The sequence below is a fragment of the Virgibacillus sp. CM-4 genome, from assembly GCF_000445495.1.
Taxonomy (GTDB): Bacteria; Bacillota; Bacilli; order Bacillales; family Amphibacillaceae; genus Virgibacillus; species Virgibacillus salexigens.
On sequence record NZ_AUQA01000006.1, the window covers coordinates 1037852 to 1095522 of the forward strand.

56 protein-coding genes, 3 pseudogenes and 1 riboswitch are annotated in these 57671 nt (G+C 36.5%); of the genes and pseudogenes, 13 read left to right on the forward strand and 46 right to left on the reverse strand.

What is annotated here, in order from left to right; genetic code table 11:
* The first annotated feature begins 83 nt into the window (after window positions 1-83).
* The 3 genes from M948_RS38460 to pabB are packed head-to-tail and all read left to right on the forward strand — an operon-like array spanning window position 84 to window position 3660.
* Complete coding sequence (locus M948_RS38460; RefSeq protein ID WP_021291885.1) at window positions 84-1196, forward strand: methionine biosynthesis PLP-dependent protein; 1113 nt, start codon at window positions 84-86, stop codon at window positions 1194-1196.
* Window positions 1197-1252: 56 nt separating this feature from the next.
* Window positions 1253-1873 carry an anthranilate synthase component II gene (locus tag M948_RS38465; RefSeq protein ID WP_021291886.1) on the forward strand — a complete coding sequence of 207 codons (621 nt, stop codon included), beginning with the start codon at window positions 1253-1255 and terminating at the stop codon, window positions 1871-1873.
* Between the two features lie 35 nt (window positions 1874-1908).
* Window positions 1909-3660, forward strand: coding sequence for an aminodeoxychorismate synthase component I (pabB, locus tag M948_RS38470; RefSeq protein ID WP_021291887.1), 1752 nt, complete (start codon window positions 1909-1911; stop codon window positions 3658-3660).
* A 268-nt stretch (window positions 3661-3928) separates the two neighbouring features.
* Here pabB and M948_RS38475 read toward each other — a convergent pair whose 3' ends face one another.
* Entirely contained in the window at window positions 3929-4747 is an 819-nt protein-coding gene (locus tag M948_RS38475; RefSeq protein WP_021291888.1) for a ZIP family metal transporter, read from the reverse strand.
* Window positions 4748-4992: 245 nt separating this feature from the next.
* Between M948_RS38475 and M948_RS38480 the strand changes: the two genes are divergently transcribed.
* A complete protein-coding gene (locus M948_RS38480; RefSeq protein WP_021291889.1) occupies window positions 4993-6573 on the forward strand; it encodes a catalase in 1581 nt (526 codons plus the stop codon).
* A gap of 33 nt (window positions 6574-6606) precedes the next feature.
* Here the strand turns inward: M948_RS38480 and M948_RS38485 are convergent, their stop codons facing one another.
* The 10 genes and pseudogenes from M948_RS38485 to M948_RS38530 form a co-directional block, all read right to left on the reverse strand.
* Window positions 6607-7392: a sulfite exporter TauE/SafE family protein gene (locus M948_RS38485; protein ID WP_021291890.1), complete on the reverse strand. Its 786-nt coding sequence runs from the start codon at window positions 7390-7392 to the stop codon at window positions 6607-6609.
* A 49-nt stretch (window positions 7393-7441) separates the two neighbouring features.
* The gene (locus tag M948_RS38490) at window positions 7442-7669 is read right to left on the reverse strand and encodes a sulfurtransferase TusA family protein (RefSeq protein ID WP_021291891.1); all 228 of its coding nucleotides are present in this window, start codon (window positions 7667-7669) and stop codon (window positions 7442-7444) included.
* A 122-nt stretch (window positions 7670-7791) separates the two neighbouring features.
* Window positions 7792-8922: an MBL fold metallo-hydrolase gene (locus M948_RS38495; RefSeq protein WP_021291892.1), complete on the reverse strand. Its 1131-nt coding sequence runs from the start codon at window positions 8920-8922 to the stop codon at window positions 7792-7794.
* Between the two features lie 154 nt (window positions 8923-9076).
* Complete coding sequence (locus M948_RS38500; RefSeq protein ID WP_021291894.1) at window positions 9077-9649, reverse strand: sulfurtransferase TusA family protein; 573 nt, start codon at window positions 9647-9649, stop codon at window positions 9077-9079.
* 10 nt (window positions 9650-9659) lie between these two features.
* Window positions 9660-9959: a rhodanese-like domain-containing protein gene (locus M948_RS38505; RefSeq protein WP_021291895.1), complete on the reverse strand. Its 300-nt coding sequence runs from the start codon at window positions 9957-9959 to the stop codon at window positions 9660-9662.
* A gap of 60 nt (window positions 9960-10019) precedes the next feature.
* On the reverse strand, window positions 10020-10499 hold the full coding sequence (locus M948_RS38510) for a DsrE/DsrF/DrsH-like family protein (protein ID WP_021291896.1): 480 nt from the start codon (window positions 10497-10499) through the stop codon (window positions 10020-10022).
* A gap of 100 nt (window positions 10500-10599) precedes the next feature.
* Window positions 10600-10859 (reverse strand): annotated as a pseudogene (locus M948_RS38515) (metal-sensitive transcriptional regulator).
* A gap of 16 nt (window positions 10860-10875) precedes the next feature.
* A complete protein-coding gene (locus M948_RS38520; RefSeq protein ID WP_021291897.1) occupies window positions 10876-11208 on the reverse strand; it encodes a hypothetical protein in 333 nt (110 codons plus the stop codon).
* A gap of 83 nt (window positions 11209-11291) precedes the next feature.
* Window positions 11292-11594, reverse strand: a complete 303-nt coding sequence (locus M948_RS38525) for a hypothetical protein (protein WP_021291898.1) — start codon at window positions 11592-11594, stop codon at window positions 11292-11294.
* Window positions 11584-12210 carry a DUF1361 domain-containing protein gene (locus tag M948_RS38530; protein ID WP_021291899.1) on the reverse strand — a complete coding sequence of 209 codons (627 nt, stop codon included), beginning with the start codon at window positions 12208-12210 and terminating at the stop codon, window positions 11584-11586. Before M948_RS38530 ends, M948_RS38525 begins: the two co-directional genes overlap by 11 nt.
* 86 nt (window positions 12211-12296) lie before the next feature.
* On the opposite strand from M948_RS38530, the gene M948_RS38535 reads away from it, so the two are divergent.
* On the forward strand, window positions 12297-12692 hold the full coding sequence (locus M948_RS38535; protein ID WP_021291900.1) for a TIGR02328 family protein: 396 nt from the start codon (window positions 12297-12299) through the stop codon (window positions 12690-12692).
* 37 nt (window positions 12693-12729) lie between these two features.
* Here M948_RS38535 and splB read toward each other — a convergent pair.
* From splB to M948_RS38560, 5 genes and pseudogenes are all read right to left on the reverse strand, one after another.
* Window positions 12730-13750 (reverse strand): annotated as a pseudogene (gene splB / locus M948_RS38540) (spore photoproduct lyase).
* Window positions 13743-14000: a transcriptional regulator SplA domain-containing protein gene (locus M948_RS38545; protein ID WP_021291901.1), complete on the reverse strand. Its 258-nt coding sequence runs from the start codon at window positions 13998-14000 to the stop codon at window positions 13743-13745. The pseudogene splB and the gene M948_RS38545 overlap by 8 nt, the downstream one beginning before the upstream one ends.
* Window positions 14001-14114: 114 nt before the next feature.
* Window positions 14115-15326, reverse strand: coding sequence for a DUF819 family protein (locus M948_RS38550; RefSeq protein ID WP_021291902.1), 1212 nt, complete (start codon window positions 15324-15326; stop codon window positions 14115-14117).
* Between the two features lie 76 nt (window positions 15327-15402).
* The gene (locus tag M948_RS38555) at window positions 15403-16218 is read right to left on the reverse strand and encodes a lipid II flippase Amj family protein (protein WP_021291903.1); all 816 of its coding nucleotides are present in this window, start codon (window positions 16216-16218) and stop codon (window positions 15403-15405) included.
* A gap of 194 nt (window positions 16219-16412) precedes the next feature.
* Window positions 16413-17249: a metallophosphoesterase gene (locus M948_RS38560; protein WP_021291904.1), complete on the reverse strand. Its 837-nt coding sequence runs from the start codon at window positions 17247-17249 to the stop codon at window positions 16413-16415.
* Window positions 17250-17324: 75 nt separating this feature from the next.
* Between M948_RS38560 and M948_RS38565 the strand changes: the two genes are divergently transcribed.
* The 3 genes from M948_RS38565 to M948_RS38575 are packed head-to-tail and all read left to right on the forward strand — an operon-like array spanning window position 17325 to window position 18675.
* On the forward strand, window positions 17325-17966 hold the full coding sequence (locus M948_RS38565; RefSeq protein ID WP_306465033.1) for a TetR/AcrR family transcriptional regulator: 642 nt from the start codon (window positions 17325-17327) through the stop codon (window positions 17964-17966).
* Window positions 17967-17981: 15 nt separating this feature from the next.
* Window positions 17982-18305, forward strand: coding sequence for a DMT family transporter (locus M948_RS38570; protein WP_031335669.1), 324 nt, complete (start codon window positions 17982-17984; stop codon window positions 18303-18305).
* Between the two features lie 22 nt (window positions 18306-18327).
* A complete protein-coding gene (locus M948_RS38575; protein WP_021291907.1) occupies window positions 18328-18675 on the forward strand; it encodes a DMT family transporter in 348 nt (115 codons plus the stop codon).
* Between the two features lie 110 nt (window positions 18676-18785).
* On the opposite strand, the gene M948_RS38580 is transcribed toward M948_RS38575, so the two are convergent.
* The 5 genes from M948_RS38580 to M948_RS38600 all read right to left on the reverse strand — a co-directional run bounded on the left by M948_RS38580 (window position 18786) and on the right by M948_RS38600 (window position 23867).
* Window positions 18786-19172 carry an ectoine synthase gene (locus tag M948_RS38580; RefSeq protein ID WP_021291908.1) on the reverse strand — a complete coding sequence of 129 codons (387 nt, stop codon included), beginning with the start codon at window positions 19170-19172 and terminating at the stop codon, window positions 18786-18788.
* Between the two features lie 36 nt (window positions 19173-19208).
* Complete coding sequence (gene ectB, locus M948_RS38585) at window positions 19209-20453, reverse strand: diaminobutyrate--2-oxoglutarate transaminase (protein WP_101953569.1); 1245 nt, start codon at window positions 20451-20453, stop codon at window positions 19209-19211.
* A 42-nt stretch (window positions 20454-20495) separates the two neighbouring features.
* Window positions 20496-21017 (reverse strand): diaminobutyrate acetyltransferase, encoded by a 522-nt coding sequence (ectA, locus tag M948_RS38590; RefSeq protein ID WP_021291910.1) that lies wholly within the window; start codon window positions 21015-21017, stop codon window positions 20496-20498.
* 408 nt (window positions 21018-21425) lie between these two features.
* Window positions 21426-22694: a metal-dependent hydrolase family protein gene (locus M948_RS38595; protein ID WP_021291911.1), complete on the reverse strand. Its 1269-nt coding sequence runs from the start codon at window positions 22692-22694 to the stop codon at window positions 21426-21428.
* Window positions 22695-22706: 12 nt separating this feature from the next.
* Window positions 22707-23867 carry a hypothetical protein gene (locus M948_RS38600; RefSeq protein ID WP_021291912.1) on the reverse strand — a complete coding sequence of 387 codons (1161 nt, stop codon included), beginning with the start codon at window positions 23865-23867 and terminating at the stop codon, window positions 22707-22709.
* Between the two features lie 322 nt (window positions 23868-24189).
* Between M948_RS38600 and M948_RS38605 the strand changes: the two genes are divergently transcribed.
* Entirely contained in the window at window positions 24190-24609 is a 420-nt protein-coding gene (locus tag M948_RS38605; RefSeq protein ID WP_021291913.1) for an Hsp20/alpha crystallin family protein, read from the forward strand.
* Between the two features lie 207 nt (window positions 24610-24816).
* Here M948_RS38605 and M948_RS38610 read toward each other — a convergent pair whose 3' ends face one another.
* The 19 genes from M948_RS38610 to M948_RS38695 all read right to left on the reverse strand — a co-directional run bounded on the left by M948_RS38610 (window position 24817) and on the right by M948_RS38695 (window position 46620).
* Window positions 24817-26250: an MFS transporter gene (locus M948_RS38610; RefSeq protein ID WP_021291914.1), complete on the reverse strand. Its 1434-nt coding sequence runs from the start codon at window positions 26248-26250 to the stop codon at window positions 24817-24819.
* Window positions 26251-26483: 233 nt separating this feature from the next.
* A complete protein-coding gene (locus M948_RS38615) occupies window positions 26484-27968 on the reverse strand; it encodes an aldehyde dehydrogenase family protein (RefSeq protein WP_031335674.1) in 1485 nt (494 codons plus the stop codon).
* A gap of 228 nt (window positions 27969-28196) precedes the next feature.
* Complete coding sequence (locus M948_RS38620; RefSeq protein ID WP_021291916.1) at window positions 28197-29327, reverse strand: acyl-CoA dehydrogenase family protein; 1131 nt, start codon at window positions 29325-29327, stop codon at window positions 28197-28199.
* 20 nt (window positions 29328-29347) lie between these two features.
* Entirely contained in the window at window positions 29348-30544 is a 1197-nt protein-coding gene (locus M948_RS38625) for an acyl-CoA dehydrogenase family protein (RefSeq protein WP_021291917.1), read from the reverse strand.
* A gap of 49 nt (window positions 30545-30593) precedes the next feature.
* Window positions 30594-31013: a Zn-ribbon domain-containing OB-fold protein gene (locus M948_RS38630; protein ID WP_021291918.1), complete on the reverse strand. Its 420-nt coding sequence runs from the start codon at window positions 31011-31013 to the stop codon at window positions 30594-30596.
* Window positions 31014-31078: 65 nt separating this feature from the next.
* Complete coding sequence (locus M948_RS38635) at window positions 31079-32239, reverse strand: thiolase C-terminal domain-containing protein (protein ID WP_021291919.1); 1161 nt, start codon at window positions 32237-32239, stop codon at window positions 31079-31081.
* A 30-nt stretch (window positions 32240-32269) separates the two neighbouring features.
* The gene (locus tag M948_RS38640) at window positions 32270-32698 is read right to left on the reverse strand and encodes a MaoC/PaaZ C-terminal domain-containing protein (RefSeq protein WP_021291920.1); all 429 of its coding nucleotides are present in this window, start codon (window positions 32696-32698) and stop codon (window positions 32270-32272) included.
* A gap of 20 nt (window positions 32699-32718) precedes the next feature.
* Window positions 32719-33162, reverse strand: coding sequence for a MaoC family dehydratase N-terminal domain-containing protein (locus M948_RS38645; protein ID WP_021291921.1), 444 nt, complete (start codon window positions 33160-33162; stop codon window positions 32719-32721).
* A gap of 7 nt (window positions 33163-33169) precedes the next feature.
* Window positions 33170-35335 carry an acetate--CoA ligase family protein gene (locus M948_RS38650; protein WP_021291922.1) on the reverse strand — a complete coding sequence of 722 codons (2166 nt, stop codon included), beginning with the start codon at window positions 35333-35335 and terminating at the stop codon, window positions 33170-33172.
* A gap of 273 nt (window positions 35336-35608) precedes the next feature.
* Window positions 35609-37648 carry a helix-turn-helix domain-containing protein gene (locus M948_RS38655; RefSeq protein WP_021291924.1) on the reverse strand — a complete coding sequence of 680 codons (2040 nt, stop codon included), beginning with the start codon at window positions 37646-37648 and terminating at the stop codon, window positions 35609-35611.
* 164 nt (window positions 37649-37812) lie between these two features.
* A complete protein-coding gene (locus M948_RS38660; protein ID WP_021291925.1) occupies window positions 37813-38778 on the reverse strand; it encodes a bile acid:sodium symporter family protein in 966 nt (321 codons plus the stop codon).
* A gap of 64 nt (window positions 38779-38842) precedes the next feature.
* A complete protein-coding gene (locus M948_RS38665; RefSeq protein WP_021291926.1) occupies window positions 38843-39574 on the reverse strand; it encodes a ZIP family metal transporter in 732 nt (243 codons plus the stop codon).
* A gap of 584 nt (window positions 39575-40158) precedes the next feature.
* Window positions 40159-40509 carry a nucleotidyltransferase domain-containing protein gene (locus M948_RS44050; RefSeq protein ID WP_021291927.1) on the reverse strand — a complete coding sequence of 117 codons (351 nt, stop codon included), beginning with the start codon at window positions 40507-40509 and terminating at the stop codon, window positions 40159-40161.
* Window positions 40510-40524: 15 nt separating this feature from the next.
* Window positions 40525-41271, reverse strand: coding sequence for a sulfite exporter TauE/SafE family protein (locus M948_RS38675; RefSeq protein WP_021291928.1), 747 nt, complete (start codon window positions 41269-41271; stop codon window positions 40525-40527).
* Between the two features lie 93 nt (window positions 41272-41364).
* On the reverse strand, window positions 41365-42018 hold the full coding sequence (locus M948_RS38680; protein ID WP_021291929.1) for a YjbE family putative metal transport protein: 654 nt from the start codon (window positions 42016-42018) through the stop codon (window positions 41365-41367).
* 516 nt (window positions 42019-42534) lie between these two features.
* On the reverse strand, window positions 42535-42699 hold the full coding sequence (locus M948_RS43275) for a hypothetical protein (RefSeq protein WP_021291930.1): 165 nt from the start codon (window positions 42697-42699) through the stop codon (window positions 42535-42537).
* A gap of 149 nt (window positions 42700-42848) precedes the next feature.
* Window positions 42849-44210 (reverse strand): PTS ascorbate transporter subunit IIC, encoded by a 1362-nt coding sequence (locus M948_RS38685; protein WP_021291931.1) that lies wholly within the window; start codon window positions 44208-44210, stop codon window positions 42849-42851.
* A 32-nt stretch (window positions 44211-44242) separates the two neighbouring features.
* Window positions 44243-44509, reverse strand: coding sequence for a PTS sugar transporter subunit IIB (locus M948_RS38690; RefSeq protein ID WP_021291932.1), 267 nt, complete (start codon window positions 44507-44509; stop codon window positions 44243-44245).
* A gap of 11 nt (window positions 44510-44520) precedes the next feature.
* The gene (locus tag M948_RS38695) at window positions 44521-46620 is read right to left on the reverse strand and encodes a BglG family transcription antiterminator (protein ID WP_081674793.1); all 2100 of its coding nucleotides are present in this window, start codon (window positions 46618-46620) and stop codon (window positions 44521-44523) included.
* A 571-nt stretch (window positions 46621-47191) separates the two neighbouring features.
* Between M948_RS38695 and M948_RS38700 the strand changes: the two genes are divergently transcribed.
* From M948_RS38700 to M948_RS38710, 3 genes are all read left to right on the forward strand, one after another.
* Window positions 47192-48496, forward strand: a complete 1305-nt coding sequence (locus tag M948_RS38700) for an aspartate aminotransferase family protein (RefSeq protein ID WP_021291935.1) — start codon at window positions 47192-47194, stop codon at window positions 48494-48496.
* Window positions 48497-48508: 12 nt separating this feature from the next.
* Complete coding sequence (locus M948_RS38705) at window positions 48509-49891, forward strand: YjiH family protein (protein ID WP_021291936.1); 1383 nt, start codon at window positions 48509-48511, stop codon at window positions 49889-49891.
* Window positions 49892-49980: 89 nt separating this feature from the next.
* A complete protein-coding gene (locus M948_RS38710) occupies window positions 49981-51339 on the forward strand; it encodes an FAD-binding oxidoreductase (RefSeq protein ID WP_021291937.1) in 1359 nt (452 codons plus the stop codon).
* A gap of 157 nt (window positions 51340-51496) precedes the next feature.
* On the opposite strand, the pseudogene M948_RS38715 reads toward M948_RS38710, so the two are convergent.
* Window positions 51497-52446 (reverse strand): annotated as a pseudogene (locus M948_RS38715) (ring-cleaving dioxygenase).
* A 205-nt stretch (window positions 52447-52651) separates the two neighbouring features.
* Here M948_RS38715 and M948_RS38720 point away from each other — a divergent pair.
* Complete coding sequence (locus tag M948_RS38720; RefSeq protein WP_021291941.1) at window positions 52652-53104, forward strand: CoxG family protein; 453 nt, start codon at window positions 52652-52654, stop codon at window positions 53102-53104.
* A gap of 53 nt (window positions 53105-53157) precedes the next feature.
* Here the strand turns inward: M948_RS38720 and M948_RS38725 are convergent, their stop codons facing one another.
* The 5 genes from M948_RS38725 to M948_RS38745 form a co-directional block, all read right to left on the reverse strand.
* The gene (locus tag M948_RS38725; RefSeq protein WP_021291942.1) at window positions 53158-54333 is read right to left on the reverse strand and encodes a hydroxymethylglutaryl-CoA synthase; all 1176 of its coding nucleotides are present in this window, start codon (window positions 54331-54333) and stop codon (window positions 53158-53160) included.
* A 209-nt stretch (window positions 54334-54542) separates the two neighbouring features.
* Window positions 54543-55265, reverse strand: coding sequence for a 7-carboxy-7-deazaguanine synthase QueE (gene queE, locus M948_RS38730; RefSeq protein WP_021291943.1), 723 nt, complete (start codon window positions 55263-55265; stop codon window positions 54543-54545).
* On the reverse strand, window positions 55266-55700 hold the full coding sequence (queD, locus tag M948_RS38735) for a 6-carboxytetrahydropterin synthase QueD (protein ID WP_021291944.1): 435 nt from the start codon (window positions 55698-55700) through the stop codon (window positions 55266-55268).
* Entirely contained in the window at window positions 55700-56362 is a 663-nt protein-coding gene (gene queC, locus M948_RS38740) for a 7-cyano-7-deazaguanine synthase QueC (RefSeq protein ID WP_021291945.1), read from the reverse strand. Before queC ends, queD begins: the two co-directional genes overlap by 1 nt.
* Before the next feature lie 91 nt (window positions 56363-56453).
* Window positions 56454-56500, reverse strand: a riboswitch (PreQ1 riboswitch).
* A gap of 60 nt (window positions 56501-56560) precedes the next feature.
* Window positions 56561-57352, reverse strand: coding sequence for an STAS domain-containing protein (locus M948_RS38745; RefSeq protein ID WP_021291946.1), 792 nt, complete (start codon window positions 57350-57352; stop codon window positions 56561-56563).
* Window positions 57353-57671 lie beyond the last annotated feature (319 nt).

The window sequence follows — 57671 nt, forward strand, 5'->3', positions numbered from 1 at the left end:
TTAAATCTATTGTACTGCAAAAACCCTCTTCTTAATCCGTGAGAAGAGGGTTTTTATTTGTTGAAATGAAGGGATGATTATACATGAAAAAAAGAAGTATAGAAACGGAGTTAGTACAATTGGGGAACAAAAGCGACGAAAAAACAGGAGCAGTAAATCCTCCGCTTTACCTATCTACAGCATACCAGCATCAAGGTCTAGGTCAATCAACAGGTTATGATTATACAAGAACAAAAAACCCTACTCGATCCTTACTGGAAGAAGGCATAGCAAACTTAGAATCAGGTGATCATGGTTACGCCTGTAGTTCTGGTATGGCTGCAATTCAATTAGTATTTTCATTGTTTCGTGCTGGTGATGAATTACTAGTATTGGATGATGTTTACGGCGGAACTTATCGGTTGTTACAGCATTATGCAGAAGCTTACGATATTAAAACAACGTATACAAATTTAAAAGATGATACGGAAACTAAACAACGGATTTCACAAAAGACGAAAGCAATTTTTATCGAAACACCCACTAACCCTCTAATGCAAGAAATGGACATCGCGCATATTGCAAAAGTTGCACAACAATTCAACTTATTATTCATTGTTGATAATACTTTTTATACGCCATTATTACAACGTCCTCTTGAGCTAGGAGCGGATATTGTTATTCATAGTGCAACCAAGTATATTGGAGGGCATAACGATGTGTTAGCTGGTTTAGTGATCGCAAAAGGGAAAGACCTATGTGAAAAACTCGCTAATTTCCATAATGCCTCAGGGGCAGTACTATCCCCTTTCGATTCTTGGTTACTGATAAGGGGGTTAAAAACATTAGCTTTACGTATTGAAAAACAGGAATCAAATGCCAAAGCAATGGTTTCCTTTTTAGAAGAACATCCAATGATTAATGATGTCTTATACCCTGGAAAAGGTGGTATGTTATCCTTCCGGCTTCACAATAGTGCGTGGGTTGATCACTTCTTGCAACAGCTTCAATTAATTATATTCGCGGAAAGTTTAGGAGGAGTAGAAAGCTTTATTACATACCCTGCGACCCAAACCCATGCAGATATTCCAAAAGAAGAACGGATAAAACGAGGTATTGACGATCGCCTATTGCGTTTTTCTGTTGGTATTGAACAAGCAGACGAACTTATTGAAGATTTGCAGCAAGCACTTTATGCTGTACAAGCTTATGCGTAATTAGCTAAATCTGCTATAATACCTTTAAAGTAGTAAATAAGAGAGTAGGAACAACTATGATTCTCGTCATCGATAATTATGACTCATTTACATTTAACCTTGTTCAATATGTAAAACAACTTGATCATCAAGTAAAAGTTATACGAAATGATGCCATTACAATAGAAGAGATTAGACAATTACAGCCTTCAGCAATTCTCCTTTCACCTGGACCAGGAACACCAGATAATGCAGGGATTTGTTTAGACCTTGTACATTTTTTACATCAAGAGATCCCGATTATCGGGATTTGCTTAGGTCATCAAATTATTGCGCAAGCTTTTGGAGCAGCGATTCAAAAAGCGCAGCAACCGATGCACGGAAAGGTATCAGAGCTTTATCATGATAATCAAGGGATATTTACAAATTTAAATAATCCGCTTCGGGTTACTAGATACCATTCATTAATTGTCAATGATATCTCCCTCCCTAATTGTTTTGATATCAGTGCTACAACAATGGATGGTGAAATCATGGCTATTCGGCATAAACAATATTCGATTGAAGGCATACAAGCTCATCCAGAATCTATTCTGTCTGATCAAGGCTTATTATTATTGCAAAATTTTTTCGTAACGCATTCGCAAACATCCACATATCTGTCAGAAAAAATTGTTGCTAATACCTTGCAACCCTGATATAAACATAGATTGTATAAAAAGGAAGATACTACATGCAACCAAATAAAACCCAACCGTTCCTATTATTTGATTTTTTAACCGATTCCAGTAAGAAACATCCTTTACTATTCAAAGACCCAATAGCCATTATTGAAACTTCTACAGATACAGAGGTTATGTCTGCTTTACAATCTGTCCAAGCATATGTAGACGCTGGATATTATGCAGCTGGTTATCTTTCCTATGAAGCAGCACCTGCATTTGAATCAGCATTTCATGTGCATCAAACGTATAACATGCCATTGTTATGGTTTGGAATATTTAATAAACCTGTAGAGCAACCTGTAATAGAGACAGGAAATTACTTTATCGACGAATGGCAACCGACTACATCCGTTGAGGAATACCAAACTAACATAACCAAAATTAAAAACCATATTGAAGATGGGGGAACATATCAAGTAAACTATACCATCCGCTTAAAGAGTAACTTCTATGGTGATTCACTTGGCTACTATCAGCAGTTGAAACAAGCACAATCTGCCAATTACTCCGCATATTTAAACATTGGTTCGCATTCCATTTTATCTTCTTCACCAGAACTATTCTTTCATTTAAAGGATGGAAAAATCACAACAAAACCAATGAAGGGAACGATCAGAAGAGGGAGATCGCAGAAAGAAGATGCTGAACTAGCAAATTGGCTTCATCATTCTGAGAAAAATCGTGCAGAAAATGTAATGATCGTAGACTTACTGCGTAATGATCTAGGTGCCATTGCTAAACCTGGAAGTGTACAGGTACCACAGTTATTTACCATTGAACGGTACCCAACTGTTCTGCAAATGACCTCAACTGTTACTGCTATGGTAGAAGATGATATTGATATTGTTCCTATTTTCCAAGCGTTATTTCCATGTGGATCCATTACCGGAGCTCCAAAGATTAATACAACTAAAATAATTCATGACGTAGAATCCTCTTCACGAGATGTTTATTGTGGCACGATTGGTTATATTACCCCGGAGAAAGAAGCTGTATTTAATGTACCAATTCGTACTGTGCTAATAGATAATTCAACTGGGGATGCTACATATGGTGTCGGTGGTGGAATTACTTGGGATTCTAATTCAGAAGATGAATATGAAGAAACACTTACAAAAGCTCTTTTCTTGCAAAAACAAGAATCTACGTTTGAATTACTTGAGACGATAAAATTATCGAATGGAACGTTCTTTTTATTAGATTATCATTTAGCTCGGATTCAATCCTCCGCTGCCTATTTTAACTTTACACTTGATATCAATGAATTAACCCAACAATTACAAAATATTGCTCAGACACATCTAAATGGAAGCTATAAAATACGCGTGCGCGTATCAAAAAACGGAGCCATCCTAATTGAAAACCAAATATTTTCACAAGACCATTCGAATCTAATAACATATGCAACTTTAGCAGATTCTCCTATTAATAATCAGGATATTTTCTATTATCATAAAACGACGAATCGTTCGATGTACCATGACTTTTTATCCAAACAACCTCAGGTATCTGACGTTTTATTATGGAATGATCAGAGAGAATTAACTGAATTTACAATTGGAAATTTAGTAGTTGAAATGAAAGGTATGTTTTATACCCCTCCTATTGAGTGTGGATTATTAGCGGGGACGTTTCGACAGAAGCTATTGGATGAAGGAGTAATAAAAGAGAAAGTGCTTCACTTGGAGGAACTGTCACAAATAAGCAACATATGGATGATTAATAGTGTCAGGCAATGGGTTCCAGTTCAGATGATATAAAAATGTCTGGAAAGAATAGCTCTAACCTGTTAAATAATACGGCATGCTTTCTATGGGCTAGGTAGTAGTAGTAATTAACGCTTTTTGTTTCCGCAGCAGCAGTTCATGTACTATGCTTCATGGCCAATGCTTCCCTTTCCTTGAGGTAATCACCACCATAAAAAAACAATAATAATCCAAACTACTATCCGAATATAACTATGTATATGCAGATAATCGTTTGGATTATTATTTAGCTAAATTACTGTGTTGTCTCTCTTTTATGTCCCTATCCAAGTGCGACATCTAGTATCATCATGATGGTAAACCCGACCATTAAACTCATAGATGCAAGATCTTTATTACCTTCTTCTTGTGATCCTGGAATAACTTCTTCAGCAACAACAAATATCATCGCACCCGCAGCAAAACTTAATGCATATGGTAATAATGGCTGAATAAATGTAACTGCAACAGCTCCAATAATACCGGCTATTGGTTCTACCATACCGGAAAACTGCCCATACATAAAACTTTTTCGTCGAGACATTCCTTCTCTCCGCAGTGGCATTGATACCGCAAGCCCTTCAGGAAAGTTTTGTATCCCAATACCAATAGCTAATGCGATTGCTCCCGCCATGGTAGAAGTAGACAAATCTTGTGCAATTGCACCAAAGGCAACACCTACCGCTAATCCTTCTGGGATATTATGTAATGTTATTGCTAAAACTAACAAAGTACTACGTTTCTTCCTTGTTGCATGTATTCCTTCCGCTTCTTTCATTGGAGATGTCGGATGCAGATGCGGCAGTATCTTATCAATTCCCCACAGAAATATGCCACCAAGCATAAACCCAACAGCAGCTGGGATCCACGGTACTGTCCCGCTCTCTTCTGCCATATCCAATGCTGGAGAAAGCAGTGACCAAAAACTTGCTGCTATCATGACACCGCCAGCGAATCCAAGCATACTATCTAATAATCGTTGATTAAAATTTTTTGTTGTAAAAACCAAAGCAGCACCAAGTGCAGTCATTCCCCAAGTGAATAGCGTTGCAACAGCTGCCTGTGCCACTGGATGCAAAGATAAGAAATATTCCACTATCATCTACGCTCCTTTTTCAATACCCATTATATGCTATTAATTATTACCATTTAACCTTTTTCGGTTACAAACATAGCTTACTCCTAGTAACAAGTAATTTTCAAGTGGATGAACGCAATTTCTAGAAACTTGATTCATGATATGCTAACTGTTACCTTCCTATTGTTTGTCCATACATAATTAAATTGAGATCTACATAAATAATACCGTATGGCACGAAGTTCAAACAGATACATGGAGGTAACGGTATGCATGAACATCATGAAGAAACACCTCAAACACAAGCTGAGAGAAATAACTCGAATCATACATCGCCTAACGCAAAAATCTGGATCAATGAAACAGCTTCAGCTCACGCTGAAGAAAAATCAAGCGGACAAAAAATACCTGGCAATAAAAAAACAGAAAACCGTAAAACAACTCCTCAACAACCACTACTGAAGCAAACCAAGAAAAATGAATCAGCAGATAATCGGGATCACTTAAAGTGGGCAGAAGATATACCTGCCGAATTACATTCACAAACCGTCGGTAAACAGGGACCTGTCTTAGAACAAGATAATATTTTACATGAAACATTGGAATCATTTGTGCACGAAAAAATTATCGAAAGACCAGTACATGTTAAAGGATTTGGAGCATTTGGTTATTTTGAAACGATGCATCCTATGTCTGCGTATACCAAGCTGCCATTCTTACAAAAATCAGGGATAAAAGTTCCAGTTGCTGTTCGATTTTCGCTTGCTGTAAGCACAAAAGGTACACCAGATACATCCCGTAATGTACGCGGATTTTCCACAAAGTTTTATACAGATGAAGGTATATTTGATTTAATCTGTAATCACATTCCTGTATTCTCTGTACGAGATGCTATCCGTTTCCCAGAATCCATCAAGGCTTTCTTACCCTCCCCTAAAAATAATCTCATCGATCCTGAAAGATTCTGGAGTTTCGTCGCGAGAGCTCCTGAATCCATACATTTTGTTGTACGAATCTATTCTGATGCAGGAACAGTGAAAAGCTTTCGTCATATACCTGGTCATAGCGTAAATACGTACGTATGGAGAAATGCCCAGGGAGTTCGTCGTTTCTTGAAATACCATTGGATTCCTTTTGAGGGAGTAGAGTATATAAATAGCCAGGAAGCAACAAAATTAGCTGGAGAAAAACCAGATATTGCTGGAGAAGATTTGTACAATACGCTCGCTGCCGGGAAGACCGTTCAATATGGATTATACGTTCAACTTATGGATCCTGATGACACTGCTAACCTCAGCTTTGATCCACTAGATGATACCAAGGTTTGGAATGAACAAGAATACCCATTACTACCTATTGGAAAAATGGTCTTAAATCGTAATCCAGATAATTATATGGAACAAGTGGAAAAAATTTCTTTTTCTCCTTCCAATCTCCTAGAAGGAGCAGAATTATCGGATGATAAAATGTTACAAGGACGCGCTAATATCTATTGGGACTCGCAACGTAGACGAATTGGACCTAACTTCCGAGATGTACCGGTCAATCATCAGAAGGATTGGTGGCCAGGCAATCTTATTACAAGTGGCAAGGGAAGATATGTAGAGGGGAAACTCGTAAGGTCGGATATTCTGAAGCAAGATGATTTTTCTCAAGCTGGTGATTATTATCAATCGCTTTCTGCAATACAGCAAGAGCATTTAGTAAACAATTTGGCTGCTGATCTTGCTGGTATATCTTTTTCTACTAGAAGAATTGTTTTGAACTATCTATCTAAAGCTTCTCCTGAATTAGAAAATCGAGTGAATAGACAAATACACATGCAATCAAAAAGGCCCTTTGAAGAATAAAGGGTCTTTCCAATAATAAATAGATTGATAGTTTCACAGTAAAATATCCAACCAAATCTTAATTGCTGTTCCTAAAATCAGCAATGCAAGGAACCATTGCAATAATTTTGTATTTACTTTTTTCCCAAGATTAGCTCCTAATGGGGAAGCAATTAAACTTGCAACAATCATAATAATCGCTGGTATAAATAAAACCTGACCGGTTAATAGTTTTCCTGTTGTTGCTCCTATCGATGAAATGAATGTGACAGCTAGTGAAGTTGCTATTGTCATCCGAGTTGGTATTTTAAGCACAAGGAGCATAATTGGAACCAAAATAAAGGCGCCAGCAGCACCAACAATCCCCGCTCCTATTCCAACAAACAAAGCAAGCAATGCTGCCAGCCATTTGTTAAATATAACTTGGTCCATCGGAATGTCATCGATCCCTTTCTTCGGTACAAACATCATGATAGCTGCAAGTGTCGCAAGCACACCATAAATTAAATTAACCCCACTATCAGGCAAAAATTGTGATCCGTATCCACCTATAAAGCTGCCAATTAAAATGCTTATCCCCATATAAAGAATCAGTGATACATTTAAATACCCACCTTTACGATATGCCCATACACCACCTATCGTAGCAAATAATACTTGTACCGCACTGATTCCGGCTACTTCATGTGCCGTAAATGCCGTTAGTCCTACGAATCCAGGGATATATAAAAGCATCGGATATTTAATGATTGAGCCTCCAATACCAACCATTCCCGAAATAAATGAACCGATAAAGCCAATGAGAAAAATAGTTATCATAAATAATAGACTATATTCCATTCTTTTCTCCCCCCTTAACATATAAGGGGCTCACCTAAGTGAGCCGCCCTTATCCTTTTTTTATCCAAAATTTTAATACCGCATCTTCTTCTGTGTCTTGTAATAATTCATGACCACCTGCTTTTGCCCAAGCAGTTAAATCACTTTTTGCACCTTGATCTGTTGCATGAACCTCTAATACATCACCAACATTCAATTCTTGCATTGCTTTCTTTGTTCGAACAATTGGCATTGGGCATGCCAAATCTTTTGCATCTAATATTTTAGTTGACTCCATCTTTATTTCCTCCTTTAAATTATCTATCATAGCACTCATTGTAAGACCTTCACTTCAATTTGAGTATATGAAGGAGCTTCGCTTAGTTTGTATATACCTCGACAGTGGTAAAAATTTTCATTTTAGCCTTCTACCGCACAACGGTTAGGACCTGTCTCCATTTCTTTCTGTTTTTCATGCTCGGGATTGATTTTCCCCATGTTTGTTTCTCGAATAGCCTGATAATCATTCGGCTGTGGCGGTAGATTTTCTGTAACCATTTTACGGAAGTCATTTTCATTCTCCACTTGTAAACCGGTATTCTTTTCATAAAGATCTCCTAGACGGGCACTTACTTGTCCACCTTTCCCTAATTCTTCTGCAAAAGTATAATGGGCGGGTAATGCAATTAATTCTTTTGATAGGTCTTTATATCTTGAGTAAAGTGTTTCACGTAAATCCCCAACCCAGTCTTCTGCGAATCCTGCGAGATCCGGCCGACCAATTGATTTCACGAATAAAATATCTCCAGTTAATAGGTAAGCATCATCGATAATAAATGAGGTACTTCCTATTGTATGACCCGGTGAATATACAGGCTGAACACTTACTTGGGTATTGCCAACCATAATATCATTGCCTTCTTGAAGAGGTTGATAATTAAATGTAACCTCCGTTGCGTCTTTTGGAGGTAGATAATAAGATCCTGCTGTCTCTTCAGCTAACTTTCTTCCTCCTGATATATGATCCGCATGCAAATGGGTATCAAGTACGTGTTTAATTTGTACCCCTTTTTCTTCAGCAAATCTTATATATACATCGATCATTCTAGCAGGGTCAATTACTGCTGCTTCTCCATTCGATTCTACAAAATAAGAAAGGCAGCCTTTACCGAGACGTACAAATTGATATAATTCTCCGCCATCCTTTAGATCGGCAATTTTAACTGGCTCTAAGTGTTCACTCCAGGCTTTCATACCACCTTCTAAACTATACACATTCGTAAATCCTGCTTCTTCTAAAAGATCAGCAATCATTTCTGATGAACCCCCCTTCGCACAGACAACAATAATTTCCTTGTCTTTATCTAATTTATCACCGATGGATTCAACACCATCTAATAAATTAAAATAAGGTTCGTTAATGATTTCAACATTGCCACCTTCAATTTTCCAATCATCAAACTCCTCTGTATTCCGAACATCTAAAATCGTCGTTTCTTCATAATTAATGATTTTTTCAGCTAACTCTGTTGTTGACATGGTTTGTGCCATGTTTATCTCCCTCCTACTTCAAATGATAATGAGATATTGGCAGCTTTGGCATAATCAATAATTGATGCTGCAGTGCCATTTAAATACTTTATAAGCATCAAACAGGACTTCCATTTGCTGCTATTATTGCTGTGATTGACATCATTTATGCTTCCTATTTTTGTTCTTCAACAGTACCCTCCCAAGCGTTCATCCCAGGTACGACATTCGTTACATGGTCATATCCCTCTTCGCTTAATTTTTTAGCAGCTAAATCACTTCGATTCCCTGTACGACATATGACATATATCTGTTCATTCTTATTTAATTCATCCATCCGATCAGATAGTTCACCCAAAGGAATATTAATAGCATCTGGGATATGACCGAATGCAAATTCAGCGGGTTCTCGAACATCAAGAATAACCACGGATGCATGGCCATCTAATTTTTGCTGTAAATGATCAAGATTGACTACCTTCTGATGGTTATTTTCTCCTCGAGACTCAACGTCGCTCGCTTTACGCAAGTAATGTTTTAAACCATCTTCTTCTTCGACCGTACCTAAATAGTGATGACCTGTACTTTCTGCCCAAGCTTCAATATCAGCTGTCGAGCCTTTGTCTGTTGCTTGAACTTCAATTACATGACCGGGTTCCAAATCCTTAATTGCTTTTTTTGTTTTCACAATTGGCATGGGGCAAGCCAGTCCTTTAGCATCTAGTACTTTATTTGCTTGTATACTCATTTTGGGCCTCCTATTTTTCTACTTCTTCTTTCCAATCCAACATGCCACCAGCAACATTTGTCACCTTATAACCCTTTTCTGCTAAAAATGCAGCAGCTTTCGCACTTCTACCACCGGAGCGACAGACCATATACTGATGCTCTGCTAAATCTAGTTCATTTAGCCGATCAGGTATTTCCCCTAATTTAATGTGTGTTGCACCAGGAATCTTCCCTTCGGCTACCTCTTCATTTTCACGAACATCAATAATGCTTAGCTTTTCTCCACTATTTAGCTTTTTAGCTAATTCATCGGTTGTAATTTCATTCATCATATTTCCTCCTAACTTCCATCAACATATACCTGTATAGGTATAATATAAAACAAAAAATTATATAAAAAGATTTACATTACCATCTTCTGCATCCCCAATATAGGCAGCAACCCCTCCATACGTTATGTCGTCAAGTAATTCTTCCTTTTGGAGTCCAAGTAAATCCATCGTCATTGTACAAGCTATTAATTTTACGTTTTGCTCCTGAGCCATTTCAACAAGCTGAGGGAGTGGCATGGCATGGTGCTTCTTCATGACGCTTTTAATCATTTTTGGTCCCATTCCCAAATAGTTCATTTTTGACAATCCCATTTTATCAGTTCCTTTGGGCATCATTTTTCCAAACATGCTTTCTAAAAAACCTTTTTTAACTGGTGCTTGATTTTCTTTCCGCAGCGCATTAAGCCCCCAAAAAGTATGAAAAATTGTCACCTCGTGATCGTAAGCAGCAGCACCATTTGCAATAATATAAGCTGCCATAGCTTTGTCATAATCGCCGCTAAATAATACAATTGTCGTTTTCTTGGTTTCTGTCATTTTGAATCCTCCTCCATTATACAGTTACCCCTATGGGTATTATAATTTGTTTTAAAAATAGGGTTATACAACCCATTTTCATCCTATTGTAGTTCATTTATTATCTGCTTTTGACAAGAAGTTCAACTGCTTCTTGAATAAGCGCCTCCGAACTTTCTCCACTCTCTTTTCATCTCTTATACATTGTTCGAGATTTTTACTGACAACCAGCGCAGCTGTTCGATCAATCGCACTTCTGACCGCTGACATCTGCGTTACAATCTCCCGACAATCTTTCTCATCTTCCATCATTTTAATCAAACCATTAACTTGCCCTTGCATTCGTTTCAATCTGTTTTTAAGATGATCATCATATTTCATAAGCCACTCTCCTTGTCTATTTTTTTAAATGATAACCAATAATATGCTTGCCTTTCTTCCGTAGAATCCGAGAACTCAAATTTTTATCTACATGATCTTTGGCAACAATAATTAAATTGCAATTGGGCAAATCATTATAATGTCGATGCAAGTATGGAATTGGGAGACAGCAAGCATCATCGATCTTATCTTGTGATGAAATTTGATAATCCCTTGTATCAACAATTGTATATGAAACGCTATTCGATAACGGATGAAGGTTTATTTTCTGAATGCCAAATACAGGTATATATCTTCTATACAAAAAGAAAATGAACAGACTAACAATAATAATTAGAGCTACGTACATATTGCCCTCCTTGAATAGTAACTACAACCATATAATATACCCCTATAGGTATATTGTCAACTGTTAATAACTCACTTTTTCTATTATGGAGTAACATATCCACCAAATAAAGCAAAAAGCACTAAATATTGAGCCAAAACGAAGAGATAGGCTTTTCGTAATTGCTTCCTTTCTTTTCCTGTTAATTGACCAAAATCATTATCTACCTGTTTTTCAATGTAACAAATCTGGTAGATATAAAGATTCATGCCAAGGGGAAGCATCATTCCAATGAAAAACCATAACTTCGAATGTTGTTGTTGGTAAAGTATATAGGTAATATAACATTGTGATACAAATAAAAGAATAAATCCTGTAGTAAGATATAATTGTAGATCATTTATCATGTGCTTCACCTGTTCCATCCAAAAAAAGCCAACAAATTAGGAATTGCAATATACTCATCCAACTAATAAAAAGTACAGCTGAAAAATCAATCGCTTCTATGAAACGTACGATTAGAGTTACTGGTTCGGTAAAGAGATGAATAGAATGGAAGCGTAAGAATCTGCCAATAAAGACACCTATGCTTGATAAAAGTATAAATACGAAGAATAACCATTTTGCACTTGTGATATCATTACTGTAAAAGTAAACTTGTTTTATCATATTTACATAATAATATATCGCTAAAATTACCCCCGAAACCAAAATCGTGAAGTTCCACCACTCATTTAATTGTAGTCCCTCCTTAAAATCGAATGCAAACACATTTAAATGAATCAAATCGGTTACGACATAAATGGCATTTGGTGAGAGCAAAAGAAACACAATAAAAAACAAAACACTCATTGGAATTTCCCGTTTGTTTTGTACGTGAAATAGCCTCAATAAAAAGGATAACTCAAGTGCAGCAAAAGCTAAGAACAAATTCAAGATCATAAACGAGTAAGATGTATCAAACACTATTAATAAACCAATATATATAAAGAAACTTATACGCGCTTTCGTTCGTTCATTCATATAAATACTCCTTACTAATCGTAGCATTTCTATATTCACCTATATTACAATGTAAAGAAATAAATCGCAAAAAAGGAAGGATGACCATGCGACTTTGGCACGAAAAATTAATACCTGTATTACCAAGACAACAATTATTAGGCCAGCATCGTGAGTGTTGTGCACTACGAGGAAATGGCTGGGGAAAGAAACATTCTATTGTAAATTATGTATTCAATTATTCTCCGTATCGACTTTACCTCTATCATCAGCATATTATGGATGAAATGAAAGAACGAGGTTATCATGTAGATTCACTTTGGGAAGATCCCTATTATCGCGGAAAAATTAGTGAACCGCATTCAAGCGAAACACTTTATATGCATGATCATAGGTATTCAATTCATGAATTTCCTTTTTATCCAGAACATAATGAAGCTTATTTACAAACCTGTTTGGAAAACTTGCATGAGAAGGGAATTGTAGTTGATAGTAACGAGTGAAATTGCCCGATACTCTAAGATGTATCGGGCAATTTTATTACGTAAAATATTCAATTTTGGAATTGGGAAAATACCGATTAATATATCCACCAAGTGTATCTTTTATATCTTCCTGTTCATTATCTTTATATACGTATTTCCCAATTCCGTACCTGCCCCATTTCCACTTCCGCTTTGATTCATCTAATTCCAATTTGGTCATTGGGTAATTCTCTTGAATAACTCGCTTAGCTGGCTTCGTAAAGCGATGTTGAATCATTTCAAACGTAAGATCTTTCTTTGCCTTTTCTGACAAAGCAGCTTCTAGCTTTTCAAACATCTCATGATATCCTTGTTTCCAACCTTCATGTAAATTAAATTGGTGCTACAATAAACCCTAGCGGGTAACCTGCCTCAGCCACCTTAACAGCTGCCTCAATTCGCTCATTCAACCTTGATGTTCCAGGCTCAAAATATTTAATAATATAGTCATCATTAATACTAAAACGGAAACGTGTTCGACCATTATGCTCTGCATCTAATAAATGATCAACATGAGCAAACTTCGTTACAAATCGTAAGCGTCCGTGTTCTGATTTTCCAAAGTATTCAATAGCATGTTTTAATGTATGCGTTAAATGATCTACACCAACAATATCTGATGTACACGAAGCCTCAAAACGTGTAATTTCCGGAGCTCGTTCACTCATATATTGTTCTGCAGCATCAAATATCTCATCCACATTAACATAAGAACGATTGCTTCCCATTGTTGTTTGCAGATAACAGTAGTGGCAATGGCCCATACAACCAGTAGCAAATGGAATAGCATATTCAGCAGATGGCTTTGAAGTATCGAACTTTAATGTTTTTCGAAGCCCAAGAACCAATGTTGATTTAGCAACCCGGTATTTTTGAAAATGATTATCTCCAGGCAAATTCCGAACTTGATTATGCGAAGTCGTTTCTCTAATTTCGATCCCCATGTCTTCAAATTTAGTAATTAATTTTTTTCCGTGCGGATAATCTAAAGCTTTTGGTTCTACATATACGAGTTGCGGCACAAAAGGCTTAACCATGATAATCCTCTTGCTCCGGCAATCCAAATGCGGCTTGATATGCCTCTTCAGCTTCATCAGCAGTTTTATAGACAGCCACTTCATCCGTTAGCGGGTAATATGTTTCATATAAAAATAACGCTAAATCTTGTGGTTGTTCAGGATTTTCGACTACAGCTGCTTGTTGGACCTGCGCTACACCTTGTGCATGTGGGTTTCGAATAATAACGTAAACAACCTCACCTGGTTGAAACGTATCATTGATATCCATAAAATCACCTTACTTCCTGATTGTTTACCCTCATTATGCTCAAGTATGACTACTTTATAACTTAAAATAAGAAACATACCATCAATGTTTAACTAGACCAGTTTGTCATTGCAACTATTGTAAGAAGTAATACACCATACTTCCTAAATAATTTCCAATTACATACCCTAATGTTCCAACTAACATAATTGGTACAATTAACTTCGTCCAGCCTTTAGCGATAGCAAAAGCAGCTGCTGTGGTTGGTCCACCTATGTTTGCATTGCTTGCAACGATCATTTCTTCTAAGCTAAATTTGAAAAGCTTACCTATCGTAAATGTAACCAACATGTTAAACAAAACCATAATAGCTAAAAACAATAGTAACAATGGTGCATTGCTGATTAACAATGGCAGAGATGCTGGTACCCCAATGACAACAAAGAAAATATAAATGAAGTAGGTACCAAGTTCTTGTGCTCCATGTATTCGCTCGAAGAAACGATTAAAAACGGTTACAACAATTACAGTAATTGTCGTTAACAACAAATAGCCATCTCCAAATAAGCCGTTTAACAAATTAAACAAGAAATGAACTTCTTCTCCAGCAGGAATCAATCCATCTATTACTTCTGCAAGTTTAAATGAAATTGCAACGAGAGCAAAAGCCGAGCCAATTGCAAAGGCAATATCTTTAAGTGATATATCCTTTCTTTTCCAATACTCCCCAACATTCCCCTTTGTTTGTTTTGTTTTCTGTTCCATCTCATCAATATATGGTGTTGGATAGTTTCTCCGAAAAAAAGCTAACGTAGGCATTAAAATCAAAACAAAAAAATAAAGTGCCATTAATATATTATCCGCCACAATTGCAGATGAAGCCAATTCTCCCGGAACATTCAATTTTGCCGATAGCGCTGCAAAATTAACACCACCACCTGTATAGGAGCCTGTTTCCATACCAGTAACTTTTGCTGCCTCAGGTATCCATTGATGCATCGAAAAATAAGCTATAAAACCACCTATCACTGTGCCAATGGAACTAATTAAGAATAGCATGAGTAACTTCCCACTTTCGTTCCAAATCTTTTTTAAATTTGCTTGAAAAAGTAATAACGGAATTGCGAGCGGAATGACATAATTCCAAACCGTATCATATGCTGGAGCTTGGCTAGGGATTACGTTAAGATTAACTAAAATCATCGCACCAACAAGAGCAATAATAGCTCCTGTTATCTTAGACGCCCATTGATAGGTTTGCTCTAAGTAAATACTTACGGCAGCCCATCCTGCCATAAATGCCCATAATAACCATGTATCCTCTGAACTAATAATAGAAGTAATCATTTATTTTCCCCCTTTTCTGTATTAATTGTACTAAAATTCAAATAATATTAGAAATGGCTTTTTCTTAATGCTTGATTTACACAATAAACTGCGTAAACCAAGCAACGTATTTTGCTCCTGGTATAAATAGGAATTGCGCAAATAAGGTTCCCAATAGTCTAGAAGTAATCATCATTAATGATACTCCTTTTAATGTATGGTAACTGCCTTTTTGATTAACTACATCATCTGCTAAAACAGATATTTTCGGATCGACAAATATAACAAGCAGAATGGTTGCCACGCCATTGATAAGTCCAGATGCCATCACTGCGGTAGTAGCTCGTTCTGGAATAATCAAGGATGCATACAACGCTGACAAAACTCCGATTGTATAAATGGCCGTGATGAGCATATTTATAAAAAATAATTTTATGGGAATGTTCTTCAGATGAACATTTTTCATATCAGAAATTCTAGGAAAACGCATATGCCTTATCCCGCGAAAGAAAAATTCAACCGATATGCCTTTTCGAATTAATGCTGGTATTGACCCTTTTTCGTTTGATAAATGTATGATAGCCCGAGAAAACAAGGCTATAAACGTAGGAAATAGAAGAATACCTGCGACTGTTCCAGCGGTTGATGCACCAATCAGCATCCGATATTGGTATTCAACAAATTGCAATGTATGTTGATGTGGCGCCGTATCTATTAAGCTACCTGTAAACGGCTGCTGCATCATATTTGCTAGTCTAGAAACGATCACCATCACATTAAACAATGCTAATGCCGAGGCAATCATCCGCACCCTCGATCCGGAAAGTCTTACAGCATATGCTAATGTTTCAATACTATGTATAATAAATATAAACAAGTAGATAAGCATTAGATTTCCAGTAATAAATCCCATTTCAACTCCTCCCCCAAATTACAACATGAATTGAATTTATCGCAAAACATCGCATGAATTCTATGTGTAATTGTATAACTAATCTATCAATATTTCTATTTAAATTTTTGCTGAAAGATCATTGCTACGGTGGAAGTGTCAAGTAATGAAAGGGTAAAATGCCATCAGCTTACATGTTGCTGATGGCATTTTATTTAGATGACTTCTTTTATTTGATTATCTACACACATATGATGTATCGTAATCTCTGGTCGACTGCCGACACGGAGATTGACACCAGTCTGGCCTAACCCCTCACTTATATAAAATGGGCGCCCATGTAGTTTGTGAAGCCCTTTAACCATATTCATTTTTACTAATTCACCCATTTTACGAAGATGATACGGTTTCGGCCAATGAATTTGTCCGCCATGGAAATGTCCAGAAAGCAAATAATCGAAAGGGTAGGCATCCATTTTCAGTACCACATTTGGATCATGCGTTAATACTAAATTGCAACCTTCCTTCACACCTTCATAAGCCTTCTTAATATTACTATGATTCGTACTAAAATTATCAATGCCAATAATATTGATTGTTTGTCCTTCTATATCAATTCGTTCATTCTCATTTTGAAGTGTTTTTATGCCATATTGATTTAATAACTTCTTTAATTGGACAAAATTGTGTTCATCTAATACATAATCATGATTACCAAAAACAGCATATACACCATATTTAGGATTTAGCTCACTTAGCGTTTTTAAATACGGAATAAGCTTGGGTATACTGCGCTTACGATCTAGAAAATCGCCAGTTAATGCAATGATATCAATAGCGTGCGAGGTGAGTTGCTGTTGCAAATGTTCTGGGGTTATAGAAATATTTTCAATATGCATATCAGAAATTTGTAATATGCTTAGAGGATTTGTTTTCTTCGTCTGTCTATCTTCCGTTACTTGAATCTGATTGACAACCACTGATTGTGTATTACGATAGCCTTTATAACAGAAATAGCTTAGTAATGTGATGATTCCTAAACTTATATACATTTACTTATCCCTCCTAGTTCTATTATAAAGGCTAGATGACGAATAGTAACTTGTAATATATGGATGAAGTCATACATGTTTAAATCACTATTGACAAAAAACCGTCTGGACGGTATAATTAAATCAAGCCGTCTGGTTGGTCTTTTTAAAGATATCACTGTTAATGGAGAGGTGCTAATGGAATCAAAAGCAGATAAAAAACGAGAGCATATTTTACAATCTGGAACAGACTTTATTCTTGAGAACGACTTTAATTCTCTGACACTAGATGCAGTGGCCAATCATGCCGGGATTAGTAAAGGTGGATTACTGTATCATTTTCCAAATAAAGACGCTTTATTAAAGGGTCTTTCCGATTATATCTTTAAGCAATTTACAATATTATTTAATCAGTATGCAGCTGAGGACCCAATTGAAAAGGGAAAATGGACTCGTGCATTGATCAAAGTTTCCAAATGGGATTTAGATAATAATGCAAAGCTAAATGTTGGGATTATGGCCACTTCCATGCTTAACCCTGATATTTCTGAAGGTGTATCTAAAGGTTATCAATATATGCAAAATCAGGTGGAACAAGATAAGATAGATCCAGTAGATGCAAGTATTATACGCCTTGCTATCGATGGACTTTATTATTCGGAACTTTTAGATATGGCGCCTTTAAATATAAATTTACGTGAACAGGTCATTGAAAAGTTATTTCGTATGACTGAATAGGAGGCGATCCCTTTGATTAATCCATTTGTTATCTTAATTATTGCTGTGCTAGGTGAAGTTTTTGGTAGTTCGATGTTGAAGCAATCCAATGGCTTCAGAAAGCTATTCCCTTCTTTAGGCGTTATCTTTGGGATGGGGATAGCTTTTTATGGTCTATCGCTTACGCTAACTGCCCTTCCATTAAGTACAACATATGCTCTATGGTCTGGAACTGGGACTGCATTGACTGCGATTATCGGCATTTTGATTTACAAAGAAACATTTAATCTTAAAAAATTCATTGGATTGGTTTGCATTATTGCAGGAGTTGTTTCATTAAAACTATCCAGTGGAGCCTAATGGATGATTGGAGGATTTTCCTATGAAAGGATATCTATTATTAGCAATTTCGATTATTAGTGAAGTATTTGGTACAACGATGCTTAAATTGTCTGACGGTTTCTCTAATCCTCTACCAACGATCGGGGTTGTAGTTGGATTTGCTATGGCATTTTACTTTCTTTCCCTATGTTTAAGAACCGTTCCATTGAGTTTAGCCTATGCTGTATGGGCAGGTACTGGTACCGCAATCACTGCCCTTATTGGAATACTCTTTTGGGGTGAACCATTCAGCTCCTTAACAGCAATTGGGTTACTCCTTATTATCGGTGGAGTTATTCTCCTTAATACCTCTAATAAAAGAGAAAAAGTGATTCATCCATCAAGCTAATGTATGATGAATTTTTACTATTGCGCATAATAAGCATATGATTTTTGCCCCTATCCAATCAATCATTTAAAAAGGAACGGCCATATTAAAATGGCCGTTCCTTTTTACTTCTATTCTGTTAATAAAGGATAATATCCTTCTTTTGTATGTGTTTCACTACCAACCAATGGTGGGTTGAATACACATACCATACGCATCTGCGTACGAGCGCGAAGCTCATGTTTATCATGTTCATCTAGAAGGTACATCGTTCCTGGTTTTAGTTGATAAACATCTCCAGTTTCTAATTTTTCAATTTCGCCTTCTCCTTCGATACAATAGACGAGTTCAATATGGTTTTTGTACCAAAAGAAATTATTCGTGCCAGCTTTTATAACGGTATCATTCATACTAAAACCTACTCCGTCTTTTTTGTAGATAAAACGACGGCTTGACCAATTTTCGCCAGATGTTTCGTCTTCTGTTCCAATAATATCTTCAAGTGATTTTACAATCATGCATATTCTCCTCTTTTCTGTCTGTTTATATTGTGCTTATTTTATTGCTTGTTTAATTGCATCTTCAAGGATATCAAAACCGTTATTTATCCCTTCTTCATCAATGACTAATGGTGGAAGGAATTTAACAACTTCATCATTTGGCCCAGAAGTTTCAACAATTAGTCCGCGGCTAAAAGCTTCTGCACATATTTGATTGGAAAGATCATCTTCTTGAATAGCAATTCCTTGCATTAATCCTCTTCCCCTTGCTTCGCCTGCTAAGGATGGGAATTTAGTAATAATTGATTCAATTCGTTCTTGAATAAGACTGGCTTTTTGTTGAATAGCTTCACTAAATGTACTATCTTCCCAATTAGATAGAGCCTCGGTAGCTGCAATAAAGGCTAAATTGTTACCGCGAAATGTACCGTTATGTTCACCTGGTCCCCATTGATCATATTCAGGTTTAATTAAAGTAATCGCCATCGGTAATCCAATACCGCCTATGGATTTAGAGAGACAGACAATATCAGGCTTAATACCAGCTGGTTCAAAGCTAAAGAAAGTACCTGTTCGTCCACATCCCGCCTGGACATCGTCTATAATTAACAGAATATCCCAGCGTTTACAAATTGCTTCTACTTTTTTCAACCATTCCATACTTGCAGCATTTATACCGCCTTCTCCTTGAACCGTTTCAAGGATAATAGCAGCTGGCAATGCCACACCACTTCCACTATCCTCTAGAAAGCGCTCTAAATATGCAATGGAATCTTGATCCTCAACATAATCATCAAATGGCATAGAAACACTATGATGAAGTGGAATGCCTGCGCCATGACGTTTAAATGAGTTACCAGTAACAGATAAAGATCCAATTGTCATACCATGAAACGCATTCGTAAAGCTGATCACCGTATCACGACCAGTCACTTTTCTAGCAATCTTCAATGCACTTTCTACCGTATTTGTCCCTGTAGGTCCCGGAAACATAACTTTGTAGTCTAAGTGACGAGGGTTTAGAATCACTTCATTAAAGCGTTCTAAGAAGTCTTTCCGAGGGTTTGTACCCATATCTAGACTATGAATGATTCCGTCATTCTGGATATATTCAATTAACTTCTGCTGCATAACATCATTGTTATGGCCATAATTCAAAGCACCGGCACCAGCAAAAAAGTCAATGTACTCGTTTCCATCTACGTCCCATAGCTTATATCCTTTGGCCTTTTCAAATATAGTCGGCCAACCTCTACTATAGCTTCGAACGGTTGATTCTAATTCTTCAAATGTTTTCATTAGATCATTATTTAATACTGCTGTAGTCACCAAATCATCCTTTTATTCATTATTTCCCTTTTGAAAAGGGCCGATTTTATACAATTGTTCATCTTCATGTCCTGTTCTTGGAAAGTCAATCGATAGATAATAATTTCCAACCACACATTCCGTGTCAAGCTTTTCTGCAAGACCTAAAAATAAGTACTGAGATGGTAAATTAGATGGTGATACAGTTGCCTCTACATATCGTATATTTGTTAATTGTTCACGCTCTAGTAGCTGCATCAACATCCTCGTTCCTAACCCCTTACCTCGCTGAGTTTCTCGAACAGCAACCTGCCAGATGAATAATGTATCCGGTTTATTCGGATGTACAAACCCGGAAATGAATCCGACCGTTTCCCCTTCACTTTCCACAACAATGGATGATTCAGAAAACATATCACACCAAAGAATATAACTATAAGAAGAGTTAAGGTCTAGGTTACCAATTTCATTGATTAGTTCCCACACAGCTGCCCCATCATCTTTTGTAGGCATACGAAACTTAAGATCTTGTTCAATTACACTTGTTTTTGTCATCGTACTTACAGTGTTTTGGATGCTTTCACCTCCCAAAGTTTGGTAAATAATCTACTTTATTAGCTTATAAAGAATCAGAGCTAGCGTCAAAACGCGTTAATCCTTATATAGCTTGATTAAACGTAGTCAGCTTTACTGACAGTTAAATAAAACCCAATCTTTTAAGAATAGCTACCAAAAATTCTAAAAAATACGATGGTTAGCTATATTCAATTAGTAGCAATTCCAAAAAAACTTTAAATTCGCTAAAAACCTCTTAAAATACCGTAATATACGGATTTATACGGTATATAATTAAGAATCCTTCCAGATGAGCATACATTTCAAGGTTATTAACCTAAGTTAATAGAATGTATATAAATGAAAAGGAGTAACCATTTTTTAACAAGAAATGGTTACTCCTTTCTATTATGAAATTGTAGGAAGAGGTTCTTTTGTTAATGTATTTTTCTCTACCTTCCCATTCTTTATAACTACTTGTACCGTATCATTATTTGTTAATGAGTGAATATCCTCTAAAGGATTTCCTTGTACAACAATAATATCTGCAAGCTTTCCTTCTTCCAATGTGCCAAGTTTATCCTGCCAACCTAAACAAGCTGCCGCTGTTTTAGTTGAAGCTACGATGGTATCCATCGGACGCATTCCAATATTTTTCATTAACCCAAGCTCACGTAGATTGGTACCATGTTTCATTACTCCAGCGTCTGTCCCCATTGCAATCTTCACTCCTGCTTGATGAGCTTTAGCAATACTCGCATTATGCTGTTCAATTACTTCTCTTGATTGTTGTACGGAGGCCTCTGGCATACCTGCTTCTTCAGCTGTTTCCAATACTGCTAGTGGTGCAAGCAATGTCGGAACAAGATACGTATCATTTTTAATCATTAATTCAATTGCTTCATCATCAAGGAAAATGCCATGTTCAATTGAATGGACTCCTGCTCTAATCGCATTCTTTATTCCTTCAGCTCCCTGCGCATGAGCCATTACTTTGACACCTTTACGGAAGCGTGCTTCTTCTACAATCACTTTTAATTCTTCTAAGGAAAATTGGGTGAATTCAGGGTGATCTGTGGCACTTAAAACTCCGCCAGTGGCATGAACCTTAATTACCTCTGCACCAGCTCGTAACATTTCCCGTGTCTTTTTACGAACTTCTTCCACACCGTCACATTTTCCACCAGGCATGCCAGGGTAACCAGAAGGCAGTAAATCAAATTCATTACCAGATACCGTATAACCATCTCCGTGTCCACCTGTAATCGTTAATGCGTTGATACTTAATTGCAACCTTGGACCTTCAATCAGCCCATCTTCGACCGCTTTTTTTACACCGAGGTCAGTACCTAATGCATCTCTTACAGAAGTAATACCAGCATGCAATGTAGTTTTTAAATAGTTGGCTGCTTGGTAATACATAAAAGAAAAAGGAGTTGCTAATCGGTCAGCAATCGGCGAATATTCCATCATCATATGCACGTGTGTATCAATAAAACCAGGTAATATACTGCCACCTTGAGCATCTACTACTGCCTCATCTCCAGATTTCGCATAGCCTTCTCTTTTACCTACATAGATAATTTGCTGACCTTCAATAACAACGATTGAATCTTTTAATGGTTCTTTTCCAGTACCATCAATTACAAGACCATTTTCAATAATTATTTTACTCATTTAACTTCCCCCTTATAGTGTTTGAACCAAAAACCCTGCAATAACTACAGATGCAACTGTAACAGTTGTAAAGCCGCCAATGAGCATAGGAGCTAGTAATTCATTAAATATAATTTTCTCTTCTTCTTCATTTCGTGCAGCACTTCGACTAACTTCTTCACATAGAAGATAGTCACCTGGAAAGCCGAACAATGCAGTCAATGCAACTGGCATTCCTTTTAATGGATCCCATTTGACCATCTTAGAAACAATAAATCCGCCCAACGCAATACCGAATGTTCCCAAAATTAGCATTAAAAGAATACTTGGTAAATTGGTAAGCACTTCTTGTGGTGTTACATCTGCCATTGTACCAATTACTACAAAAATAATCGCAATCATCGTAATTGTAAATGAATTTGCTCTTTCTAATGTCTTTGTTTCGAAAATACCAATTTTTAGTCCTGCTATACCAATCGCTAAACACCATAGTGTAGCATGAATAGGAGTTACTTCTCCTAAAGCAGTACCAATAGCTGCACCTACGAATATATAAAATAACTTAAGTACCGCGCTTTCTCTTAAAGGGCTAACTTTTGCTTTCTCTTTGGTTGCTGCAACCTCATTTGCCATTGGAACAAAAGTTCCATTATCCAATTGGCTCTGTATTTTCACTGCATATTTGCGCATGAAATTTAGTGCAAGAGGCATCCCCAACAATCCTTGAAAAGCTACGATTAAAGCCGGAATAACAACTAAACTTGATCTCCCAATAGATGCAAGTTCTTCAGAAGTAATGAGCAGCGCAATAATTCCACCGCTTAATGGACCCACCCCAGCAACCGCCGTGCCATAATCAAATACGAGCGAAACAATAACAAGAATAATAATTCCTGATACAATAACTCCACCAAGTGCAATCAATATCGCTTTTACTTGGCTTTTTAACAAAGATAGCGGAATCATCGTCCCCATATGCAAAATAGCTGGTCCTATTAGAATTGCCCCAAGTGCTGCAAATTGTGATTTATCCAATATATCGCTTGGAAAAATGCCTGTCCATACACAAATTAAAAAACCTACCATTGCTGTTAGCAGCATCGGAATTCTTGCTCTTGAAATAATGGAGAGCCATTCTCCTAGGGCAATTAATGCAAAGATAAATGCAGTAGCAATAAGTGGATTACTTAACAAGAGAACCCCTCCTTGAAAATAATATTATTTAATATATCACTGCGATATTTTTTTGTCTATACTGTTTTTTTAGACAATTTATTACAATTTTAATATTAAAAGTAAATTTATTTTTTTAATTTATCTGCACAAATTCTTACATACCACCTTCGTAAGCGGTTACTTAAAAATAGGACAAAAACAACAAAAAAGTTTAAAAAATGACAATAGATGACCAAAAATTTTTTATCTCCTTTCTAAAGTATAGCAAGGAGCCCACTACTCAATAGCAATAATTGCATAGGTTATTAGTGTAGATAGGAGCAAAAAGAGGTGATCGTTCGTGGATAATAAAGATAATCGGTCAGTACGTCCGGAGCGTCATCCATTTCATGGTTTGATGGAGCAAATGGATGCGTTTTTTAACGAGTCAGCAAAGAATTTTAATACGCTAGTCAGACGCCCCATTAACGTTCGCACCTATGAAACACAATCAAATCTAATTGTTGAAGCAGAATTACCTGGATATAAACGTGACCAAATTCAATTAGAGATTATAGGAAACCAATTACGTATTGCAGTTGAAGATTTTTCATCCAATGAGCAGGAAAAAAACTACCGTGGACAACGTGCAGAACGAACAATTACGATTCCATTCACAATATCGGAAAAAGAAACAAAGGCTGACTTAAACAATGGAATATTACGCATAACTATTCCTAAAAAGAATTCAAGTAGACGATTCATTGATATTAATGATTAAGTCATAAGAAACACCATTTTATCGTTAAAATGGTGTTTTTTATTGATATAATGAACAGTAATTACATAATTTCAGATCCTCTTGTACCCATTTCGCAAAAATGAATAAATAAATTTTCACATTATCTAGGTGGATTGATTATGTTATTCGCTGTAATTACAAACAAGGGTGCTCAATCTATGATACAAAATGTAAAACTATTGGTTATTACCGAGCTTTTTCTGTTCCTTTTATTTCCTCTACTCTAGATGAAGTAGTATGATCCTTATGAATCCCTTCGATTCTTTTAGGAATTAGTAATAGCAAGATTAGCGATACGGCCACTAAGGCTATATAAATCCATGTTGTATTGGATATCGCGCTTACACCATCTCCTTTAGCTGCAAACATAGTAAAAACAACTAATGCAAAAGAAGCGCCTAGTCGTTGTGCGACGTTTTCTATAACGGTATTTGTAAATGTTACGACATTAATACGTGCAGTATCAGCCTTTGAAACAACAATCGATTTTAAGACAGGTGCTAAAGAACCAGAACCAACACCTATTAGAATCATCGAAATAAACAAATGTAAATTTGACGTTAATATGTTCACCGCAATGAGCATTATTAATCCTAGTGCAAATAATGTAATCCCTCCGCCGAGCATCTTCCGAACTGTAAATCTACCCATTATTTTCCCACTGATTATTGCTGCTCCTGCCGAACCAAGAAATATTGCCATTTGTAAGAACCCAACCGTAGTAGCAGACTTACCTTGAATGTCTTGAACAAAAAACGTTAATAAATACATAACCCCAGAATAGCCTACAAAAATTAGACCAGCGATTAATGTAGGCACCCAAAAATTTTTATTTGCAGCATATTTAATATCTAAGAGGGGATATCTTTGCTTTCTTTCAATGATTATTAAACTAAACAAGCCAATTGCAAAAATTGCTAATGACGGCAGCCAGGATCCTGAAGAAAATCCGTACCGATTAATAAATGTTGGAATGGTCAATATCCCAACTAAGACAATCAATACAAATAATAAACCCATTACATCTAATTTCCTCGTACCTGGAGTTTCTACATTAGGTACCCCAAGCCAAAATAAGAAGAATGCTATCATTCCAAATAGCGCAGTTACCCAAAAGGTTGAATCCCAACCAAAAAGGTCAACAAACGATCCACTTAAAAGCGGACCAAACAATGCACCAATGGTCATAATAGAAGTAAATAAGCCAATAGATCTCCCTCTTTGCTTTCCTGTAAAAAGCGTTCCTGCATATGCTACACCAGCAGGAGCAATGGCCGCTCCAGCTAATCCTTTAAAAAACAGTCCAACAACCAGTAACCAAAATGCAGGGGATAACGCTACCAAGACAGAACCAACGACCATAAATAAGGCGCCCATTAGAATAACTCCTTTAATACCAAAAGCGTCTCCACACCAGCCGAGAAGTGGCTGAAATCCCGTAAGACCGAGAGCAAGGCCTAGCTGCATCCATACGGCTGATCCAGCAGTCAATTGAAATTCCTCTAACATATGTGGGTATGCTGGGAGATGCGTTGCTAAACTGAGCATAATAAAAAATGCTCCAATACAGATAACATATAGACCTCTTAACGACTCCGTTTCAGACTCTTTCCTATTCAATAAAAACCCTCCCCATTTTCCATTAAATCTCTTAACATTTTTAACGTGTAAAAGGAGCTGTTGTCCTAAGACAGCTCCCTACCTACACAACTGGAATATGCTACTTTCCACGGGTAACGGTTCAGCCCTACTCGTGAGTGAAAACCACTCATTGCGTTGACTTTACCCTGACCGAGCACATAGAAGTCTCACATTTTGTTGAATAGAAGCTAATCTTATGAGACTGTCCCTATTCATTTATCTTCAATTTCTATGACACATGATTTTTCCCTTGTGTACTCTAAAATAGTGTCTGTACCATAGCCACTTTCTTTAAAACCACCAAACGGCAAATCTGCCCCCACTCTACTATAAGTGTTAACCCACACGTTACCTGACTCAATGTTTTTAATCATCCGATGGGCTCGGCCTAAATTGCTAGTCCAAACACCTGCAGCTAAGCCAAAGTTCGTATCATTTGCAATCTTTACTGCCTCTTCTTCTGTATCAAAAGGTATAGCTACCGCAATTGGACCAAATATCTCTTCCTGGCAAATTCGGTAAGAATTACTATCGACTTTGAACAAAGTTGGTTCTACCCAATAACCATTAACAAATTCAGGTTTGTCAGGCAGCAACGTATGACCACCAGTCCGACCCCCAAAAACAATTTCTCCTTCTTGTTGACCTAACTCAATATATGAACACACTTTGTGATATTGAGGTAAATTAGCAATCGGTCCCATCGTATTTACAGTATTCAATGTATCTCCATATTTTACTGCTCCTGGAGTCTGCATTTTCTCTTTAATTTGTGCTATTAATTCATCATAAATCGTTCGTTGAATTAAAATTCGTGACCCAGCTGCGCAAATTTGTCCAGCATTCGGAGTATAAATTGCATGAATTACACCGTTAATCGCTTGCTCAAAATTCGCATCTTCAAAAATGATATTGGGTGACTTTCCGCCCAATTCAAAGATTAGTGGCTTTAGTGTAGAAACGGATGCTTTTGTAATAGCTTGTGCTGTCCCTTTTGAACCTGTGAGACTTACTTTCTTCACTTGCTTATGACTAACAAGAGACTCCCCTATTTCAGATCCTAAACCTGATATAACATTAATAACTCCCAGTGGAAGTACTTCAGCAAGAATTTCACCATACCTTAGAGAAGCAACAGCTGCATGTTCAGAAGGCTTGATAATCACTGTATTTCCTGCAGCAAGTGCATATGCAGCTTTAATCGTAAATGTAAAAAGAGGTGCATTCCAAGGAAGAATCCCTAATACGACTCCGAACGGTTCCCGTAACGTATAACCAAAACTACTGGTTCCTAACTGTACAGTTTCTCCTTTACCGCCAATTAAAGAAGCAGATCCAGCTGCGTCATACCAAATTTGTTTTAAAACGATAGTTAAGTATTGGAATTCATCTAGCACCCAACCGTTATTCTTAGTTTCCAATGTTAGTAGTTCTTCACCATATTGAGGAATTAAATCGCCAATACTCCTTAAATAATCTCCTCTTTCTCTAGATGAAAGACTTGACCAATTTGTGAAAGCATCATTAGCTGCACTAACAGCTTGCTCAACATCATCTTTCGTACTTAATGGAATCTCTGCCCATACATTTCCTGTAGAAGGATCGATACTATCCATTGTTGCTCTAGTTGAAGAAGATACCTGCTCTCCATTAATAATATTATGATACTGTTTAATTTCATTTTGAACTTCTACCATTCGTACCACCTGTCCTTTCATTTATCCCGGATATAACTGGCAGTAAGACCCCCTCTTCAACCCTACGATGTGAGGCCCAGAAGGATAAGCGGGGGATCCAACTGAAAGTCAAAAGTCCGATTCTGTTCAGAGGCCTTTAGGTCATAACCTCGCGGCACTAACAATCAGTGGGTGAAAAGAAACCCCTCCACTGATTGAAGGTTCACGTAATTTAATCCCCTTCTTTAATTACCATGCCAAAGCTAATGCAACCTGCTCATTATAATCTTGGGATGAACCTAAATAATTTTCAAAATAGCGAGCTCGTTTTAGATATAAATGACAATCTATCTCTTCTGTAAAACCAATTCCTCCATGAATCTGTATATTTTGTGAAGCTGAACGAATGTAAGCTTCTGCTGCAAATGACCTTGCACTGTAGATTGCAGCTGCTCGATCATCAGAACTGTTTTCCAGTGTCCAGTTGGCATAATAACTTAATGAACGAGCTGTTTCTAATTCCAATTTCATGTCTACGATTCTGTGTTTAATTGCTTGGAAACGACCTATTGGCTGACCAAACTGTTCTCGAATTTTCGCGTACTCCGTTGACATTTCTACTACCCGATCCATTCCTCCTACCATTTGAGAGCTAAGTGCAGCATTTAAGTAGAGCAACCCTTCTTGTAATAAAGACCATCCTTGGTTTATAGGCCCAACCACCTGGTTTATAGGTACCGCCAAACTATTGAATTTAAGTTCTGCTAAGTGCTTGCTTTCGTCTACACACTTCAGATTGTTTCGTTTAATTTCTTCTGAATGATCAACTAGGACTAACGATAATCCTTCTTCTACTTCCTCACCTGTACGTACTAAAAGAATATAGATATCAGCAATATCTCCACCAGATACTAATGTCTTCACCCCATTAATAATAAGTGAATCCCCGTTAATTTCAGCTGAACATTCTACCTCGTCTGGGTTAAAACTCTTGTTTGGTTCGAGCCATGCAAGTGTAATTTTTTTTGACCCAGATGCTATTTGCGGCAAATAGTTTTCTTTTTGTTCCGTCGTTCCATATAATTCTAATAAAGGTACAGCAAAAGCCATTGTTTCCAAATAAACCCCCGGTAATAGAGAGCGACCAATTTCTTCAAAAAAAGGAACTAAATCAAGAGAACTAAGTCCAAGTCCTCCATATTCTTCTGATATATTAATAGAAGTGCACCCAAGATCCGTTAATCCTGAATGAATGTCAAGAAATCCTTGTAGATCACCTTTGATAAAATTACGAGCAACTTTGGTCTGACCAACATCATTTAGATATTTTCTTAAGTACTCACGAAACATTTCTTGTTCTTCATTCAAAGCAAAATCCATTCTACTTACCACCCTTTCAATTAACGACCTCTATCTTTTGGTAAACCTAAGACTCTTTCTCCTATCGTATTTCGTTGGACTTCGCTCGTCCCACCACCAATTGTCTGTCCAAACGAAGCTAAAAATTCATCTTGCCAAACCGTATCGACAGGCGCATTTTCCTTCCATAAAACGCCATGATGCCCTTGTATCGTTATCATAAAGCTTGCCATTTCTTTATTTAATTCACTGACAAGCAATTTATCAATGGAACTTTCTGGACCTGGATGACCTTTCTTAAGTGTGTTCGTAAGATTGCGATAGTAATTTAATAGTGATCCTCGATATCGTGCATAGAATTCAGCCATTTTTTGTCTCACGAATCTATCTTCAAGTAATGGCTTCTCATTAACATGATGTTCCTTTGCTATTTCTACCATCTCATTGAAGCGCATTTCTAAACTAAATAACTCTGCTCCAATTCCGACACGTTCATGCAGCATTAGCTCGATCATTACTTTCCAACCTTCATCAACCTCACCAATGATGTCAGCATCATGAGCGATAGCATCGGTTAAATATAATTCATTGAATTCTTGATTACCATCCATTTGTAAAATTGGTTTCGTTTCTACCCCAGATTGTTTCATATCTAATAAGAAGGCAGTAATTCCTTTATGTTTTTTCTCTGGATGATTATTTGTACGTGCTAATAGAAAACAGCGGTCCGCTAAATGCCCATAACTGGTCCAAACTTTTTGACCATTAATGATCCAGCAATCACCGTCTTTCGTAGCATTTGTTTGAATAGCGGAAAGGTCTGAACCAGCATTTGGTTCTGAATACCCTTGACACCATACTTCTTCACCTGTGAGTATGTTTTGTATATATTTCTGCTTCTGTTGCTCACTTCCTGACCGAATTAATGTTGGTCCAACCATATGAATGCCAATATAGTTGATAAGAGGAGGTGCCTTCACACGAACCATTTCCTGGTGATAGATAATTTCTTCCATAATGGTTGCATTCCGTCCGCCATACTCTTTTGGCCAGGCAATACCTGCCCATCCCCCTTCATATAGCGTTCTTTGCCAATCTCTTAGAAATTTTGAATACTCTTCCTTAGTTGTAGGGATTTCTCTTTTTCCTTCCATCCATCCATATGGAAGATTTTCACTAAGCCATGTTTTTAGCTCTTCTCGAAAAGCTTCTTCTTTTTTAGATATTGTAAAATCCATTCATTCACATCCTCATCGATTGTATTGGATTTAGTGGCAACGTATTCTATTAATCGATTGGCTTCCATTGTGGAAGAGCTCTATCCTCTGTGATATCATCCCAAACCATTTTTACAGGCATTCCAATATGCATATCATCTGGTTTACAATCTAGAACATTACACATAATCCTTACACTTGGGACATCCTCCAAGGAAGCTTGAGCGATAACCAGTGGTAGATCATCTTGAAAACCCGGTAAAAAAGGACGATACGACACAATATATGAATAGATGGTTGCTTTCACATGATCACCGAAGTCTATCCAACTAAGTCGACCTCCTCCACACTTTGCACAAGTAGGTCCAGGTGGGTGTGCATACGCTTGGCAGTCATTGCATTTTTGAATTTTTAATTGGTGACGATCTGCTGCATCCCAATAAGGGCTGTTATCTTGATTTTTAAGTGGAATTGGTTTTTGAAATTCCATTCTATCCCTCCTCATTAATAGTTAAGCCTGACTATGAATCTAGTAATCCATTTAATAATATACTGTTATCCCCTAAGTACCATCGCTCCAGCAAGGTCTGGACCACTCCAACCTGTACAAATTCCAATCTCACAATCATTAACTTGACGATCTGTATTTTTATACTGATGCCGCAACTGTCTAACAAGCTCAATCGTATTATTCATTCCATGTGTATATCCTTCTGACAGCATGCCACCAGCAGTGTTCGTCGGTAATTTTCCATCAATTCTTAAATTTCCATCTGCTACAAAATCTCCAACTTCTCCACGTGGCGCGAATCCAAATGCCTCTAATTGACGAAGGACTACCCAACTAAAACAATCATAAATGGCTGCAACATCAATGTCCCCAGGTTTTACACCAGCTGATTGATATACTTCAGGAGCAACAAAGTCAGAAGCTACTTGAGTTAAGTCGGACCAATAATGGGCGTGTGAATGCGTTTGTCTTGCAGATAATCCCATGATATAGATAGGTTTTGAATTACCATCGTTTGCTCTGTCTGCAGATGTTACGATTACTGCATTTGCTTCATCAAGCTCCACACAGGAATCATGAATATTGAATGGATAACTAATATCCGGTGTTTCCAGGTATTTTTCCATGGTCAATGGCTTTCCATTTAAAAATGCCCTTGAATTCTTTTGCGCATGCTCATAAAAGCTCGTACAGACATGACCTAAATGTTCCTTTGTAATTCCTGTTTCATACATATGACGCGTAGCAAACATACCAAACCATTGTGAAGGGCTAGCAGAACCATATGGAATAATGAAACTCCCCTCAGGCAAAGCTGTTTGTAACATATCTGGATCATAGCCACGTCCTACACGTTGTCCTGAACTACCATTCATCGAACGAAAAATTAATACTGTGTTTAGTAAGCCTGCCTCAATTAAAGCTACAGCGTCACTAATTAACATTTCCGTGCTGCTTCCACCACCATGAATATCTTTTACATATTTTGGCCGAGCACCTAAATGAGTTGCTAATTGATGTGATGTACAAGAATCATTCTCGTTATAACTCATAAATCCATCAATATCCTTTGCTTGCAGACCAGCATCTTGAAGCGCAGCTTTTGAAGCATCTAACGCAAGGTGCAGCGGTGTAGTACCAGAATTTCTCGAACGCTCACTTTCACCTACACCTACAATTGCATATCTGTCAGTTATTCTACTCATCTATAAACCTCCTTATTTTTTCACTTGGTATTATTGAAAGCGTAGTAGTACTGTGCCAGTTCCAACTACTTCCCCTGTAGGCTTCTTGGCTTCTAATGCTAAAGATACAAACTTTTCCCCAGCTTCTTCATATCGTTTTTCTACAGTAGAGGAGCAAGTAATCTCGTCTCCTGGTTTAGTAATTGCTCCAAATCTCATACGGAAATTCCTTGTCTCTGCACGATCACCTGCAAGTTCCGTTACATATTGGCCAAGAAATCCCATAATTAGCATTCCATGGGCAATTACGCCATCCATACCTACCTTTTGTGCAGATGCATCATCCGTATGTAACGGATTAAAATCACCAGATGCACCTGCATATTTCACTAATTGGACCTTTGAAATAGGTGGCTTATTTAAAGACTCAAGCTCTTGTCCTTCAATTAGTGAGTCAAAATTTAATTCTGTTTTTAACATCACCATTTCTCCTCCTGGCATTACGTAGTTAAGCTTCTGTAAATAATATTCATCCTACTGATAGCAACCATCTGTTCTTCATCATCTTTAATTTCCGTATCTATTACTAAAAACTGCATACGTCCACTTTTTCCTTCTCGTTCATACAAATCAGTCACTTTCATTTGACATTGGAGCCGATCACCAGGACGAATCGATTGATAATAGATAAATTCTTGCTCCCCATGTAGCATTCGTTTTGTATCTAGCTGAAGTGGCAGATCTCCTCCATCTGCACCAATCGTAATTGGAAAAGTTAGAGGAGCGATAATTCCCTTGTGGGGTGTATCCTTGGCATATTGTTCATCCTTATACAAAGGATTCGGATCACCTATCGCCTCTGCAAATTGGCGAATATGTCTTTTTTCCACTTCAAAGTTATAAACTTTCCCTTGTAAGCCAATTACACTTTTATCTAATTCCATACTTTTATTAACCACCAATCTTCAATACTTTTTTGGAATCTTGTACCACCAACATTGCATCAGCCGCAACAACTTTGTTTTCATATACAATAAGAGGATTAATATCCAATTCTTTGATAGCATCTCCATAATCAGAAGCAAATGCTGATACCTTTAACAACGTATCTATAATAGGCTCTAAAGCAACTGAATCCCTTCCTCGAAATCCTTTAAGAATTGGAAAGCTTTGTAACTCTTCTATCATTTCGATGGCGTCATTCCTAGTTAAAGGTGCAATTCTAAATGAAGTGTCTTGGAAAACTTCTACAAATACCCCACCTAGTCCTAACATAATAACTGGACCAAATACGGAATCATTCGTGACTCCAACAATTACCTCAATTCCTTCAGGTAACATTTCTTGTACAGATATTCCGTTAATTTGGGCATCAGGGTTATATTCCTTAGCATTTTTTAAAATCTGATTAAATGTTTTCCTTAACTGTTGTTCATTGCTTATATTTAACGCAATTGCATGAGCATCCGTTTTATGAGGAATTTCAGGCGAGTCAACTTTTAAGACAACTGGATAACCAATTGTATTTGCCTGATTGACAGCTTCATCTAATGATAAAGCGATCGCTCTTTTCGTTGTTTGAATTCCGTAAAGATCTAAAATATCAGCTGCTTGAGACTCACTTAGAGTTGCTCCTGGTTGTAACTGCAATTCGTTTTTTCTGCTAATTTTAGGTGATGTTTGTTCATTTGCTCGTTTATTTTTTTCATATTTCTCGCTATATTGAACTAACTTTTTCAGTGCTCTAATAGGGTTTAAATCACCAGGTATTACAGGTATCCCATTTTGTTCAAGATAATCAGCTGACTTTGGAATCGACATACCTTCTAACGGAAACGTAGCAATAAGAATAAATTTATCCGTATTTCTACATATATCCACAAACTCTTTTAAGGATGGATTATCCTCCGTCCAGCCCATTGGAAATTCGGTGAAGATGATTATATCTGTCTCAGGGTCGTTAGCAAGAACCTTAAGTGGTTCAATATATAATTCTGGATTAGATACTGCTGCAGCTGCAGTTAGGTCTATTGGGTTTAAAGCGCTTCCATAAGATGGAATATTTTGTTCGATATCCTTCTTAACTTTTTCATTTAATGGATTTATTTTAAGACCAAATGCTTCGCATCGATCTGCTTCATTAATTCCTCGTCCACCGGAACTAGTAACAATAGCTGTATTTTTACCTGTAGGTAGTTTTTTGGATAAAAAGAGCTTTGTAAAAGCAATTATATCCTCATAATCATCTGCCCGAATAATACCTGTCTGTTTAAATAAACCATCATAAATTTTGTCCGAACCAGCTAATGATCCAGTATGTGAAGCAGCTGCCTTACTACCTGCATTACTTCTCCCTGCCTTCATTATGACGATTGGCTTATTTTTATCTAATGCTTGTTTTGCTAATTGACGTAACTTATGAGGGCTTTTCTCCCCTTCTAAGTATCCACTAATCACACTAGTGTTTGAGTCATGAAGCATGTACTCAATTACATCGGAGAACTCGGTATCAACTTCATTCCCAACGCTTACAAAGTAGTTAAAACTTAGCCTGTTTTGTGCTGCTGCAATATAAGTCAATACACCAAATGCTCCACTTTGTGTAACAAACCCTACTTCTCTCTGTTTATTTTCTGGAACTCCTGTAAGACCAGGCGAAAACGTTGCCATTAATCCATTAGAAGTATTAACAATTCCTACACAATTAGGGCCTATTAGTCGAATTCCTGCCTGTTTTGCGATTTGATTGACTCGCTGCTGTTCTTTTTCACCTGCTTCTCCTATTTCCGAAAACCCCGAAGCATATATAATTGCGGATTTCACATTTTTTCTTGCACATTCTTGTAGGCCATTTATTACTTTGTCTGCACCAACACAAAAGATTGCTAAATCAATCTCAGTTGGTACATCTAATACAGAAGCAAAGCAATCCAAACCTTCTATGCTTTCAGTTTTTGGGTTTATTGGATAGATCTCTCCTTTAAAACCTCCTTCTATTAAGGATTTAATTAGCATATTTCCTAACTTGTTTTTGTTTCCAGAAGCACCCAGTATAGCTAATGATTGTGGATTAAACAGATTTTCAAGCTCTAAATAGGATTCCTCTTGATAAACCAATATCCATCACCTCGATTTATTTATGTTATTCGTCATGATAAATCGAGAGGTAAAAATATTATTATTAAACTAAATATCAAATTTATTTAATTATTAGGTTTTAACTAATTTCAAAAGTTGCCTTCATACAAGAAGCAAAAAGCTCATAAAAAAATTTCTAACCTATTCAAACCCGACAACAGTTCATGATAACCCCGACATGTGAATTGTTTAAACGCATAGTTAATCAAAAAAACCTCATACACCAAACATGTATGAGGGTGAAGTGCTATTTTATTTTTTAATTTCATAACTATACATCCAGCGTATTATTCTAGTTTCTACTCGTTTCGATGGTATATTGATACCTCTTTCGATCGTACTCAAATACGCAGCAGATATCTCCAATTCTTCTGCCAATTGTGATATCGTAAGCTTTTGATCTTTCCGAATAACCTTTAATTCTTTTCCAATATTACGTTCATCATCTATTGATTTTGAATATTTTGGATTAATTGTAAATTTGTTACTTTTCCCTCGCTGCTTCGTTATTGAAATATAATGCTTTTTAATGGCATCCGGAGGTTCGATAATAACCGTCGAATTCAACCATATTCGTGACCATCCTTTATTTGATGCAATCGATTCATTCCACTGCTCATATTGCCACGATGCGATTACTTCACCTTCCAATAATGCATCAAATGCTTGTTCCAATCTATCTCTTGACCTAGATGGTATTCGTTCATTTACCTTCTCCCCTATAGCACTTAATAATGTGCTTATTTTGTGAGGTTGTAAGTATTCTCCCTTTCTGGCTTGCGTTCTCCATCTCCAACTCAAATATCTTATTAATTTCTTTTCCCATTTTTTACGATAAACGTTATACTGTAAAGTTTGAATTGGTAACAATGCGATTTGCCTGCCGGTACCATATAAATACTTTTCAAATACCTCACCTACCGTAAACCTTATAGTTTGAACTCGTAATTTTCTATCAATGAATTGCTCTTTATTACGGTCATCTAAAAATTTAAATGCGCTTCCCTCTAATTTCAATTGAACAGGCTTCCCTTTCTCATACACGGTAGCCTTCTCTAAGCTAATCCATAATTTCTGTATAACAGAAAGCGCTTCCAAAATATTTTTGCGCTGTTCACTTTCATATCCTCCTCTTCGACCACTTCCTCCAAGTTTTGGTTTTAGACCTCTTAAAGCTAATAGATCATCGATTCGAATTTCTACAATATCGCTGTGATGCTGGGCTCTTGATAAATAAAAACTGCATAATGCATCATATACATCAACTGCTAATTCAAATAACCGTTCGATTTGTTTCAACGATACCACCTTGGGTACATCACTATTCTTCGCTTTTTTCTGAAAACGAATTGGCTTTATTTGCACCACTCCATCAATCACACCATTATGTAGAACCGCACTGGGCCAAGGTAAAGATGGATTATGCTGGAACCTATTTAGTGATAATGCTTCTCTTACAGTTTGATATGGAGCATTACTCATTACACGTATACATCCATCCTTAATTAACGTATAATAGATATCTTTTTGATAATTATTGCCTTTGATTGTTATTGGATCTTCAGTTAGTTCAAGCAATTGAATGATTTTATCAATCGATATATTCTTAAGTTTCAGTGAAGCAATAATTTTTTCTACCCATTTTTGAACATAATCGTCGATAATATTTGTAAACTTTACAGTGAAATCGTTATTTTCCGTAAAGTTTTTAGTTATATAATGATAAAATAATTCATTTAGTTGTTTTTCATTTAACGTATTCATTGTCGGAATACCAATTGATTCTTGGATATCCTCAAGTACCCAATTTATTAAGTATGCTTTAAACCATTTGCAAAAATCCTCCCAAACTCTATGGTTTACGAGGAATGTATCTCTTTTCAATATAATTTCGAATTTCTCAATTAATTTGCTAATATAACTTTTTTTATTAAGAATTTGGTGACTTTCAATCGGAGCGCTGGAATACGATTCATATTCCTTCAATAAATAATTTACAATATATTTTGCTATTTGTTTCATCAATTCATTTCTTGAGGCAACACGTAATTTAAAAAATAAATCTTTATTTTTTTGATAGGATTGCTCCCAAATAATGAACGTATTAGATGACTTACTACCTTCCACAATTGAGATGTTGTTATTGAATAACCGATATCTCGGGTTATTAAAATTCCCCTCATCATAAATGCACAATACATAGAAGTTATCTATTTTCTCAGACCAAATACTAGATAGGTATTTCAAATTCTCAGAATATACATTGTCTTTATTAAAATAACTCTTTTTCAATATACATTCCCTCCGAAGGTATTTATTTTATTATTTTAACACATTTATTTATTAATTTCTTTATTTTCTAATTCATCAATAAATTAGATCTAATCAAATCTAATTTATTTCATGCTCTTTATAATAAAAGGAGAATGCCTTTGAGACATTCTCCTTTTATCCACTTATGCTAATTTTTCTCCCTTATCTTGTGGCGGATCAATAGTTTGACTTCTCTTCGCCCAAATGGTTGCTAAAACCGGTCCAGAAATATTATGCCATACACTGAAAATAGCACTTGGTACAGCTGCAATTGGCGCAAAATAAGTAAGAGCTAGTGTAGAACCAAGTCCTGAATTTTGCATTCCTACTTCAATCGAAACTGCTTTCTGATCATGGAAATTTAGCCTGCAGATCCTTGCTAACATAAACCCTAACATTAATCCTAATACATTATGTAACACGACTACACCAAAAATAAGTAAACCGGAGGATGCAATCGCATCTGTATTAACTGATACAACTGCTGCTGCAACAGCTACAATGCCAATGACCGAAACGAGCGGCAATACGGCTACACTTTTTTCAACCTGCTTACGGAAAAGCATTCGAATAATAACACCTAATATAATTGGTAATAATACCATTTTAACTATGGACATGACCATTTCTGCAAATGATACGGACATCCATTCACTCGCAAATAGAAGGGTTAATGCCGGTGTTAATATTGGTGCTAGTAACGTAGATACCGTAGTTACTGATACAGATAGAGCAGTGTTTCCTTTTGCTAAAAAGGTAATCACATTGGAAGCAGTCCCTCCTGGACAACAACCTACTAAGATAACCCCAACTGCTATTTCGGGAGGGAGCTGAAATGCAACCGCCAATCCATAAGCTATGCATGGCATAATCGTGTACTGCGCTAGAACCGCTATTAATACACTTCTTGGTGCTTGCATGACCCCCTTAAAGTCAGCAGGAGAAAGCGTTAAACCCATACCAAACATAATCACTCCTAATAAGACCGATATATGTGGAGCAATCCAAGTGAATCCATCAGGTAAGATAAAACTGATAATTCCAAATAAAACAACCCATATTGCAAATGTATTTCCAGCTATTGAACTAATTTTTTCTAATACGCGCATTTCTACTCCCCCTATCCAATGATATTTCAATATAATATCAAAAATCTGATAATTACACTAGCCCTCATCTTATTCCATGTTCAAGAAATACCATCATATAGAGAAGTACAAACATAACCCCTAAAAGGATATGTACAAACTTCCTCTGTTTTTTTACTTGTTGGAGATATATGCTATGTACACTTGCAAAGCTAAGGGTTCCAATTGCTAGCCCCAAAGTTATTGATTTTGTTTTATAAGTAAATGCAAGCGCATAGTTTCCTATAAGAATGGATAAAAACAAACTTAATGCTACTAGAAGTGCAGCAAAGAAAAATGGAGTCAGGGAATCAGTCCAAGCTAAAAAAGAAACAAATAACGCCATACCTTCAGGAATCTGATGAAGCAAAAATGTGCCGACTAACGAATTCATCTCCCATGAACTTCCGGTGAGTTCCGTACCTATTGTAATCCCTGCCGGCAACGTATGGAATATGATACCAAGTACTAAAAATAATGAACCACTAACAAATCGGGGATGAATCTGTTTTCTTTTTATAATTTTAACTACATATTCATCTAAACACATCATGAAACAAAGTCCAGCTAATGTCCCAATCATTAATCCGGGAATACTATAATGCGATAAGGCATCTGGTATTAACATGAAACCGACGACACCTATTAGAATTCCTGTAGCAAACAAATAAAGATTTATTATTTGCTGCTTCCCTATTTTAAGCATTAACCATGCGAATACCCCGCCCATTATTAGCCCAATAAAAATGAATAAGCTAATCTCTAAGATAGCATCCAATTGTACAACCTCCTCCGTCGATACATTTTATACGTATCTAGAATGATTTATGTACAAATAATTGATGCTATTGCTGGGGCTATCCGTATTACATTTACATATCGTTTACGATGTATTCATACCGGTTTAATATTTGTATTTTATACTTAAACCAAACCTTAATAAATGGACTGTATTGGAGGTGAAGCCAATATGAAGTTTCTTGCCAAATTAACTATTTGTCTTGTAGCTATGATCATTTATTATGTGTAATTCACAGTTACCTTACTTTCCAATTGAATCCCCTTCAAATAACCTACCACCATATGGTGCTAATACTTGCTCCACTAATTGCATTACTACTCTTTGTTACCATATGTAAATCGTCAAATCCATTGATAAAATTCTTAGCAAATATCTCATTATAAGACTCTAAAGATCGCATCAGCTATTTAGATGTAACCAGCCAATGCTTATTCGTTCGTAAAGCAAATTCTAAATCTAGTAATCGATTAGCAATTATGATTTCACCTGCTCTCCTATATCCGTTATGAGATAACGTTGGTGGTTGATCTTACTTGTTAACCAGATTAGTGGACCATGATTTAAAAGGATAGCCGCTTCCTTCTTATTGAATGAATGATCCCATTATCTTGAAGCGCGATGCCTTCAACCACCATTCGAAGTAGTGATGGCTTCGCACGATCACAATCTTTTTTAAAAAAGTTTTTATAAGAACATAAATTATGTACAAATACTTCAATTGGCCAATTGATAGCTTTCACCGATTCTCTATACGCTAACCGAACAGTTCTATCAAAAACCACAAGATCTAAAACAGAAGTCTCTGTTCCCTCACCTCTTGCTGTACTCCCAGCTAAGAGAGCTGCATCACAAGTTGAAAATTCGTTTCTAATAAATTGCTTAGCTGCCTTTATTGCCGGAAAGGATGTCATTTTCTTCCCTCCTCGTTAATTCAAGAGTAAATTAATTCCACCTAAAGCAGCTAATAATAGAATAAGAATAGTAAACACTCTTTGCGGAATTAACGGTAATACTTTAACACCGATCCATGCTCCGAGTATAATGACCGGTGCCATTGTTATATTAACGATGACAGAATCCGTTGTAATTAATCCCAAATGAATATAAAAAGGCACTTTGATCACGTTTACCAATAAGAAAAACCATGCACTTGTTCCAACGAATTCTTTCTTCGGTAAGCCTTTAACCAATAAGTAAATCGTCATAATTGCCCCGGCAGCATTCCCCACCATTGTCGTAAATCCCCCAAGGATTCCCATTAACAATGTAAAACTTTTGGAAGCAGGAAGCATTTGATTAAATTTCGTACCTAATCGTTCGCGAATGAAATTTAATGCGATCATTATTAACACAATAATACCGATAATTGGTTTTAATTGTTGATCGTTCACATATTCTAAAACAAAATACCCTGCTACAATACCAATTAGAACCCAAGGTATCAAATCCTTCAGATGCTTCCAAACAACATTTCTTCGATAGTATGTAACTGCAAACAAGTCTCCAATTAACAACATCGGCAATAAGATGCCTACCGAATCTCTTGCTGGGAAGACAAACATAATCATGGTTATAACCAATATGACGAGGTTTGGCAAACCAGATTTAGAAAAACCAATAAATAATGCACATAAGATCACAATCAGCCATTCCATAACCGCCAAGTCAAACATTCATCTTCTCCCCTTTTATCACAAATACTGAAAATACAATACGTTCATATTATCATATATTTCTAATCGTGGTTAAAAGAGAATTCGTTCTGATTAGGCGTTATATTTTTTTCGTTTATATCCGCCGAATACTAGTATAAATAAGATAATTACGGTATATAAAACGGTATCTGTGATATGCATAAAAATAAGAAGATCAACCATCAATTGTTCTTTGAGCAGCATTTCTGTTGCTGTCCACGCTAGAATTGAAGCTCCAACATAGACAATGGAAGCATAATCCTCCATTAATTCCATTATATATTGACTTGCCAGAATAATAATGGGGATACTTACTATAATTCCGATCATAATCAATAATATATCTCCATTCGAAACTGCAACAATTGCTAATACATTGTCTAAGCTCATAATTAAGTCAGCAAAAATGATAATAACGATTGCTTCTTTAAGTGAACTGCCACCTTTTATCTGCTGTTCTTCTTGCTTGTCCACCAATAATTTATAAGCAACTATAAGCAAGAGGATGCCTCCGATGAAGTGGATGAAAGGCAATTTCAGGAGGTAGATCACTAGAAATACGAAAATAATCCGAAACGTAATAGCTCCGATCGTCCCCCAAACAACTGCTTGTCTTTTCAAATAATTGGGTAGTTTCCTACTTGCCATAGCTATTACAACAGCGTTATCTCCACTTAATATAAGGTTAACTAACAAAATTTTTAGAATGGCCTCAATAAATTCCATGTTTACTACCTCCAACGAGACTGGTACCTAAATGAAATGAATCATTTTTTGACCAGATTTTCTAAAGCATCTTTTTTCCGCTTTATTAATACATTATGATAGGGGGAGTAGTAACAGACCTTTTATAAACAAATAGCATACCATTACAGAACAAAGGCATCAGTGCCATATAACCATGTCTGTGTTCGCGTGTCATGGACGGATCATTGCAGACAGTTAGATTAATTGGTTAGGTAACCTCCAGCATAAAAGTAATCATTTCCTAAAGTAAAAAAAGCTTGGTTTATCCCCAAGCTATACACTAGAAATTATAATACGTATTGCAATTATCGCACCATTCTTATACGATGCATTTATAGCAACTTTCCTCTTCGCTATTCAATACTAAAACTGGGAGTTTTTTCTTATGGATATTATCAGTATTTTAATAGGTGCTGGTTTAGTATTTTTATTTATATTTTCACTAGCATTTATTAGACTAAAATAATAACAGGAATTCCATTTCAATAATCCAGGCTACACGGCCCCATTATATAATAGGCTTGATACCAGTAAATAGACAAATATAATTAGTCCAATAAACAAAACGAAAACCAGTAAAATTAGGGAGATATCACCAATTATTTTCATTGGTTTTGAATCAAATAACACTGGTAATAATTTTTTTACTTTACGAAGCATAACGAAACCCCTTGTTACTTTTCTGATTATTTTGTACGTATAGGTCTTAAGTCTATGTCTGTTTCACTTCATTGTCAAATTAATTTATCTTAAGCACCTGCTCTATTATAAAACAGGTACTCTTTTGTAGAATACCTGTTTACAATAAACTATGCTGCGTCTTCCTTCTCCACTTTCTTCATTGCTTTCCATCCAATCATATAAAGGATGATTAGAATTACAAAAGTAATGATAATAAATAATACAGTTGATGGAATAACATTAATCAAGTTTCCTAACACAATTCCTACCACTCCAAAATCAGCATCTCCGAAAGTCGTACCTTCAAAACCAATTGTTCCTAATACAGGTAAAAGCAATGCTGGCAAGAAGCTTATAATAAGACCATTTGACATGGAACCAATAATTGCCCCTCTTCGTCCGCCCGTTGCGTTACCGAATACACCTGCTGCAGCTCCCGTAAAAAAGTGCGGGACTAATCCAGGTACAATTACTTTTAAACCAAATACAGGTAACAAGAACATACTTATTAATCCAGCCATAAAGCTAAACAAGAAACCTATAATTACAGCATTACCAGCGAATGGAAATATTGCTGGTGCATCTAGTGCAGGTTTTGCATGGGGAACAAATTTATCAGCAACACCTTTAAAAGCTGGTACAATTTCTCCTAAGAGCATACGTACACCAGCTAGAATAATATAAACACCTGCAGCGAACGTTAAGCCTTGCAAAAATGCAAATACTAAGAAATGTTGACCTTCGCTTAATTCGGATTCAATAAAAGCTGGACCTGCAAACAGTGCCACAACAAAGAATAAGATAACCATGGTTAATGAGACAGATACAGATGTATCACGTAAAAACCCTAGTGACTTCGGAACCTTTAATTCTTCTGTAGACGCTGAATTTTTTCCGACGAACCTTCCAATTAACGCAGAAATAAAATACCCAAAGGATCCGAAGTGTCCTATTGCGAAGTCATCTGAACCAGTAATTTTTCTAGTAAATGGTTGCAGCATTGCTGGTGAAAGTACCATTAAAGACCCTAAGATTATGGAACCAACAACAATTAATGTTATACCCGTAATCCCGCCTGTTGTTAGGATGACACCAATCATACAAGCCATAAACATCGTATGGTGACCTGTTAAGAAAATATATTTATAGGGTGTTACTCTTGCAAGTATGATATTTACAACCATACCAAAAAGCATAATCATCGCGGTTTCTGTACCAAAGCTTTGCTGGGCCACTGCTACAATAGCTTCATTATTCGGAATAACGCCATCTACGGAAAAAGCTTCATTAAACATATTTGAAAACTGTCCCAAGGACAACACAATCACGTTTGCACCTGCATCTAAAATAACGAATCCCATTATTGTTTTTAATGTTCCAGAAACAACGTCAGCAATATTCTTTCTTTGTGCAAGTAAGCCAATTAAAGCGAACAGTCCAACAAGAATCGCAGGAGTACCTAGCACATCATTCATAAGTAAGTCTACCATTGAATTACTCCCCTTCTCATTCACGTTAAATTTTAAAAATGTTTTTCCAATGCCTCACGAAGCTCGCCTTTATCCATAAGATTTTTTAACTTTATTACGTTTTTATGACCGTCATCTAAACTATCAACAATATCTTCAGAACCTAAAAATATATCTGCTTGCTCTGTTTTTGCTGTAGCTAAGTCAGTATGAGAAACATTTGCATCCTTTCCCATATCTTTTAAAATAGCATTTACATTCATTTCGACGATCATACTGCTTCCTAACCCATTTCCACAGACAACTAATACTTTTTTCATTTTTTATCCCCCTATTCCTTAATAACTTGTTTCATCATATGTTGTACATCTTCTATACTTTCAGCTTTTATTAAATGCGTTACTTTTTCTTCCTCCGATAACAGTTCCGTTAATTGTGATAAAGCTGTTAAATGGGTTTCATTATCAATTGCAGCTAATACAATAATAAGTTGGGCACGATGTTTTTCTTCATCTGAAAAGTAAACAGGTTCTTTTAATCTAAGAAAACTCATCCCTAAGCGTTCTACCCCAGCTTCTGGCCTTGCATGTGGCAATGCAATATTAGGTGCCATTACAATATAGGGTCCCAGTTCGTTCACATTATCGATCATCGCTTGTATATATTCAGAGCGAATCGACTTTTGGTGTAATAAAGGCTCTGCCGCAACTGTAATAGCTTCTCGCCAATTAGACACTCGATCTCGGAATTGTATGGTATTTGCTGTTAACAACTCATTTAGCATTGGTTTCCTTATCTCCTTTACTAATTGCTTTCGATTTTCAATAAGGTTTGCTAATGCTGTTTTCAAACCTATCGGATCCTGTATGACAGCAAATTCTTCAATTACTTCCATTAAATGTTCTGTATTATTTTTATTCACAGAAGAGATATGGAACATGTCATTTATTTGCTTCAAAATTCTTTCTTTCTCATAGTTGGTTAGGATAGCAGCTACATGAATAACAGGAATTTCCTTCTCCTTTAAATAATTTGTAGAGAAAATGACATCCACGTTATAGTGATTAATATGAAATTCACGAATGGATTGAATTGCTACTACATCTAATCCTGCAACCAAACTTTCTAATTGAGTCTTTAACATGTTCGACGTCCCAATCCCATTCTCACATACAATAATTGCCTTATAATTCATGTTTACTTGTTTCTTTTCTTTCTTTAACCAACCACCAAAGTGTAGAGAAATATAAGCAACTTCATCATCTGGAATAGGTTTACCAACATAGTATTGTAAATGAATGACGACTTGTTTGGTAAAATGAAAGATGTCTGTATAATTCTTTTGAATATTTTCAGTTAAATGATTCGAATATGGCACCCCATACTTCAGACGATAATAGGATGGTTTCATATGGGAAATAAGATTTTTTTCTAAACCTTCTCGGTCGTTGAAAATAACACAAGCATTTTTTTGAAAATCTGAAACCATTCGATGCACAACATGCTGTAAACCGAATAGCTCTCTTTCTGTATAGTTCCTAAAATCATCATGATGAACTTTTAAACCTAATAAATTCATGGTTAGAAAACAAACTTCATTGAATGGGACCGGCATTTCGAATTGCTCAGCTAACGTATTGGTTATAAACTGCGATGCTTTAAAATAGGTGGATTGTTTCAATACCTCCTTTTCTTGGCTATCTACTTCGACGACTTGACCAACCTTTATACGCTTGATCATAATAAGCAGTTGAACAATTAACATTTCCACCATTTCATCCGTTAAAGTGAGATGTAACTTGCTTTCTGCCTTATGGATAATGGTTAAAAGCATGTCACGTATTTTATCTTGACTGTTCGCAAATAATAATTGATAGATTTTTTTATGAAGTATAACTGAGTTAGATTGTAAGATCGTACGTGAAAGAATACTTAATAATAGTTTTCGTTTATTTTCTTCTAAACCATTGACTTGATAGCCTATTGGACGTGTAAAAGTAAGTGTAAGTTCATAGTCATCTATATACGTTCTTACCGTTTTTAAATCTTTAACCAGGGAACTTCTACTCATCTGTGTCAACTTGATAAATTGGTTCATCGTAGATGGTTGATTTTCAATCAATAATTTAATCATTAGAAGATACTGACGTTCACTCTCCGCCAGTTGATATTCGTATTCATCCGTAATATGAATACCTTGACCCTGTAGTTCCTCCTTCACATCACTTACTAATAAATAACCCTTTCCATAAATCGATTGTATTGGTTGCAGTTCTTGATTCTCTAACCAATCATTAACTTGTTGCAGATCATAATAAATTGTACGTGATGAAACCCCTATTATTTCTGACAATGCGTTTGCATGAATAGGATTTTCCTCTTGAATTAACAAAGATAATAAGTGCGCACGTCTTTTATCTAATACCATCATTAGATTCCTTTCCAGAAAAGAAATATTGCAATAACTAACTGTTAAATGATTTCATCTAACTTGCAACCTTATTATAATCTGTTATTTCAACAATAGTAAGGGGGTTCACTAGGTATAAATTGTAAGGCTATAAATTTGCAAAATAAAACAGTCAACTTTCTAATTAGAATAGTGAAGGGGGTATGCTCATGGGCAACACGATACCAAAACCGCCGATCCAAACGAATCAAGCTTTTATCGTAATAGGGTTTATTCTATCGCCCTGTAGTGTTGCTTTTTTCATTTTTTGTTGATTTATATACATTCTTATGGAGAAAAAAACAGTTATAGCTGCACCACCTATTCCATTTGTACGGAGCGCTCGATGACTTAGCAACAATTTGTTAAGTTCATCGGCCTTTTTATATGTACACCAATCCTTTGTTTTATTTGGAAAAAAATGCTTTATTCATAGATGATAAGAAATTTCGATTACCTCTTCTAAATTCACGAAATTTAGTATATAATTTTTATGCAAATAATTTTATAAATATACATTAATAATAAAAAGATAAACCAAAGGAGCATGGAAATGACAACACCTACAAATAATTGGGAACAACTTACAAATTCTATTGGGAACTTTTTAGCACCTAGCATGGCTAAAGATCATCCGAACTTACCAGTTACCAAGGCGGAGGGCTGTTATTATTATGGAACAGATGGAAAGCAATATTTAGATTTCACTTCTGGTATTGCGGTAGAAAATGTGGGACATCGTCATCCAAAAGTCGTACAAGCCATTAAAGATAGTACTGACCATCTTGTACATGGACCTTCAGGGGTAATTATCTATGAGTCTATATTAAAACTAGCTGAAGAATTGCAAGAAATAATGCCAGGTAATCTAGATAATTTCTTCTTTTCAAATAGTGGAACGGAAGCAATTGAAGGTGGATTGAAATTAGCAAAACATGTTACGAAGCGTCCATACATTATTTCATTTACTGGAAACTTTCATGGAAGGTCAATCGGGTCGTTAAGTGTATCCACATCGAAGAGTAAGTATCGGAAATTTCAGCAACCATCTTGGCTAACTTACCAACTCCCGTATGCTTTACCAGAAGATTGTCCGAGTGATGAAGATCCTGATACCTTCTTTGCTGCTAAACTGGAGAAGGATGTTACGTCTCTATTTAAACATCAAGTAGATCCAGAAGAGGTTGCATGTATGATTTTGGAACCTGTAATGGGGGAAGGCGGTTATATCATTCCTCCAAAGTCGTGGCTAAAGAAAGTACGTGAAATATGTGATCGGCATGGTATCCTACTCATCTTTGATGAAGTACAAACAGGCTTTGGACGTACAGGTAATTGGTTTGCTGCACAATCATTTGGTGTAACGCCAGATATTATGGCAATCGCAAAAGGTATTGCTGCTGGTTTACCACTTAGTGCAACTGTTGCGTCTAAAGAACTTATGGAACAATGGCCACTTGGATCTCATGGTACAACATTTGGCGGAAATCCTATTGCATGTGCAGCTGCTAGAGCATCTTTAAGCGTAATAAAGGAAGAAAACTTGCTTGAAAACGCATCGGAAATGGGTTCTTATGCATTAACCAGATTAACAGAGATGAAGCAGAGATATGATGTGATTCATGAAGTGCGTGGAATTGGCTTAATGCTCGGTATAGAACTAAGGGATCCAGTAAATGGGAAACCTGACGGTGAAGCTGTTATGAACGTATTAAATAGCTGTTTAGAAGCAGGCGTATTATTCTACCTTTGCGGAAACGAAGGTGAAGTCATTCGTATGATTCCACCATTAACGATAACCAAAGAACAAATAGACCAAGGACTAAATGTACTAGACAACGTCCTTGCCCGCCTTTAGGAGGAAAATAAAATGAGTGACTATCCAGAACATTTACAGGAACATGAACAAAGCCAGGAAGAAGAAAATGTCCATACACGTGGATTGTTAAAGTTCCTCCTCCCTTCATTATTTGGAGTATTCATCTTTTTATTTCCCATTTTTGATGGGGGTACATTTAATATACCATTAGGTATTATTACAGAGTATATCATTGATATTCTATCCAATTGGTTACCTGCAATTGTCACTTTGATTATGGTGATTTCTACTGTATTTACTGTGGTACAAGCCATTTTTAAACCAAGATTTATTCAAAAGTCTGCACTATTCATGTCTTTATTCAACGTAACCATATTCTGGACCATTTTACGAATTCTTGGGACGATATTTGCAATAATGACATACTTTGGAGCTGGTATGGAAATCATTTATTCTGAGCTTACTGGTGAAGTAATGTTTGGATTATTAACTAGTTTAATTGTATGGTTCTTTGTCGCATCGTTCTTAATGCCATATCTTATCAACTTTGGAGTTATGGAATTCTTTGGCTCGATACTACGCGGCATCATAAAACCCCTTTTTACGTTACCAGGGCGTTCAGCAATTGATCTCCTATCTTCATGGATTGGAAATGTAAATGTTGGTGTAGTGATTACAAGAGAACAGTATCAGAATGGGTTCTACACTGGTAGAGAAGCTGCAGCAATCGCAACCTGCTTCTCTACCGTGTCCTTGCCTTTTTGTTTAGTGATCGCTGGTATGCTAGAGGTTGATCATATGTTCCCACTCTTTTATCTAGCCATCGTAGTGGCTGGAATTGTAAGTGCTGTAATTGTTCCAAGAATTCCACCTATCGCTAACATACCAGATCAATATTATACAAATAATGACTATCAAGAAGATGTGCCAGCCAACATAAGCAAATTCAAATGGGGAATTCACCAAGCAGTCAAACGTGCAGAAAGTGCTGGTTCGTTTAAAGAACAGGTAAAACAGGGGAATTCTATTTTCTTAGGGATTGCATTTGTGTTACTTCCACAAGTAATGGCAATTGGTACAATTGCTTTAGTGATTGCTGAGTTTACTTCATTTTTTGAAATTATTTCGCAGCCAATTATTCCACTTCTTGAAGTAATGCAGCTTCCTAATGCAGCAGATGCAGCACCAGCGACTATTATCGGCTTTATTGATATGTTTTTACCAGCTGTATTAGCTTCAGGAATTGAAGCGGAAATTACTCGATTTGTTATCGGGGCATTGTCGTTAGTGCAAATTATTTACTTAACCGAGATGGGCACATTGCTATTAATCTCAAAAATTCCAGTGAAAGCTTGGCATTTATTTATCATCTTTCTTGAGCGTACTATTATCTCACTACCCATTATCGTAATCATTGCACATCTAATTTATTAATATATAAACCCTAGAATGCTAAGGAGATAACAATGTATTCCTCTTCCCTTGCCTTCTTGAAAATATAAAAACTGCCTGAGGTGATAAATGTGTATATCAATGTATTAATTGAGAAATTAGGAAAAGAGAAGGTAAGTCAACAAACAGATGATCTTATTCGTCACAGTTATGATGAATCACCTCATTCAGCCGTACTGCCTGAAGTCGTCTGTTATCCAAATTCATCTGAAGATGTTCAACTGATCGTAGAAGTAGCACGAGACTATCATATCCCAATCACTCCATTTGGGACAGGCTCCGGTTTAGAAGGGCAAGCCATACCTGTTGAGAATGGAATCTCCATGAACTTCAGCCGAATGAATCAGGTTATTGAATTCTCGCCAGATGATATGACGATCACTGTTCAACCTGGTGTCACTCGTTTTCAGTTAAATGATGTCATTCGTGAACAAGGATTACAATTCCCCGTTGATCCTGGGGTAAACGCAACCATCGGTGGTATGGTTGCAACTAATGCAAGTGGTACAACCGCTGTTAGATACGGTGCTATGAAAGATCAATTATTAGATCTAGAAGTCGTGCTGGCCGATGGCAGAATTATTCATACAGGAACCAAAGCAAAGAAATCCTCTTCTGGCTACCTAATGACAAACCTCTTTGCTGGTTCAGAGGGGACATTAGGAATTATTACTGAAATTACACTTAAACTACACGGAATCCCAGAGTATACAGTAATGGCACGTTGTACATTTGCGTCCATGGAAACATGTGCCATAGCAGCGAAAGAAATCTTATTACAAACAATCCCTATTAAGCGAATGGAACTGATGGATGCGGCTAGTATTGCTGAAGTTAATCGACAAAATGTATACACCTTTCCTGTTGCACACTCTTTATTCTTTGAATTTGCTGGATCTGTACACGGGGTAGAAGCTGATGTTCAACTGACTGCAAAGATAGTTAAAACGCTCGGGGCTAAACACTGGACAGTAGCTACCGATCCAGTAGAACAAGAAGAATTATGGAAGGCACGTTATAACTTATCTTACGCTTTTCAGCATACGGATGGAATAGATGAAGTTGGCGCTGATGTTTGTGTACCGATATCACAACTGCCTAAATTAGTTACTTATGCGAGGCAATTAATAGATAACAGCGGACTAACTGGCGGCGTTTGGGGGCATGTAGGCGACGGGAATTTCCATACACTTGTATTATTTGACCCTGCTGTAATTGGAGAACGCGAAAAAGCCGAGGCAACAAATGAAGCATTGGCAACACTAGCTATTGATGTTGGTGGAACATGCACTGGTGAGCATGGCGTCGGAATAGGCAAGCGAAAATATCAGCAAAAGGAGCATGGAACTGCATTAGAAGTTATGCACCAAATAAAACAATTGCTTGACCCAAGTAACATCCTTAATCCAGGAAAAATATTTATTGAATAACCCATTGATATTCCATGGGTTATTCAGCATCCATTCACCCTGTCACTTCTTCTACAGGTGTATTGCTGTAAAGGCGATTGATCGTTGGATCTTTCTACCAATTAACGGATTCTCTTATTAAACTTGAACAAATGTTTATCACATAATGGAATACTACTTAACCCTCATCATCTTCATTTTTCATTTTTACTTCGATTGGAATTAAGGTATTCTCCAATCGATTACGATAAATCTCAAATTGTTGTGGTAGTTTCAATTTACTTCCCATCTCCTGAAACGACTCATCATGAGCAAAACCTGGAGGATCTGTTGCAATTTCAAACAGTAAATTGCCATGCTCTTTGAAGTAGATCGCTTGAAAGTAATTTCAATCTTTTACAGGGTAACTGCATACCCATGGTTAGCAATATAGCCTTGCCAATCTAATTGATCTTTATCATCTTTGGCACGAAATGCAATATGATGTATTGTGCCAACACCCATTTGCGATCCTCCGTTTGTGGTTAATTTAATATCAATCGTATTCCCTATATCAGCATAGGAAGTCAAACGAACGAAATCACCTTCTTCTCCTACTCTTTCAAAACCCAAAATATCTTCCATCAGCTCAGCTGTGCTTGCAGGTTTAGCCGATAATAAAACAGCTCCCGCAAACCCTTTAATCGCTACTTCTGATGTAACATCTCCAATCATCCAATGATTGGCCTCTCCCGCTTCTTTCTCTACTAATTCTAATTGTAGTCCATGAGGGTCTTTGAACGAAAGATACGTCTCCCCAAAACGTTCCGCTTCAGTGAAGTCAATAGCCAATTAATAAAAGCGCTCTTTCCAAAATGATAAAGACCCAACTGGTATAGCAAAGGAAATGGTTCCGACTTGGCCATCGCCAATTCGACCTTTAAATGCATGTGACCATGGGAAGAAGGTAATAATCGTACCTGGTTCTCCTCCTTCATTTCCAAAATAGAGATGGTAAGTACTAGGATCATCGAAGTTAATGGTTTTCTTAACTAATCGTAAACCAAGCACACTTGCATAAAAATCGACATTTTCCTGTGGATGACCAACGATAGCGGTTATATGGTGTATTCCAGCTGTCTTTTTCATTTAACCGCTCACCTCATATTTAATTTATATATATTTAATTCATTTATTTTTAATTAAATATAATTATAAAATGTTCTTCTTATACTGTAAATCCTTCTTCTATTGTTATTTAAAAAATGATTAGTTGAAATAGCTTTGTGGAAAAGAATAAACATGTTATTCTATTTTCGAAGATAATGTATTTGATGAAAAGGAGATGAATGGTATGCCAAGTGGAATACACGAAGTAGAAATTGACGTACCAATTGAAAACGTGTGGGAATTCGTGAGCGATATGAATCATTGGGCACCTTTAGTTCCAGGATATATTGAACATGACATTCTTAATGACAGAGAATCCACATGGAAATTCAAAGGCGACCTTGGAATCATACAAAAAACGGTGAACTTGAAAATAATTATTACGGAATGGCAGAAACCAACAAAAGTAACCTTTGACTTAAAAGGATTGAGTGAAAACTTTGACGGAGAAGGGTATTTTAAAGCAGAGGCACTAGCTGAATCAACAACAAAAATTACAGGAAATCTTTCCATTACTGCAGGTGGGCTGATGGCTAAAATGATTAATCCTGTCCTTAAATCCTTTGTTCCTAAAACAGCCAAGGAATTAACAGAAGCCATCGCTGAAGAGATCACTAAAATCGAAGCAACTAATTAATTGTAAAATAAAAACGGATTTCGTTTGCGGTTTCGAAATCCGTTTTTATATACTTATTTTTTGTCTTTGTGAACATAGTGTCGCATATGACCACTAATTCCTGATAACGCTATTTTGGCAGGATCTGCTTCAATTTCAAGCTCGACAGTTGAGCCATCTGCTGGCAAGGTGTCTTCAAAAACTGTTTCATAAGCATCCACCGATAATTCTGTTCGAGAAGCAAGCAATTCTTCATGATCGTAAGTATTTAAATACTTACGATAACCAGGCTGTAGTACTCCTGTAAAGAATTCTCCAACAGCACCAGACCCATAACTAAATAAGCCGATTCTTGCACCGTCCTGTAACTCTTCCTGCTGTTCTAGTAATGATAGAAGGCTTAAGTATAAAGAACCTGTATAAATATTACCAACTTGCTTATTGTACGTTTTACTAGCTTCTAAATTGGCCACTAATCTTTCCTTATCTTCTTCCGTTCCTTGTTCATAGATCGCACGTAACGCTTTTTGACCCATTTTCGTATAAGGAAGATGGAAACAAATAGCTGTAAAATCTTCTAAACCGAACCCTGATTGTACTTTATAATCTTCCCATACACTCTCAAAGAAAGAAATATACTTTTCATTTGAAAGCTTGCCATCGACCATTGCTGTATCTGAGTAGACAGGGCGCCAGAAGTCCATAATATCGGCTGTTAAATAAGCACTTTTATCTTCTAAAGCTAGAATACGTGGGTCTGCACTAATAACCATTGCAACTGCACCTGCTCCTTGCGTTGCTTCTCCACCAGAGTTCAATCCATACCTTGCAATATCCGCACCTAAAACAAGCACTTTGCTTTTTGGATGTAAAGCAATATGACCCTTCGCCATTTGAATTCCAGCAGTAGCACCATAACATGCTTGCTTCACCTCAATTGTTCTCGCTTTTGGGTTCAGCCCTAATAGATCATGGATATATACCCCAGCTGATTTTGAATAATCAATACCAGATTCTGTACCAAAAATGACAAAGTCAATGTCTTCCTTATCTTTATCGTCTAATATATTTAAAGCAGCATTCGCTGCGAGTGAGACTGCATCCTGTGTAATCGGAGCGATTGCCATTTTCTCTTGTCCAATACCAATCGTATACTTTGCTGGATCAACATCTCTAGCGACTGCTAACTTATTCATATCTAAAAATAAATGTGGTGCATAAAATCCTATTTTGTCTATACCAATCTTCAATGTTCTGCTCCTTTACTACCATAGTTAGAATTCCTAAAAGTATCGCTTTCCTACCATTAGTGATTTTATTCACAATTAATTCTTTTTACATACCAATATATTAAATGATAATATAATCTACTTCTAAACACAATCATCGTGTGTTAACGACTTAAAAAAACCCAGCTCTGTAAAGAAACAGTCTGGGCTCTTCTTGTATTAATTTATCCCTATACTCCACGCTTATTTCCCCAAAGAAATGTATGTAACTGTGGAAGCACTCGGACATCCTTTAGAATAGTGCTAACCATTACTTGGTCAATCAGCTCCTCGTATTTTTGCAGTAAATATAACGACAATGCTTGATCATTATCCATCGTAATTTCATCATTTCCCACCTGAAGATATAAGCTTACATCTGGATAGCGTTGATGGATATTTTCTGCGTATCCTAAATCATCTTCATTAAAGATGACTACTTTCAAACTGCATTTTCCACGTTGCTTTTGTTTCAATGAATCAATAATAAAATCAAGGGTTTGATAATTTGTTTTCATCCCTGAACTTGGAGGTTTTGGAGAAAGTGTTAGATCATCAATCTTTGTAAACCATGTCTGCCATCTACTCCCTTGTGTTTCGAGCGCTACCTCCAGATCGTGATCATGCAGGATATCAATCAGTTGATCGATTTGGGGGAGTAATCCAGGATTCCCACCTGAGATCGTCACATGACCAAATTGATCAGCACCTTTTTCCCTTAAATCTTGCATAATCTCTTCTGCTTCCATCATTTGAATGTGATGTTTTTCTGTACCATCCCAAGTAAATTTTGAATCACACCATGAGCAGGAATAATCACAACCAGCAGTTCGGACAAACATGGTTTTTCTACCAATAACCATTCCTTCCCCCTGAATCGTCGGCCCAAAAACTTCAATTACTGGTATTTTCACTTACCTATCCCCTTTCTTTGGACGATATACACAATAACTGGACGGTGTTTCTCGTATATATACTTGGATACAGCGGGGGGAATGGGATAATGTATCTAAGTATTCCTGCACAAGTTCATAAATCGTCCGTGCCACAATCTCAGTAGTTGGAAAAGCATTGGGATTATGATCGGAAAAAGCAACATCCTGATTCATGACAACATGATCAAAACGTTTATGAATAAGATTTTTTATTTGTTTAAAATCTACTAAAAACCCTGTATGATTGAGTTCTTCACCAACAATAGTAATATTTGTAAAATACGTATGCCCATGCATCGATTGACATTTTCCAGCGTCTTGATGGGGAATATAATGGGCCGCAGCAAAATGAAAGTCTTTATTGATTTCATATGTATAGTTATGGTTTATGAAAGGATAGATTTGTTGGATCATTACGTTCTCACCTTTTTTCGATTTGCTTCATACTTTTCTAAACCAGTTTGACGTAATTGACAAGCAGGACACTCCCCACATCCACTACCTCTTAATCCGTTATAACAAGTCAATGTATTATTTTTCACAAACGAAAAAGCTCCTAATTGATCACTTAATTCCCATACTCCTGCTTTATCCAGCCACATAAGCGGAGTATGGATAACGAATTGATCATCCATTGCTAAATTTAATGTCACATTTAAGGACTTGGTAAATATATCTCGGCAGTCAGGATAACCACTAAAATCTGTTTCACACACCCCTGTTACCACATGCTTTGCATTAATTTGCTTAGCTAATATTGCTGCAAAAGATAGAAACAGCAGGTTTCTTCCGGGGACAAATGTAGATGGCAAGCCATCATCTCCTTCAGTAATCGCTATGTCTTTACGAGTTAATGCATTTGGAGCTAACTGATTTAATAGATTCATATCCAGTTCATGATGCGTTACTTTTAATTGATCGCAAATGTTTTTCGCAACATGTAATTCTTCTAGATGCCGTTGTCCATATTGAAATGTTACTGCCTCCACATGTTCAAACTCACGCAATGCCCAGAACAAACAGGTAGTACTATCCTGACCACCACTGAATACAACGACTGCTTTTTGGTTGTTCATCGACTCTTCTCCTCCCTTTTTACAACAAAGAAGAGCGTTCGTTACTAAAATTTCCATCAAAAAAACAACACTAAGAAGGTGTGTTGTTTTGATCTCCTTAGTTTTTTATAGAGGGATGGAATTTCGAACCTCTCCTGCTATTTTACAGAATTCTTATTTTTACTTGTTATCATTAGTTTACCATAAATTGGCTAAAACCTATACCTCTTTTTCTTTTACACGATCAATATGTTCAATTGCCATTTTAACGTTTTTGAATGTTTTCATATCTTTAAACGTATCTTGAATGGATACCGTTTTTATCGCCATATCTGGGCGAATGCCTGCTACTAATAGCTGCTTCCCCATAAGTGATATAAATTGATGAATTTTTAAAAAGCGTGAAACGGTATACGTATCCACTTCATACAATCCAGATAAATCCATAATCAAATATTCTTCATTCGATTGCTCCAAATAAGCAGATAATGAAGTCATCAAAGCTTCTAATCGATGGTCGCTCATATTGCCAATAAGCGGCAAAATAGAAACATCATCCCTTATTGGAACAATTGGAGTAGAAATCTTTTCAATTTCTACCAAGCTTTCTTGAAGCAGGCGTTCCTTTTGTTTTTCATCTGTAACATCTTTTTGCACTCCAACAAAATAGAGTTTTTGATCTTCTTCTATCCACATCGGATCAATGGATAATTCGTTCCAGAAACCCGTACCATCTTTTTTATAATTGTATAATTGCACAGAAATCGATTCGTTAGCATCGACAGCTTCGCAAATTTGATTCACACGCTTTTTATTGGTCTCTTCCCCCTGCAAAAACCTGCAATTCTTTCCAATCACTTCTTCTTCATTATAGCCTGTTAGCTCTAAAAAACCTTTATTAGCGATAATAATCGGATTATCTTCAATAGAAGGATCTGTAATTATTAAACCGACCTCTGTATAATTCAATGCCTTCTCCAATAAATATAATCTTTCCTTATTATTTTTCACAGTCATTCCATCCTTTTTCTTATGTTACATATAACATTCAATTGCTCATTTCTATCATTATACAATCCCTGTTTGATAAATCATATGATAAGGCTTAATTATATCCCTTAACTTGCTAATCTATTCTGTTCGATCCGTCTATTTTATCGATCTCGATACGTTTTTAATTCTGCAATTGCCTACTCGACTCCTTTATTTATATACTCTACCATAAAAATTCTGCTAGAATATAATGTTCCCTATTATCAATTGGTTACAGTTATTTCCAATTAAAATAATTGATCTTCTGCTATATAAAAAAGAGCCTGTAAAAAGGCTC

What these genes read in the sequence shown, in the direction of transcription:
- M948_RS38460 (WP_021291885.1), top strand. Translation starts at nt 84, where the DNA reads ATGAAAAAAAGAAGTATAGAAACGGAGTTAGTACAATTGGGGAACAAA.
- M948_RS38465 (WP_021291886.1), top strand. Translation starts at nt 1,253, where the DNA reads ATGATTCTCGTCATCGATAATTATGACTCATTTACATTTAACCTTGTT.
- pabB (WP_021291887.1), top strand. Translation starts at nt 1,909, where the DNA reads ATGCAACCAAATAAAACCCAACCGTTCCTATTATTTGATTTTTTAACC.
- M948_RS38475 (WP_021291888.1), bottom strand. Translation starts at nt 4,747, where the DNA reads ATGATAGTGGAATATTTCTTATCTTTGCATCCAGTGGCACAGGCAGCT.
- M948_RS38480 (WP_021291889.1), top strand. Translation starts at nt 4,993, where the DNA reads ATGCATGAACATCATGAAGAAACACCTCAAACACAAGCTGAGAGAAAT.
- M948_RS38485 (WP_021291890.1), bottom strand. Translation starts at nt 7,392, where the DNA reads ATGGAATATAGTCTATTATTTATGATAACTATTTTTCTCATTGGCTTT.
- M948_RS38490 (WP_021291891.1), bottom strand. Translation starts at nt 7,669, where the DNA reads ATGGAGTCAACTAAAATATTAGATGCAAAAGATTTGGCATGCCCAATG.
- M948_RS38495 (WP_021291892.1), bottom strand. Translation starts at nt 8,922, where the DNA reads ATGGCACAAACCATGTCAACAACAGAGTTAGCTGAAAAAATCATTAAT.
- M948_RS38500 (WP_021291894.1), bottom strand. Translation starts at nt 9,649, where the DNA reads ATGAGTATACAAGCAAATAAAGTACTAGATGCTAAAGGACTGGCTTGC.
- M948_RS38505 (WP_021291895.1), bottom strand. Translation starts at nt 9,959, where the DNA reads ATGAATGAAATTACAACCGATGAATTAGCTAAAAAGCTAAATAGTGGA.
- M948_RS38510 (WP_021291896.1), bottom strand. Translation starts at nt 10,499, where the DNA reads ATGACAGAAACCAAGAAAACGACAATTGTATTATTTAGCGGCGATTAT.
- M948_RS38520 (WP_021291897.1), bottom strand. Translation starts at nt 11,208, where the DNA reads ATGTACGTAGCTCTAATTATTATTGTTAGTCTGTTCATTTTCTTTTTG.
- M948_RS38525 (WP_021291898.1), bottom strand. Translation starts at nt 11,594, where the DNA reads ATGATAAATGATCTACAATTATATCTTACTACAGGATTTATTCTTTTA.
- M948_RS38530 (WP_021291899.1), bottom strand. Translation starts at nt 12,210, where the DNA reads ATGAATGAACGAACGAAAGCGCGTATAAGTTTCTTTATATATATTGGT.
- M948_RS38535 (WP_021291900.1), top strand. Translation starts at nt 12,297, where the DNA reads ATGCGACTTTGGCACGAAAAATTAATACCTGTATTACCAAGACAACAA.
- M948_RS38545 (WP_021291901.1), bottom strand. Translation starts at nt 14,000, where the DNA reads ATGGATATCAATGATACGTTTCAACCAGGTGAGGTTGTTTACGTTATT.
- M948_RS38550 (WP_021291902.1), bottom strand. Translation starts at nt 15,326, where the DNA reads ATGATTACTTCTATTATTAGTTCAGAGGATACATGGTTATTATGGGCA.
- M948_RS38555 (WP_021291903.1), bottom strand. Translation starts at nt 16,218, where the DNA reads ATGGGATTTATTACTGGAAATCTAATGCTTATCTACTTGTTTATATTT.
- M948_RS38560 (WP_021291904.1), bottom strand. Translation starts at nt 17,249, where the DNA reads ATGTATATAAGTTTAGGAATCATCACATTACTAAGCTATTTCTGTTAT.
- M948_RS38565 (WP_306465033.1), top strand. Translation starts at nt 17,325, where the DNA reads ATGTTTAAATCACTATTGACAAAAAACCGTCTGGACGGTATAATTAAA.
- M948_RS38575 (WP_021291907.1), top strand. Translation starts at nt 18,328, where the DNA reads ATGAAAGGATATCTATTATTAGCAATTTCGATTATTAGTGAAGTATTT.
- M948_RS38580 (WP_021291908.1), bottom strand. Translation starts at nt 19,172, where the DNA reads ATGATTGTAAAATCACTTGAAGATATTATTGGAACAGAAGACGAAACA.
- ectB (WP_101953569.1), bottom strand. Translation starts at nt 20,453, where the DNA reads ATGAAAACATTTGAAGAATTAGAATCAACCGTTCGAAGCTATAGTAGA.
- ectA (WP_021291910.1), bottom strand. Translation starts at nt 21,017, where the DNA reads ATGACAAAAACAAGTGTAATTGAACAAGATCTTAAGTTTCGTATGCCT.
- M948_RS38595 (WP_021291911.1), bottom strand. Translation starts at nt 22,694, where the DNA reads ATGAGTAAAATAATTATTGAAAATGGTCTTGTAATTGATGGTACTGGA.
- M948_RS38615 (WP_031335674.1), bottom strand. Translation starts at nt 27,968, where the DNA reads ATGGTAGAAGTTCAAAATGAAATTAAACAGTATCATAATATTATTAAT.
- M948_RS38620 (WP_021291916.1), bottom strand. Translation starts at nt 29,327, where the DNA reads ATGGATTTTGCTTTGAATGAAGAACAAGAAATGTTTCGTGAGTACTTA.
- M948_RS38625 (WP_021291917.1), bottom strand. Translation starts at nt 30,544, where the DNA reads ATGGATTTTACAATATCTAAAAAAGAAGAAGCTTTTCGAGAAGAGCTA.
- M948_RS38630 (WP_021291918.1), bottom strand. Translation starts at nt 31,013, where the DNA reads ATGGAATTTCAAAAACCAATTCCACTTAAAAATCAAGATAACAGCCCT.
- M948_RS38635 (WP_021291919.1), bottom strand. Translation starts at nt 32,239, where the DNA reads ATGAGTAGAATAACTGACAGATATGCAATTGTAGGTGTAGGTGAAAGT.
- M948_RS38640 (WP_021291920.1), bottom strand. Translation starts at nt 32,698, where the DNA reads ATGTTAAAAACAGAATTAAATTTTGACTCACTAATTGAAGGACAAGAG.
- M948_RS38645 (WP_021291921.1), bottom strand. Translation starts at nt 33,162, where the DNA reads ATGGAATTAGATAAAAGTGTAATTGGCTTACAAGGGAAAGTTTATAAC.
- M948_RS38660 (WP_021291925.1), bottom strand. Translation starts at nt 38,778, where the DNA reads ATGCGCGTATTAGAAAAAATTAGTTCAATAGCTGGAAATACATTTGCA.
- M948_RS44050 (WP_021291927.1), bottom strand. Translation starts at nt 40,509, where the DNA reads ATGACATCCTTTCCGGCAATAAAGGCAGCTAAGCAATTTATTAGAAAC.
- M948_RS38675 (WP_021291928.1), bottom strand. Translation starts at nt 41,271, where the DNA reads ATGTTTGACTTGGCGGTTATGGAATGGCTGATTGTGATCTTATGTGCA.
- M948_RS38680 (WP_021291929.1), bottom strand. Translation starts at nt 42,018, where the DNA reads ATGGAATTTATTGAGGCCATTCTAAAAATTTTGTTAGTTAACCTTATA.
- M948_RS43275 (WP_021291930.1), bottom strand. Translation starts at nt 42,699, where the DNA reads ATGCTTCGTAAAGTAAAAAAATTATTACCAGTGTTATTTGATTCAAAA.
- M948_RS38685 (WP_021291931.1), bottom strand. Translation starts at nt 44,210, where the DNA reads ATGGTAGACTTACTTATGAATGATGTGCTAGGTACTCCTGCGATTCTT.
- M948_RS38690 (WP_021291932.1), bottom strand. Translation starts at nt 44,509, where the DNA reads ATGAAAAAAGTATTAGTTGTCTGTGGAAATGGGTTAGGAAGCAGTATG.
- M948_RS38695 (WP_081674793.1), bottom strand. Translation starts at nt 46,620, where the DNA reads ATGATGGTATTAGATAAAAGACGTGCGCACTTATTATCTTTGTTAATT.
- M948_RS38700 (WP_021291935.1), top strand. Translation starts at nt 47,192, where the DNA reads ATGACAACACCTACAAATAATTGGGAACAACTTACAAATTCTATTGGG.
- M948_RS38705 (WP_021291936.1), top strand. Translation starts at nt 48,509, where the DNA reads ATGAGTGACTATCCAGAACATTTACAGGAACATGAACAAAGCCAGGAA.
- M948_RS38720 (WP_021291941.1), top strand. Translation starts at nt 52,652, where the DNA reads ATGCCAAGTGGAATACACGAAGTAGAAATTGACGTACCAATTGAAAAC.
- queD (WP_021291944.1), bottom strand. Translation starts at nt 55,700, where the DNA reads ATGATCCAACAAATCTATCCTTTCATAAACCATAACTATACATATGAA.
- queC (WP_021291945.1), bottom strand. Translation starts at nt 56,362, where the DNA reads ATGAACAACCAAAAAGCAGTCGTTGTATTCAGTGGTGGTCAGGATAGT.